This is a genomic window from Sphingobacterium sp. N143, assembly GCF_030325625.1.
In the GTDB taxonomy this organism is placed as follows: domain Bacteria; phylum Bacteroidota; class Bacteroidia; order Sphingobacteriales; family Sphingobacteriaceae; genus Sphingobacterium.
Genome location: NZ_JACAIS010000003.1, coordinates 346,029 through 403,699 on the forward strand (window position 1 = coordinate 346,029; position 57,671 = coordinate 403,699).

Annotated in this window: 37 protein-coding genes (2 of these 37 cut by a window edge); 8 read left to right on the forward strand and 29 right to left on the reverse strand. The window is 41.7% G+C overall.

Annotated elements, in window-relative coordinates:
• From HX021_RS07650 to HX021_RS07670, 5 genes are all read right to left on the reverse strand, one after another.
• Positions 1 to 484: the 5' portion of a DinB family protein gene (locus HX021_RS07650; protein WP_286589560.1), read on the reverse strand. It extends 20 nt beyond the left edge of the window; only the first 484 of its 504 coding nucleotides appear in the window; the start codon lies at positions 482 to 484; its stop codon lies off the left edge, out of view.
• A gap of 416 nt (positions 485 to 900) precedes the next feature.
• Positions 901 to 2,316 (reverse strand): Gfo/Idh/MocA family oxidoreductase, encoded by a 1,416-nt coding sequence (locus HX021_RS07655; protein ID WP_286589561.1) that lies wholly within the window; start codon positions 2,314 to 2,316, stop codon positions 901 to 903.
• Between the two features lie 110 nt (positions 2,317 to 2,426).
• Positions 2,427 to 3,818 (reverse strand): 3-keto-disaccharide hydrolase, encoded by a 1,392-nt coding sequence (locus HX021_RS07660; RefSeq protein WP_286589562.1) that lies wholly within the window; start codon positions 3,816 to 3,818, stop codon positions 2,427 to 2,429.
• A gap of 258 nt (positions 3,819 to 4,076) precedes the next feature.
• Positions 4,077 to 5,954: a RagB/SusD family nutrient uptake outer membrane protein gene (locus HX021_RS07665; RefSeq protein WP_286589563.1), complete on the reverse strand. Its 1,878-nt coding sequence runs from the start codon at positions 5,952 to 5,954 to the stop codon at positions 4,077 to 4,079.
• Positions 5,955 to 5,964: 10 nt separating this feature from the next.
• Positions 5,965 to 9,132 carry a SusC/RagA family TonB-linked outer membrane protein gene (locus HX021_RS07670; protein ID WP_286589564.1) on the reverse strand — a complete coding sequence of 1,056 codons (3,168 nt, stop codon included), beginning with the start codon at positions 9,130 to 9,132 and terminating at the stop codon, positions 5,965 to 5,967.
• 1,106 nt (positions 9,133 to 10,238) lie between these two features.
• On the opposite strand from HX021_RS07670, the gene HX021_RS07675 reads away from it, so the two are divergent.
• Positions 10,239 to 10,724, forward strand: a complete 486-nt coding sequence (locus HX021_RS07675) for a hypothetical protein (protein WP_286589565.1) — start codon at positions 10,239 to 10,241, stop codon at positions 10,722 to 10,724.
• Here HX021_RS07675 and HX021_RS07680 read toward each other — a convergent pair.
• From HX021_RS07680 to HX021_RS07725, 10 genes are all read right to left on the reverse strand, one after another.
• Entirely contained in the window at positions 10,721 to 11,296 is a 576-nt protein-coding gene (locus HX021_RS07680; protein WP_286589566.1) for a Crp/Fnr family transcriptional regulator, read from the reverse strand. The two genes, HX021_RS07675 and HX021_RS07680, sit on opposite strands and share 4 nt — an antisense overlap.
• A gap of 103 nt (positions 11,297 to 11,399) precedes the next feature.
• Positions 11,400 to 13,007, reverse strand: a complete 1,608-nt coding sequence (locus HX021_RS07685) for a glycoside hydrolase family 31 protein (protein ID WP_286589567.1) — start codon at positions 13,005 to 13,007, stop codon at positions 11,400 to 11,402.
• Positions 13,008 to 13,319: 312 nt separating this feature from the next.
• Entirely contained in the window at positions 13,320 to 15,158 is a 1,839-nt protein-coding gene (locus HX021_RS07690) for a carbon starvation CstA family protein (RefSeq protein WP_286589568.1), read from the reverse strand.
• A 34-nt stretch (positions 15,159 to 15,192) separates the two neighbouring features.
• Positions 15,193 to 16,839 carry an FAD-dependent oxidoreductase gene (locus HX021_RS07695; RefSeq protein WP_286589569.1) on the reverse strand — a complete coding sequence of 549 codons (1,647 nt, stop codon included), beginning with the start codon at positions 16,837 to 16,839 and terminating at the stop codon, positions 15,193 to 15,195.
• A gap of 4 nt (positions 16,840 to 16,843) precedes the next feature.
• A complete protein-coding gene (locus HX021_RS07700) occupies positions 16,844 to 18,844 on the reverse strand; it encodes an FAD-dependent oxidoreductase (RefSeq protein WP_286589570.1) in 2,001 nt (666 codons plus the stop codon).
• A gap of 13 nt (positions 18,845 to 18,857) precedes the next feature.
• Positions 18,858 to 20,549, reverse strand: coding sequence for a RagB/SusD family nutrient uptake outer membrane protein (locus HX021_RS07705; protein WP_286589571.1), 1,692 nt, complete (start codon positions 20,547 to 20,549; stop codon positions 18,858 to 18,860).
• 12 nt (positions 20,550 to 20,561) lie between these two features.
• A complete protein-coding gene (locus tag HX021_RS07710; RefSeq protein ID WP_286589572.1) occupies positions 20,562 to 23,603 on the reverse strand; it encodes a SusC/RagA family TonB-linked outer membrane protein in 3,042 nt (1,013 codons plus the stop codon).
• 65 nt (positions 23,604 to 23,668) lie between these two features.
• Positions 23,669 to 24,757, reverse strand: coding sequence for a FecR family protein (locus HX021_RS07715; RefSeq protein WP_286589573.1), 1,089 nt, complete (start codon positions 24,755 to 24,757; stop codon positions 23,669 to 23,671).
• A 167-nt stretch (positions 24,758 to 24,924) separates the two neighbouring features.
• Positions 24,925 to 25,518, reverse strand: a complete 594-nt coding sequence (locus HX021_RS07720; protein ID WP_286589574.1) for an RNA polymerase sigma factor — start codon at positions 25,516 to 25,518, stop codon at positions 24,925 to 24,927.
• A gap of 128 nt (positions 25,519 to 25,646) precedes the next feature.
• Positions 25,647 to 27,818, reverse strand: coding sequence for an alpha-galactosidase (locus HX021_RS07725; protein WP_286589575.1), 2,172 nt, complete (start codon positions 27,816 to 27,818; stop codon positions 25,647 to 25,649).
• 356 nt (positions 27,819 to 28,174) lie between these two features.
• Here HX021_RS07725 and HX021_RS07730 point away from each other — a divergent pair, with 356 nt between their 5' ends.
• Positions 28,175 to 29,164, forward strand: coding sequence for an NAD(P)H-dependent glycerol-3-phosphate dehydrogenase (locus tag HX021_RS07730; RefSeq protein WP_286589576.1), 990 nt, complete (start codon positions 28,175 to 28,177; stop codon positions 29,162 to 29,164).
• On the forward strand, positions 29,164 to 31,407 hold the full coding sequence (ggpS, locus tag HX021_RS07735) for a glucosylglycerol-phosphate synthase (RefSeq protein ID WP_286589851.1): 2,244 nt from the start codon (positions 29,164 to 29,166) through the stop codon (positions 31,405 to 31,407). Before HX021_RS07730 ends, ggpS begins: the two co-directional genes overlap by 1 nt.
• 112 nt (positions 31,408 to 31,519) lie before the next feature.
• Here ggpS and folK read toward each other — a convergent pair whose 3' ends face one another.
• From folK to HX021_RS07785, 10 genes are all read right to left on the reverse strand, one after another.
• Positions 31,520 to 32,257, reverse strand: a complete 738-nt coding sequence (gene folK, locus HX021_RS07740) for a 2-amino-4-hydroxy-6-hydroxymethyldihydropteridine diphosphokinase (RefSeq protein ID WP_286589577.1) — start codon at positions 32,255 to 32,257, stop codon at positions 31,520 to 31,522.
• 81 nt (positions 32,258 to 32,338) lie between these two features.
• Positions 32,339 to 33,070: an SDR family oxidoreductase gene (locus tag HX021_RS07745; RefSeq protein WP_286589578.1), complete on the reverse strand. Its 732-nt coding sequence runs from the start codon at positions 33,068 to 33,070 to the stop codon at positions 32,339 to 32,341.
• The gene (locus HX021_RS07750; RefSeq protein WP_286589579.1) at positions 33,070 to 33,738 is read right to left on the reverse strand and encodes a ferredoxin reductase domain-containing protein; all 669 of its coding nucleotides are present in this window, start codon (positions 33,736 to 33,738) and stop codon (positions 33,070 to 33,072) included. The genes HX021_RS07745 and HX021_RS07750 overlap by 1 nt, the downstream gene beginning before the upstream one ends.
• 34 nt (positions 33,739 to 33,772) lie before the next feature.
• Entirely contained in the window at positions 33,773 to 34,432 is a 660-nt protein-coding gene (folE, locus tag HX021_RS07755) for a GTP cyclohydrolase I FolE (RefSeq protein WP_286589580.1), read from the reverse strand.
• The gene (locus HX021_RS07760; RefSeq protein WP_286589581.1) at positions 34,432 to 35,067 is read right to left on the reverse strand and encodes a sigma-70 family RNA polymerase sigma factor; all 636 of its coding nucleotides are present in this window, start codon (positions 35,065 to 35,067) and stop codon (positions 34,432 to 34,434) included. Before HX021_RS07760 ends, folE begins: the two co-directional genes overlap by 1 nt.
• 264 nt (positions 35,068 to 35,331) lie before the next feature.
• Positions 35,332 to 36,213, reverse strand: a complete 882-nt coding sequence (locus tag HX021_RS07765) for an endonuclease/exonuclease/phosphatase family protein (RefSeq protein ID WP_286589582.1) — start codon at positions 36,211 to 36,213, stop codon at positions 35,332 to 35,334.
• 10 nt (positions 36,214 to 36,223) lie between these two features.
• Entirely contained in the window at positions 36,224 to 37,972 is a 1,749-nt protein-coding gene (locus HX021_RS07770) for a RagB/SusD family nutrient uptake outer membrane protein (protein WP_286589583.1), read from the reverse strand.
• Positions 37,973 to 38,002: 30 nt separating this feature from the next.
• The gene (locus HX021_RS07775; protein WP_286589584.1) at positions 38,003 to 41,530 is read right to left on the reverse strand and encodes a TonB-dependent receptor; all 3,528 of its coding nucleotides are present in this window, start codon (positions 41,528 to 41,530) and stop codon (positions 38,003 to 38,005) included.
• A gap of 176 nt (positions 41,531 to 41,706) precedes the next feature.
• A complete protein-coding gene (locus tag HX021_RS07780; protein WP_286589585.1) occupies positions 41,707 to 42,921 on the reverse strand; it encodes a FecR family protein in 1,215 nt (404 codons plus the stop codon).
• Positions 42,922 to 42,975: 54 nt separating this feature from the next.
• Positions 42,976 to 43,533 carry an RNA polymerase sigma factor gene (locus HX021_RS07785; protein ID WP_286589586.1) on the reverse strand — a complete coding sequence of 186 codons (558 nt, stop codon included), beginning with the start codon at positions 43,531 to 43,533 and terminating at the stop codon, positions 42,976 to 42,978.
• A 786-nt stretch (positions 43,534 to 44,319) separates the two neighbouring features.
• On the opposite strand from HX021_RS07785, the gene HX021_RS07790 reads away from it, so the two are divergent.
• The 4 genes from HX021_RS07790 to HX021_RS07805 all read left to right on the forward strand — a co-directional run bounded on the left by HX021_RS07790 (position 44,320) and on the right by HX021_RS07805 (position 50,747).
• A complete protein-coding gene (locus HX021_RS07790) occupies positions 44,320 to 47,250 on the forward strand; it encodes a SusC/RagA family TonB-linked outer membrane protein (protein ID WP_286589587.1) in 2,931 nt (976 codons plus the stop codon).
• A gap of 10 nt (positions 47,251 to 47,260) precedes the next feature.
• Entirely contained in the window at positions 47,261 to 48,856 is a 1,596-nt protein-coding gene (locus HX021_RS07795; protein WP_286589588.1) for a RagB/SusD family nutrient uptake outer membrane protein, read from the forward strand.
• Positions 48,857 to 49,085: 229 nt separating this feature from the next.
• Positions 49,086 to 50,030 (forward strand): hypothetical protein, encoded by a 945-nt coding sequence (locus HX021_RS07800; protein WP_286589589.1) that lies wholly within the window; start codon positions 49,086 to 49,088, stop codon positions 50,028 to 50,030.
• A 183-nt stretch (positions 50,031 to 50,213) separates the two neighbouring features.
• Positions 50,214 to 50,747: a GNAT family N-acetyltransferase gene (locus tag HX021_RS07805; RefSeq protein ID WP_286589590.1), complete on the forward strand. Its 534-nt coding sequence runs from the start codon at positions 50,214 to 50,216 to the stop codon at positions 50,745 to 50,747.
• Positions 50,748 to 50,895: 148 nt separating this feature from the next.
• Here the strand turns inward: HX021_RS07805 and HX021_RS07810 are convergent, their stop codons facing one another.
• Positions 50,896 to 53,289 carry a TonB-dependent siderophore receptor gene (locus HX021_RS07810; protein ID WP_286589591.1) on the reverse strand — a complete coding sequence of 798 codons (2,394 nt, stop codon included), beginning with the start codon at positions 53,287 to 53,289 and terminating at the stop codon, positions 50,896 to 50,898.
• Positions 53,290 to 53,468: 179 nt separating this feature from the next.
• On the opposite strand from HX021_RS07810, the gene HX021_RS07815 reads away from it, so the two are divergent.
• Positions 53,469 to 53,999 carry an NADPH-dependent FMN reductase gene (locus HX021_RS07815; RefSeq protein ID WP_286589592.1) on the forward strand — a complete coding sequence of 177 codons (531 nt, stop codon included), beginning with the start codon at positions 53,469 to 53,471 and terminating at the stop codon, positions 53,997 to 53,999.
• Positions 54,000 to 54,046: 47 nt separating this feature from the next.
• Here HX021_RS07815 and HX021_RS07820 read toward each other — a convergent pair whose 3' ends face one another.
• The 3 genes in view from HX021_RS07820 to HX021_RS07830 are tightly spaced (at most 24 nt apart) and all read right to left on the reverse strand, a layout consistent with a single transcriptional unit that may run on beyond the window.
• Positions 54,047 to 55,201, reverse strand: coding sequence for a TlpA disulfide reductase family protein (locus HX021_RS07820; RefSeq protein ID WP_286589593.1), 1,155 nt, complete (start codon positions 55,199 to 55,201; stop codon positions 54,047 to 54,049).
• A gap of 5 nt (positions 55,202 to 55,206) precedes the next feature.
• Entirely contained in the window at positions 55,207 to 56,397 is a 1,191-nt protein-coding gene (locus HX021_RS07825; protein ID WP_286589594.1) for a thioredoxin family protein, read from the reverse strand.
• 24 nt (positions 56,398 to 56,421) lie between these two features.
• Positions 56,422 to 57,671, reverse strand: partial view of a RagB/SusD family nutrient uptake outer membrane protein gene (locus HX021_RS07830; protein WP_286589595.1) — the 3' portion only. 199 nt of this gene lie beyond the right edge of the window; 1,250 of the gene's 1,449 nt are visible here — the last part of the coding sequence; its start codon lies off the right edge, out of view — the gene reads right to left on this strand; the stop codon is at positions 56,422 to 56,424.

Genomic DNA, 57,671 nt, shown 5'->3' on the forward strand with positions numbered 1-57,671 from the left:
GTACCGTGACGAGCAATTGCCCGATATGCCGTTGCGCATGTTCAGCAGCATGAAATAACAAACCGATCAGGGTAGTAGGGATACGTTTTCTTCCAAGAAAACGGGTTTCAGTCAATGTATTTGGGACAATCAATGCCAGCTGGGTCAGAGCCCGATCGATCTGTACATGAAGTTGTTCAAGTAATAAAGAAGAATTTATGTTGTAGTCTATTCGTCCTTCCTTATCTAAATCATCAAACTGTTGAGCTGATAGTGATTTACCATCGGCATAAGTAAACATGCGATCAATCACTCCACTGATATGCTGCAGATGAAACCCTATACTGGCATTGCCATACGGTCTCTCCCATAACTGCTCCACGGCAAGGTTCTGAACATACTTATTAGCATCTTCTTCCACCTGAAGAAGTGCATGAGCCACAGGCTGTAACAGATCAGGTATCCCGCTAACCGGCCCCCGCATCCATACTTCAAGATTTTCCATATTTCTATTTACTTTAAAGTTGTACCTCACCTCAGCCAATCGCTGTGTTAACTTCCATCAATTTATCTTAAAATAAATTTGCATAGTGTAAAAAATACACATATATTTGTGCTATCATAATTTAGGTTTATAATTGGTTATTGAAGGTTTTCATTCTCCCCGTTTGAAAACCTTTTTTTATTTATTCATTTTGACTCTCCCTTAATCTGTCGATCAGCTATTAAACTAATCCGCGCCCCTTCCAATGGTAAGAAATTCTTACTATCACATTATTTATAGCAATATACATATAACAAAAACAGCAGTATCTATCATTGATATAAAAAATAAATGATAGAAAGCTACATAAATATAAAGAGAGATGCATTCATCTCTCTTTATATAATTCAGTGCAGATCATGCCCACAAAGATTGCCTTACATCTTGTAATACTGTTCCCATCCTCTAGCTGGAGGAGGTCCAGCCAATAGTGCATTGGCGAACTTGTCATTGACAATCTCCTTTTTCTCGGGATCAAAAATCAACTTCGAATTTAAGCGCTGGGCAATGACTCCCAAACAAAATACCTGACTCAGGGGGCCGGCTATTTCAAAAGCAGATCTTGTTTTTTCCTCACCTTTACAAGTCTTCAGGAAGTTGGCAAAATGATTTGAAGGTGACTGCGGCACTTCAGGAAGACGGGACTCCAGTTCTTTAGCTTTGGCTTCTGGAATAATCTGTAAGGTACTTCCATGCGACCCACCTTTGAACGTCAGCTCTTTTCCATAAATAATTTTACCGGGATTCAATTTTGCAGGTTCAAGCTTACCGGTACTTGGTGCAGGAATATTAGGATCCAGTCCCGAAATACCATAGCCTTCGGGGATAGGAGGTAAGTTATCCAATCCGTCGTACCAATTAATGTCTACAGCTGGCATTTTCCTGCGTTTGGGAAAATGGAACTTTAGTGTAGAAGACATCGGAAAAAAATAAGAGTTATGCCCATCAAGTTTCACTGCAGCTATTTCCGTCGGTAGCCCCAGTTCCAGAAACTCATGCGCAGTATCTAAGATATGCGCTCCCCAGTCTCCTAGTGCCCCCATACCGAAATCGTACCAGCAGCGCCATTGCCCGTTCACAAAATCTTTATTGTAATTATGACCTATGGTCTGCATCTGCCACAGATCCCAGTCCAAAGTTTCTGGCGTCATTTCTGCTGCCGGAAAACCTTTCATATTCACATCCCAGCCATGCCACCTACGTGGCATGTTCATATGGGCATCAATACGGCTTATATCTTTAATGATACCGGCATCCTTCCAAGTCTTGAACTGAAAATAATTTCCCTCAGAATGCCCTTGGTTTCCCATCTGAGTAGCGAGTTTAGGATTTTTCTTAGCCTTATTTGCCATCAGTTCAACTTCCAGAAAAGTTCTTGCCATTGGCTTTTCCACATACACGTGTTTGCCCAAATCCAAAGCCAGCATCGTAATGGCGAAATGTGAAAAATCAGGCGTACCAACACTCACTGCGTCAATCTGATTAGCCATTTTATCAAACATCACTCTAAAATCTTTGAACTTTGGGGCATCCGGAAACATGCCCAAAATCTCCTGCGTATGTTTAGCTCCGAGATCTACATCACAGAGTGCAACAATATTACAAAGCCCCGTTTTATAAAGTTCCTTGATAATCTCAGCAGCCCTATTCCCCAAACCTACACATGCTAAGTTAACTCGTTCGTTCGGTTTCGCCAGATTGACATTCCCCAGTACACTATTTGATAACATCACTGCACCGGCAGCCATCACAGATTGTTTAACAAAGCTCCGGCGAGATAAATAATGATTCATACAAAATGATTATTTTAAGGGCACTCAGGCCCGATTTACTTTCTAATGATCATATCAACTATTCATGTCCGGCAGTTTCTCCAACAACATGAACATGCTATATGCTCCGATTAATTAGGTGTATTAATTTTTATACTGCGAAATGAAACGCGATCGCCATGATCCTGCAATAGGATAAATCCTTCGTTGGCTTCACCAAAATTTTCCCAGTCCTTATATTTACTGATCGCCACAAGGTCTTTAAACTCCTTCGAGCCCCGCTCATAAGTCAACATTTTGATACCATTCAAATAATGTTCCACCTTATTATCTGCTGTAACGACAACTCTTCCCCTGTTCCATTCACCAATCGGTCTACGTGCACGCTGGTCTCTATTGGAAGTGATCAGGTCATAAAGCGATGATAAGGTACGGTTACCATCTCGCCCCAGCTTTGCATCAGGATGCAAAGCATCATCAAGCACCTGATACTCCAAACCAATAGCTGATCCTTTTGACTTTTCCTTCAAAGTCACAAAATATTTGACCCCACTGTTTGCTCCAGGGCTTAGCTTAAACTCAAATGACAGATCAAACACGGCATATTTGTCCTTGGTCACAATATCACCACCATTCGTAGACTCCCCACCATCCGATTTCAGCACCGTCAATTGACCATCTTTAACCTCCCAGCCGTGATCTGGAAACTTATCGCCATGGATACTACGCCAGCCATTGGTACTTTTTCCATCAAATAAAAGTTTGATCCCTTTTTGTTTTTCGGCATCCGCTACATCATTCGGTTTCAGGTTGACAATATACAGGTCCTTAGGAAACCCCTTGGGAGTAAGGTCTGTCGTTTTTATCTTCACATTTTTGAAATATACCTTTTTACCATCCAATTCAGCAGGAATACTGTGCACCTGTAAACCGATAAATCCTGTCCGATCGATGGTGTCTACCACATAAGCTACTGGGATATCATTTACCCAAGTCCGCAATTCATCACCGATTGCCTCAATCCGGATATGATTATACGCTTCTGGCTTATAGGCTTTTTTAGCATTTTCATTTAAGTCAAGAGGATAAAGCCATCCACGACGGGCTTCATCATATATTCCCCCAGTCCAGGCCCTTGAAGAGGGATCTATTTCAACCTGCCGCCCATACACTCGACCACGGCCATCATTGGCATTCGGATCAAGGTGGCTACGTGTCTGAACGCCCGAATTTGTTTGATCTCCCTCGAGCTTAATATCCAGCTCCAATATAAAATCACCATATTCCTTTTCTGTAATTAAAAATGAATTAGGGGTTCCTTTTGTCATTCGACCCACGATCGCATCTCCCTCGATCGTATAAGGAGCTTTACCGCCAACGGATTTCCAACCATTTAACGTCTTTCCATCAAAAAGATTTACCCAACCTTTTTCAGATCCCTTATCCATTTGTGCATGCGACAAAAAGGCATTTCCCATCATCGCTGCCATCAAGACAGATTTAAATAATGTGTTTCTTTTCATTGTAATAATTTACTTCATGGGCTTGCGCGCCCGGTTTATTTATTTATCATTGGTTTTTCGCTTATGGGCTGCAATTCCTTCCAAAAGCAAACTGCCCCCTATAAAGCAATCTTTTTTAGCTGATGCAATTGACAGCTGGAGTTTTTACTTCTATCGATCCTTATCCCACCGACTTAATAGAACAATATATTAATTAATATAAGGGAAATGAATCAAACGACACGATTTATTTACGAAAACGTTTGAAAACCGGGCCCATTATTTATTCGCTATCGGTAATGGTTTTTGATTTCTCTCCGCTCCCGGATAACCAACATTTTGATTAATAACTCCCTTTAGGTTACTGTTTATTGCCTTTGCTGGCACGGGCCATAAGATGTGATGCACACTGATTTTATATTCTGCCCATTTATGTTTCACCCCTTTGTTATAGAAGTTACTTTTAGAGACCACTCTATCATACCAAAAGTTCACCCCTACCTGTTTAATATTGGAATTTGTTCCTCCCGGACCACTGATCGCATTGAGATTATAAATACGTCCACCAAAGATTTCACAAGGTTTCTTGCTCTTGGCAAAGGTATACGCGATCCTAACAAGCTCAATATGCCTATTTTCTTCATAATATAGTTCCCGTGCCCGTTCATCCAGAATTTCACCGATATTGATTTCCTCTGCCGTCAACAAAGAGGCTCCCGCCCGCTGTCTCACTTCATTGATGGCCATGGCCGCCTGTCCAAGGTCGTTTTTCCAATAATAGCTTTCAGCCAACATTAGGTAAACCTCTGCCGACCGATAAATATACCAGGGCGTCTCGCCGCCCTCCCATTGTGTCTGCAAGGGATCAGGTACGAACAACTTATATTGCGGCCATGAAAACCAAAGCCGGATTGAATCTTCGACGCTCATCCCTGCAGGTTTGACTAGGTTTTTGCCATACCATGGGCTTCCACTACTCTTTAAACTGGGCTCATTATACTTCAGGTCTTCCATCCTTTTCCAGCTGTCATGATTGAGTATTCCCCTTAAGTCATTATCCTCCTTACCTTTTCTCCAGATCTGATTACTGAAGTACCATGTTGGACGCAACCGCCCTATTCCACGTCCATAATTTTTATTGAGGTCAAAAGAAGGATCTACCTCATTAGGAGCCAGTATGATACTGGTACCTGTCTTCCCGTCCGGTGTCTTGATTCCACCGTTATTCCAAAAAGGAACTCCATTTCGCATGGTTCTGATTCGGTCTGATCCATCTACACCCGGAAAGGAAACCACATACATCAACCCTTCGGTATTCGCTCCATCCAGTTTTGCTTCCACACTATGGAGATCAAACATCAGGTTGGTGTTGGGTCTTGTCTTATTCGAGGTAAACCTTTCTTTCATCAATGGATGTATGGCCACAATCTCCTTTCCTATCGCTATCGCCCGATCAAAATCCAGCAAGGACATACATACTTTCATCAGCAGTACACCACAAGCAGACTTTGAGGTCCGTCCCCGGTCTACTTTTTCAGGCACCCATTGATAAGCAAATTCTAGATCTGCCCGTAATTTCTCCAAAATGCTCCAGCGATCATTACTGTAAAAATCATATTTTGGCTCATTGATCTCTTTATCTATAAAAGGAACATCTCCAAACTGATGCACTAATTTAAAATAGCGGTAAGCCCGTTGAAAATAGGCCGTGCCCAGTATGGCATTCTTTTCATTCTCATCCTTAAAAGTTCCCTTATCTATTCTGGAAATAATCAAGTTGGCATATTTTATCCCCTTATATCCCTCATCCCAATACCAGCCTACTTTTGTTCGATCCGTACTATTGAGATCTGCATCAGGCAGCAGGGCAATATCCATATCCATCTGGGGGCCAGCTTTATCGGTAGTCCCTTCAACAGCAACTTCAGATTGGATGATTTCCGTCAATATAGGGGCCCCATCACCAAAAAATTCATGCCGCATATTCCGTTCACAGGCAGTCAATGCAGCATACATTCCCTGGGCATCCGCCAGTGCTACATCAGGCTCATAAAAAGATAATGGTTTGGGCTTAAGCCAATCTTTACTACAGGAAGAAGTGAACCCGGCAAGCGTACTTATAGATAACAAGAGTATAATTTTCTTTTTCAATTCCATGACTAAACGATTAAAGAGTAAGGTTTAAACTTAAATTATAGGTTCTGGGGGTTGGATCTTCCTTGGCTGGTATATTATCTGACCGCCAGCTTCTTTCCGGATCACCAAATTTCCAGTCTTTGGTCCAATAAGCGACATTTCGAACAGAGGCCGAAACACGCAATTGCCGTATTTTAAGCGCTTCCAAAATCGATTGCGGCAGGTTGTAGGACAGCGCAATATTTTCCAGTCGGATAAAGGACATGTCCGCGTAGTTGGTTCCATTGTTTTTGGATCCAATACGGGCATAATCATCAATGGGATTTTCAGGGGTCCACCGTGGAAGGGCATAATCCGTACTTCGGTCCGCAAAATTAGTATTGTTTGCCGCACGGTTAAATGCTGCGAACTGCCCCCAATTGGAATAAAAAAAGAATGAAAAACTAAGGTCTTTATACCGCAGCTCATTACGCAACGACCATCTAAAACGTGGTGTGGTATACCCCTGAAAAACACGGTCACTATTTGTCAATACCCCATCTCTGTCTTGATCAATATATTTAAAATCTCCAGGCTGGTTACCATATTGTGCGGCCATTTCTTCCTCACCCAATTGCCAGATTCCATCACGCCGATAGTCCCAAATCCGGTCGGGGTCCTCACCGATAAACCATCTGTTATTGATATCATCCGCCTCCTTTTGACCTATGACATTGCCTGCAGCATCCTTAATATCAACCATATCACCGTAAAGTTTGACTATCCTTCTCCGGTTAAGCATAAAAACTGCTGTTGCATTCCAGTTAAAATCCCCTCGATTGATGATATTGCCGTTCAATGTAATATCAAACCCTTTATTGGACAATTCACCCAGATTGGCTGCAACATTATTAAACCCGATAATACTGGGCAGTTCCCGGTCTACCAATAAATCATGTGTTGTTGCTGTATAAAAGTCTAGTGCACCAGTCAATTTTCCTTTAAAAACCGAGAAATCCAATCCAATATTGTAGGAGCTTTTACTTTCCCACTTTAACCCTAAGTTGGCCATTCTATTGACATAGAGCTGAGAAGAAAGGTAAACATTTCCACTGGCATCAATGTAGGGATGTAAACCTGAAGTCATATCAGAAAGAGCTTCATAAATCTCAATATCACGGTTACCATTTTTCCCCCACGATAGACGAAGTTTACCATAGTCAAGCCATGCCTTTGATTTCTGCATAAAATCCTCTGCAGTAAAATCCCAGGCAAATGCCAAAGCCGGAAAAGTTGCTCTCGGATTCTGTGCTCCAAAAGCGGAATAGCCATCTCTTCGTATGGAAGCCGTTAGCATGTAACGGTCTTTCAAGGAGTAGAATAAACGCCCCATCAACGCATCCCCCGTCCGATAAGTATCCTCGCTTTCGTTCAGAGGAATGGTACCGGCCTGCAAACGATGCCAGCCCAGTACATCAGAAGGAACATATTGAGAAGAGCTGGCCTTCGTTTTCCAATACTGCCCTTTCTCAGCATTCTGCAACAAGGTCACTTCAACATTGTGGACATCAAATCTTTTTTTCCAACGTAGCACATTATCTAGCTGCCAATTGTAGGTTTTTTCAAAAGTCCGTTCACTACTCCCCCCTTTTGCCTTCCATTCAGGATTTTTGGATGATTCATGTTTATAATATTCACGCCAGATAAAGGAAGGTGTAAAATTGGATTGCAGTTCAATACCAAAAGGTAACGTTACAACTCCGTACAAACTCGAATTCAAGGTGTTGTAATGATCCTTTACATCCCGGAATTGATTATCAAAAAATGGATTGACAGGGGTAACATCTCCTGTTGGCAATCGTTGAAAAGGACTACTGGGATCGTCTATATTATTTGATCCATAAGGCGATATTACGGCGGATTGCCTCCAATCCGCTTTTAGAAAACCTTCATTTCTAACGGCAAAATTGGTATTGGCCCCCACTTTGAGATAGGGTGTAATTCTCGTCTCCAGATTTAGCCTTGTCCGGAAATTCCGGAATCTATTTCCCGTCACTACCCCCTCCCGGTCTACATGATTTAAGGAAAAATAGTAGTTAGAGGATTCATTACTATTGGATACAGCAATGGAATAATCCTGCTGTATACCTTTCTGAAATACCAGATCTTGCCAATCTGTGATCCTATTGTTCAGGTAATTTTCAATTTCAGGTGTCTTCAGTTCCAGCCTGGAAAGCCATGTTCTGACCAATTGATCTTCAGTCACGTTGTCAACCGGATCTTTTTGGTCGTAATTGAACCAGTCTAACTGACTTACCCCACTAAGCTTCCTGGGGTCCACAAACATCTCTGGATGTTCTTGAAGATAATCATCGGTTCGCCGTCCCACCTCAAAGTCGTAGCGGTAATTCAGAAATTCGCCGGCATTCATCACAGGTGGCATCCCTGCAGTTTCAACCATACCGAAATTGCCATTGAATGTAATCGTAGGCTTCCCTCTTTTCCCACGTTTTGTTGTAATCAATATCACACCATTTGCAGCTTTGGCACCATAAACAGCTGTAGCGCTTGCATCCTTCAAAATGTCGATCGACTGAATATCATTGGGATTTATATCAGCAAAACTGCCATCGAAAATAACACCATCCACAACATTCAACGGACTGCTTCCTGCTTTTAATGTCCCCTTCCCGCGCACAGTGAGATCCGCATCACCTTTGGCCGAATTCCCCTGACCGATCACCAGACCAGCCGCATTCCCCCTTAACAGATCCTGAACTGACCGTGGGGCTTCCTTTTCCAATTTTTCTGCCTGTACAGAAGCAACAGCCCCAGTCACATCTTTACGCTTGGCCGTTCCATAGCCGATCACAACCACTTCATCCAGATTTTCAGTAGCGGCAACTAAAGTAACCTGTACCGCTCTCCCACTTTGTACCTCAAGCTCCTTGGGCAAAAAGCCTGTATGTGTAAAAGATAAAGTAACTTTAGGAAGGTTATCCTGTACTTTTAGGCTAAAATGTCCTTTGCTGTCTGTTACCGTCCCTATGGAAGTCCCTTTGACCGAGACACTCACCTTTTCCAGAAAACTCCCATCTTCTGAGGTGACAATGCCCTTCAATTCAAGCTGATGCTCTTGTGCATATACCCTTTCAGCACATAATATGAAGCCCCAACAGCAGAACAAAAGAAAATAAAGTAAACAATTAGATTTTCTCATAAATTACGATTTATTGATTAAAAAACAATATTAAACTAAAAGAGGAAGAAAAAAACTCTTATTAGCGCTTAATATCAATTGGTTATTATTTAATTAACGCAAAACAATAGTATTAATTAATAACATTCAATAAAACGATTTTAAATTATTTATTTACGAAAACGTTTGAAAACTCAAATTGAGGGATAAAACAGTGTACTCAAGGATCACAATGCAACAACTAAAGCGATAAAATTCAATTCAAAACTTGGCTATAATTTTACTAAAAAAGAACACACAAAAAACATAACTACCAATAAATCAATAAAATAAAATTGAGACAAAAAAGCAGTTTTTTGAGACAAATAGTTACTTTATCTTCTTATTTTTTTCCGAAATTTATAAGGAAAAGAGCTTAAACACCAAGGTATAAACAAAGAACTTAATTATCCTATAAAAATAATTAAAACACAAAAAAAGAAATAAAAATCACTACCCAAGCGCTAATATGTTTTTGAACACAGCAATTTCACACACTTCCTTTACATCCACTTCATGTCTGATATAGCCGTAAGCTAAAAACCGACCTGAGCTATCAGTCAATTGACAGGTTAAACCTGAAAATTTGAAGGTTGCCATTCAAACAGCTTTAGATGCTTGTTGAGCTTTATTTAAAAATTAAAAAAAAATTATAAAAAAAGTTTTAGATAGTGTACAAAAAACACTATATTTGCACCATCATAATTTAGGTTTATAATTGGTTATTTAAGGTTTTCATTCTCCCCGTTTGAAAACCTTTTTTTATTTCGTCTGACCATCTTTCTTTTCAATCTCCACTACCACATTCTCCTCGGAAAGCCCACTTCCACGGGATCTCAAACCTATTACACGGTCTATTTGTAACATTTTGGAAAATAAAATAAAAACAATCAGTAAAAAATTTGGAGAATACGAAAATTATACACAACTTTAAAGCACAACGCCGGCTCTAAACAGGATTAAAAATATACAAAGGAAATTTTTTATTTTAAAACGACGATTTTATCTTAGAACGTCTCTTCGGTACAATCAAAGCTTAGTTTTTTTACAAGAAACTTTACTTAACGCATAATAGTAGTATTTAAAATATGACACCCAACCCCATTAAAGTCTATACAGTGGTTTCCAAAGAGGTCAAAGAAGATCCAGATTTATTCACCAACTTGGAAGGTGTTTTTTCTACCTACGAAAAAGCACAGGAATATATCGACCATTTTTTTGGTAGTGCTAAGTATGGTTATCGTACAATTGTCCCTACTTTTCTGGATCCTTTTCAAGATGAAATTCAAAATAATAATTCTTATTATAGCATTTCTTCTCAACTGATCGACAAACAGCTGGAAGTCGAAATTTGTAGAACTTCGTTTGCCGTAGTCCTTTCCGAAGTTGAGCAATTACGTATAGATCCAGCTTCTTTAGATAAGCCACTTGAACTCAACCTGCATTGCTTTGCCCCCTCTGAGGCAAAGGCAATGGAAAAATTCAATAATTTGGTCGCTTCCTACGCCAAAGAGCATGATCTTCACTTTCAAATTGTCCCTTATCGCATTACAGATTCTGACCAATGTTATTAGTCGATTAGTTTCTTACGAATCTCACTCAAGTATTCTGGGGTAAAACCCAAAAAAGAAGCGATAAGATACTGTGGAACGCGTTGTACAAATTCAGGATATTTACGGGATAGATCACGATAAAACTCTTCCTTGGATAACGAAAAAAGATATTTTACCCGCATTTGGGCAGCAGCATATGCACGTTGATAAACATACCGGAAATAACGTTCCATAACCGGAAATTCCATCAGTAATTTTTCTTGATTTTCCTGACTGATATAAAGTAAGTCTGTTTTCTCAACGGCTTGTATGTAGAATGAGGTAACAAGCTTATGTTCATAAGCTATATTATCGGTAAGCCACCAGTTTTCAATCGCAAACTCAGTCGTTTGTTCCACGCCCTTCTCATTGACAAAGAATTTTCGTAGTATTCCGTTCAGGACAAAGTAGTGATATCGGCAGATTTGCCCCTCCTCCAGTAAGTTTTCCTTTTTTGCTACCGAGGTTGTCTTAAAATATTTAAGTATCCCTTCGAAAGCAGCTTCGTCGATTACTATAAATTTTGCTAAATGTGCTTTGAATATTTCCAACACTGATTAATTATTGTTATCCCCACCAATTTAATAGTTTCACCAAATAACGCCCTAGTCGGTCTGACGGTTTATCCAAAGGTCCCTCTTATTCCCCTGCATAAAGTTAATCATTTAATTTTTCAAAATATGGCAGACGTGTAATGGGGACATCTATTGTAATTACCTTACCACCACGATGTAGCTTACCAAGATCATCCTTCCATTTTCCTTTGGGCAGCAGTACCTGTCTTTTATCTTCTGCTGTCACGACTGGAGCAACCAAAAATCGATCGCCCAACATAAACTGGTCTTTACAGCGTACCAGCCCCTCATTTGGAAATTCATATTCCATGGCTCTCACGATGGGTTCGCCACTTTTGCTCGACTTATTGGCGAGTTCCAAAATATAGGATCCAAACCTTTCATGGAGCAGGGCCGCGTCACGTGCCGCCTGAAGATGTTTGCTGTCCAAAATTCGCCATGGTGCGACCGAAAACTGCATCATTGGCATAAGCGCATGAACCTGCGCAGATCTTACGATCAATTTTTGATCGAATTGATCATTCTTTAGGTTTAAAAATGCAGCAAACTGACCGCCACCGATCATGTCCGGACAGGTATAAGCATAGCCCAGTAAGCCCGCCGCAATCATATCGGGTATCAACATCTGGACCGCATTCCACGAATAGTCCTTATCTCCTAATCGCTGCACCAAAGGCTGTCCTCCCATTTTCCAGCCGGCACGATATTCATTTACGGGAAACTCAAGTCCAATGCTGGCCCAGGCCATTGTATGATCCACCGCAATTGCGGCTTGATCATAACTATCGATTTTTTGAGGATCATAAAACTGATTGTCCCCCGCATCAAATTTAAACCCATCGATTCCGGTTTCCTGTTGTAGCCTTTTCAGCTTGGCCACAAAGTGATCCCGGGCGGCTGGATTGGTCATATCATAACAAGCACTCTTACCATTCCACCAAGAGATTATTGCTGGCGATTGTTGGCCTTTTTCTTTTAAAAGATAACCTTTCGCCTGTAGGTCCCGATATTCCTGACTGTCTGCACTCACAAATGGGCAGACCCAGAGCATCACTTTGAAGCCCAGGTTATGCAACGTGTCAACCATCCCCTTTGGATCACTGAATTTTTCAGGTCTGAAATCAAAGTTGCCGTAATATTTCTGCCAATTGTCATCGATCATCAGCACTCCAGTCGGAAAGTCATTATCCACAATGGCCTGCGCATATTTCAGTATATCCTGTTGATTTTGGTTATACATCAGCTCAATCCAAGTATTATACTGTGGCCGCGAAAAAAATAATGGGTCCGGGACTATACCTGAAGGAGGAAAATAGGTTTTACTTGCTGCTAGAAAAGCACTTTTTAAATTTACACCTGCCTGCTGAACTTTTAACGCATGATCTTCCGATGTGAAATGGATCACATGGTCTTTAACTTCAAATACAAATGGACGATCGCTCCATAGAAAGCGTCCTTTGTCTGATAATAAAAGTGGAACAACCTGATTATTGAGATTCTGACGGGATAGATCAAACGGCGGGTTAGGTTTTACAAAAGGCATCGCAGACCCTAATCCTACTGCCCCACCCCACCAATGTTCTCCAGCTTTTATTTCAATTGTCGAATTCAATTGATGTTGCGCCGATGCTGCACCCATCAAACCCAACGACAGTATAGCTACAGCAAGAATAGATTTCAAATGCATCATTAAAAAGTTAATTTAAATCATTGAGAAAAAAATAGCGTACCCCGGCATAGATCATTCATCGGATAGCTGTATGCTGGTACACTACAAATATAATATTTGAATCCATGACAAGCGATATTTCAGCATGACAAAAAAAAATCAGCCCATCACTCGACAATGGGCTGATTTTTTTCCATTAAAATAATTTAACAGAATGATCAGAAAACATCCTTTTATAAATATAACGTAGCAAGTACTCTTTTCGTATAAATACCGATGTAACAGTTGCTAGCCATCTTTTAGCATGACAATAACATTTCGTTCGCACTGTTTTTATCGATCGACCAGCACTTTCACCGATTCACCATTTTCATCCACTGATTCTGTTTTTGTCTTAAATAGCTGATACCATTTTTTAAACGTACCGACAAAAACAAGCAGCATCAGGAACATGGCCAGCACGGCCAGTACGGCCAGCAAAACCTGTCCATTGGGCAAGTAGATATCCATTACCTGGAGATAGCCCGCCCAAAAGGTAATACCTGCCATAAAAACGCCCGGAATTGCAGTACAGAGGGCGTATCTTCCCCTATCCATACGAATTAGCATGGTGGTGCAAACAATCAGTCCGCAAGCTGCCAGCAATTGGTTACTTATGCCAAATAAAGGCCATATACTACTTACGTTACCTGTAAAAACCAGATAGCCCCAAGAAAAAGTAAAAAGCGCACTACAGAGCCAAACACCTGGTTTCCAGTCTTTGTCTTTAAATGATGGCATGATATGACCTAGCATTTCCTGTAGAAAAAATCGTCCCACACGTGTACCTGCATCAATAGCTGTCAGAATAAAAACAGCTTCAAACATAATCGCAAAGTTATACCAGTAAGCCATTACATCGTCCATAAAAGGCACTTTATCAAATATATGCGCCATTCCTACAGCCAAAGAAACTGCACCTCCAGTACGGCCATGCAGATCAACTCCAATACGATCGATAAAATGCTGTAGATCCACTGCGTGCCATTGCGGATGCTGTGCCAAAAACTGTGCATAGTCTTTTGCAGGGGTATTGATTGCGAAATAATCTCCAGGCATCAGGGTACAGGCCGCAATTAAAGCCATCAAAGCCACAAACCCTTCCACTAGCATGGCACCATAGCCTACAAATAGGATTTCCTGTTCTGTTCCCAACATTTTAGGCGTTGTCCCCGTAGCAATGATCGCATGAAATCCTGAAATGGCCCCACAAGCGATGACAATAAAAATAAAAGGAAGCACCGGGCCGCCAATCACAGGGCCACCACCATGAATAAAATTGGTCAATGCAGGCATTTGAATACCCGGATGAACAAATACTATCCCCACAGCCAACATCAGTATGGTCCCAATTTTAAGATAAGTGGAGAGATAATCACGCGGTACCAGAAGCAACCACACTGGCAATACAGAAGCAAAGAAACCATATACAGCTATCGCGACAGATATGCTTTTCACATCCCAGTCAAATAGATTATGAATTATCGGAATGTTCATCAAATGTTGACCGGCAACAATACCAACGATCAGCAAAACTCCTCCAAGTATACTAGCTAAGGTCACTGAACCTTCCCGATAGCGCATCAGCAAACCCATAAATATTGCAATGGGCATGGTTAAGATAATCGTAAACAGCGACCAAGGAGCTTCATGCATGGCACTGATGCATGCCAATGATAGTCCTGCCAAGGTCAAAATCAGAATAAACAAAACAGCAACCCCCGCGATTCCACCTACTGCAGGTCCAATTTCCTTGGCAGCGATCGTTGCAAGGCTCTGTCCCTTATGTCGGACAGAGGCAAAGAGAACAACCATATCGTGTACACCGCCCCCCAGTACGCAGCCGATCAAGATCCATAAGGCACCTGGAAGGTAGCCAAATTGGGCTGCCAATACTGGTCCCACCAGTGGTCCTGCTGCTGCAATGGCAGCGAAATGGTGCCCGAATAAAACTTTCCGGTCCGTCTTTACATAGTCATGCCCGTCGGCAAACTCTACAGCTGGAGTCTTTATTGCATTATTCAGGCGAAGCACTTTCTTGGCCATGAAAATACCATATAAACGATAAGCGATCGCAAAAATCAACATCGATACAAAGATTAGGGTCAGGGCATTCATGTTATTCAAGTCCATCAGTTTTAATATGAAAAATATTACTTCTAAATTATTACTTTATCCCCAAAATTTGTCCCGATGCCACTAAATGCTTGCTCAACAGATCATAGTCAACATGTTGAACAATTCCGTCATGATCAATCGCCAAGCAAGCAGCCCAACCCGCACTTTGTCCCAGGACCATAAATACGGGTTCCATCCGGATCGACCCAAAGGCAATATGCGAACTTGATACACATACAGGCACTAATAGATTCGTACACTCTTGTTCTCTGGGTACAATCGATCCATAAGCAATAGCATATGGCCGTGGCACGTGCACACCGATATCGCCTTCATTTTGCACAAAGCCCTCTTGTGTAACATAACGTTGAACATGATGTGAATCCAGCGTATAAGATCCCATACCTATTGGATCCTCCACCATTCGGTTACCTAAGATATTATGCTCCGTTGTTACATATTGTCCCAACATCCTTCTAGCTTCCCGAATATATAATTGGTAAGGCCAATGACCGTTATCCTTAAATTCATCTTTTGCCAGGCCCCACTCCGCCATTTTATTTCTTACATTGACTGGTACTGTTGGATCATTCCTCATAAAATAATACAATCCCATCTGATAATTCTTATGTGCTTCGACAATCGTTTTCCTTTCTTCATAACTTGCTTCGGGATAGCTATAATTCATGCCGATAAAATCCGTACTAAAAGGACCATGATTATTGGTGTCAGTTTTACGGTTGGGAATCCGATCAAATTTTTGAAAGGTCTCATCCCAGCCTTGTTTGTATAAGCGCTGTAACAATACATAGTTTTGTGGATTATAATCTTTCGGTTTTTGGAAATCGACCTGGTTCTCGTCAATATTACTTAAACACATGCGAAAACAATAGGCCTGTAACTTTTTGTCACCACTCCCATATGCTCCTGGAGGTTTATCAGAAACGCCAAATACCAACCCACTTTTCGGATCACCCTCAATCTGATATGGGCTAATCGGTAAAGCAAAATGATGTCGATGTTGAAAAACACCAGTTTGTACACCATTCCATTTTTCATCGTACTGCATATTGGATTCACGCCCAATGGTATAGCTGACATTGGCCAGTGCCATAAGATCACCTTCATAGGTAGCATCAATAAAAATTGATGCATGATAAGCTTTTCCGTCCCTTGTTTTAATGGATTTGATCTGTCCATGCTCCAACTGAATTCCCTGTTTACTTCGGTCCAAATAGGCTTCTCGTATAACTTCCAATTGATTGTCTTTCACCCATTCCTCAAAAATATTTTCGGCAACATGTGGTTCAAATATCCACATTGTCTTCTGGCTGCTATCCATGGCTACAGTTCCTTGTCCCCTGTTTCCAAATGAAGCTCTGCTTTGCCAATTCCAGCTCGAAGCTTTTTGGTAATGATCAAAGACATCTTGATAGAATTTTTTAGCCAGCCCACCGATAACGGTCTTGTCCCCGGTATCTGTAAATCCCAGGCCTCCTGAACTTAATCCGCCCAGATGTCGATCTGGAGATAACACAATGACTGATTTTCCGGCCTGTTTTATTTGAACTGCTGCCGTTAGAGCAGCTGGCGTCCCACCGTACACCAGCACATCCGTACTGCGCACCTCAGTCTGTGCCACAAGCTGATGAAAAGTAAACGACAGCAGCAAAAATCCTAGTTTAAATTTTAGCATAACATTAGTCTTGGTCAGAAATTGGCACCCACAATAGCGCATTCGCCGCCAGTACTCCATTCGCATTGGGCCGAATTTCAACATAGGGTCTACTATTTCCATTTTCAAATTCATATTCACCCACTTCTACCCAGGTACTTGTGGTTTGTCCCTGAATACTAACTTCTTTGAAGTTGATATTTTTCTCTATAGAATTTTTCCCGGTATAAACTATAAATTTACCTGTAGCAGCACTTTCAGCTGTTCTCGGAAAATAACTATATAATTTATACTTTCCTGCAACGAAATCACTTCCTGCCGTAAATCGTGCAAAGGCATCCGCATCATTGGCAACCTCCTGATAACTCATTCCATACCCTTTCTTTGGAGATTTACGCCAACGGCCTTTCAGAACAACTTGATCCGGATTTTCTACCTGGATAATATAATCAGATTTACGGCCATCTGCTTTTGGATTTTCACGCAGTACTTGTTGGATACGCTTTATATCCACATCCTGTACAGGTAATTTTTTGTCGATAGCCTCGCATGCTGCTATCGCAGCCGATTGCCCCAATACCATAAAAACAGGTTCCATACGGATAGACCCAAAAGCGATGTGACTGGCAGAGAGACATACGGGGACCAGCAGATTATTGATCTCTTTTTTCTTTGGCACAATCGACCTATAGGAAATTGGGAAGGGTGAAAAGCCCCCCACTTCTACATTACCTTCATTTTTGACCATGCCATTCACGACCAAACGGTCACAGTTATGGGAGTCCATGGTATATGCCGCATATCCCACAGCATCGTTGATCACTTCAAGTCCCTGGCAATGCTTTTGTGTCATCACAAGATCACTGATCATCCGGCGTGCTTCACGGATATACAATTGAGGAGACCAATGATCAGTATCTGGATATTCATCTTTTGGATATCCCCATTTTTTAAATTCGGCGCGGATTGATTCAGGTACAGAAGCATCGTTCGCCACAAAATAAAGTAAGCCTTTGGTATATTCTTCATGCGCCTTGATAATCTCCTTTCTTTTAAAATAATCTGCTTCAGGGTAATCCCAATTCATTCCGATCATATCGGTGGAAAATCCATTCCTGTTATTGATGTCCGTTTTCCCATTAGGCATCAAGCTCCAGATAAATACATCCTGAATACTCTTCCATGGCTGAATTTCCTTTTGTCTTTTTAGAAGTTCATATCGAGCTGCATCATAATTTTCTGGCTTGGTGATCTCAATCCTATTTTCAGGTACATTTGTCAACGTGATTCTATAATTATAAGCTTGTACTTTAGCATCACCTGTCCCGTTTGCTTGAAGCGGCTGATCGTTGATACCCCATAAAAGACCACTTTTGGGATCCCCTTTTATGCGATAGGGATCTATACCGTCGGGAAATTGATGCCCTTTCAACAATTGCACACCATTGATTGTTTCACCGTAAGTTTCATTTGACTCCCGGCCAATGTGATAAGATACACCAGCCATGGCAAGAAGATCTCCCTCATAAGTACAGTCCATAAACATTTTGGCACTTACAAGTGTTTTACCACCATCCTTATGCTCACTCGGCATCAATGCGATTGTTTTTATTAATCGATTTTCTGTCTTGACATCGGTTAATCTATAACCAAGCATCTGTTTCACTTGCGTACGGAGGAGGTAGTTTTTAAAAATAGTTTCCGCAACCTTTGGTTCAAATATCCATTGCTCAAAACCACCGTAATATTTTCCAATTTTGCGGTAGAAATCCAAAGCAACACCAGTTACAACATATTTATTACCTATATCCGTCTGCCCAAGCCCGCCGGAACTTAACCCGCCCAATCGTTGACCTGGATCAATAAGCAGCACCGATTTACCCGCATTTGATGCGGTATAGGCAGCTATAACACCTGCGGATGTTGCCCCATAAATGCATAAGTCGACCTGTTTAGTCGCCTGGCCATAAGTCATGGGCAGAAACAGGACTAAGTTTATAAAAATCATTAAAAGCTTCTTCATCATCTATTTTGCTGGTTTAATAACCTGGGTTTTGTACTAGGTTTTTATTCGTTACTATTTCAATATTTGGAATCGGCCACAAATAATGTTTGCTTGCATCGAATTTACGAATTTCAATGATACGCATATCCTTCTGATTGGCAACCTTTTGATAATTCACATAACCATCTATATCAATCAGAGGCGCATTGGCAAGCAAGCCTTTGGGAACACGACCATATAAAGTCGAATTCATCAATTTGTCGGCAAGTTTCCAACGGCGCAGATCCACCAGACGGAATCCCTCATTGGCTAATTCAAATAACCTTTCTTTGCGAACAATTTCACGGAGTGCTACTTGTGTCTTTCCACGAGTTACTGCTGGCATATCCACTGTAGGTCGCTGTCTAATCATGTTAATTGCCTCATACACACTTTCGTCAATTTTATTGGATTCAATCATAGCTTCAGCATAGATCAATAACACCTCGGCATAACGGCATTGAATAATATTCAATTCTGACTCTGTCGTAAAATCCTTATCTTTCATATCCACATATTTTTTCCAACAATAGCCGGAAAATGTTGCATAGGCATTAATTGCATCCTGATTCTGAATACGGTTTGCTGTAGAGGTGTTGTAGCTATAATTCCAGCAGGACAGGCTATCTTTATTCGTTTCGAACTGAAATCCAAAAAATGTAGATCCAGGTAAGGCAATCGTATAACTTAAACGTGGATCGCGATTGACAAATGGCTGCTTCGGATCATAATCAGGCGATTTATCAATACTCAAGCCATCTCTACATAAATAACTATCAACGATTGATTGCGAGGGGATTTTATTAGAGGTTCCCTGTGCATTTCGTGACAAGAACCCGCGTGTGGCACTATGCGTCTTTGTTTTTTGCAACCTCAGATATTGAAACGCAAAAATAATCTCTTTAGAAGCCTCCCCGTCATAGGTAAACAAAGCGCCATAATCAGGGTGCAAACTGTAGACTTTGAGGTCCATCACTGCTTTTGCAGCAGCGGCTGCTTGTTCCCACCGCTCATTATTAAGTGCTGCCCTGGCACTTATTGCTAAGGCTGCTCCTTTGGTTGCTCTCCCCACATCTGCAGCACCGTAGCTCACTGGTAAAATTGCAGCAGCAGCATCCAGCTCCTTCAAAATGAAATCAGCTACCTCACTTTTGGAAGACTTTGGAATATTGGCTTCGGAAAGACTTACACTGGAAATCACCAAGGGTACTCCTCCAAAATAATCAATCAAATATTGATAGACATAGGCACGTATAAATTGAGCTTCAGCCTTATACCGCCGTTGTAAAGCTGCATCCATTTTTCCGTCCAATTTGTGGATATTGTCCAAAATGAAGTTACACTTCCCGATTACTTTATACGAATCCGTCCAGATATTTCGAATATATCCGTTATTACTGTCAAAATCACCCCGTCCCACCGCCTGCAAGTCTGAGGTATTTCGATCCCATCCAATATCAGTTGCATCATCAAGTGTTAAATTAATGGGCATATTATCCGTCGGATGAAATACCAGTGCGCTGTATAGTCCATTCACGACCAATGTAAGTTCTTCCTGATTCTTAAAATAACTTTCATCTGCGGGACCATCCAACGGAGATCGATCAAGGTATTTTTCACAAGCGCCCATCATGAACAATATTCCGATCAAGGCAATGCCCAAAGTAAGTCTATATAGAATTTTCATAAGTTCTAATATTTATAATGTAACATCTAAGCCAAAAGAATACACCTTAACCTGTGGATAAAAATTGCCATAGCCAACAGGTGCTTCCACATCGTAACCGTCCCAGAATTTATCCACACTGAATAAATTAGAGCCATTGACGAATACTCGAAGTCGGCTCAACCCCAATGATTTGATCCGATCCGTTTTAAAGGTATACCCCAATTGCAGGTTCTTTAAGCGTAGGTAAGCGGCATTTTTCATCCAGAACTGGGAAGCCTGCTGGTTGTTATTCTGCCCGAAAGCTAGACGAGGATACTTACTCTCGGTATGCTCAGGAGTCCATCGATCCTTATTGTCCTCACGTATTGTTCCACCAATAGCGCCAGTAGTTGTGAAAGGCTGAATACCAGCACCATACAGATAACCATCTGCTTTCCCTACCCCCTGTAACAAGAAGCTCAGATCAACTCCTTTAAAACTTAAATTGGCATTGAGCGAATAGGTATATCGCGGAATGGTACTTCCAATAATCACTTTATCAGACTCATTCACGACATCATCTCCATTTTGGTCCTGATATTTGAGATCTCCGGGAGCCAGTTCACCGAATTGTGTGGCATGCCCCTCAATTTCATCCACAGTTTGAAAATAACCATTCGAGATATATCCAAAAATAGAGTTAATGGGATAGCCCTCCCGGTTTACGGTCAGTCCAGTCTGATCGACACCGCGCATATCCAGCACTTTATTTTTCACGTCCGAGATATTAAAGTTAAAATGGTATCTAAAATTCCTGGCTGGATCACTCCGATATCCCAATGCGATCTCCCAACCCTTGTTTTCGACCACGCCTGCATTTTGATAAGGTTTATTTAACCCTATGATCAAGGGTATATCAAGCTGCAGAAGAATATCGCTCGTTTTTCTGTTATAAAAGTCGGCGGTAAAAGTCCATCTTTTAAATAAAGTAAGGTCAATGCCTATATTCTTCTCTTCAGTAGACTCCCACGTAATAGCAGGATTTGACATATCATTCAAGGCAGCTGTATTGACGATGGCATTACCCAGGGTATACGAACCAAGATTAAGCGAAGCTACGGCTGGATAAGTTCCGATATTTTGATTTCCGAGCCTGCCCCATGATGCCCGGACTTTACCTTCTGTTAACCAGGCTTTGGCGTTCGTTAAGAAATCCTCTTCAGAAAACCGCCAGCCGGCAGATGCCGAAGGAAAGAAGCCATAACGATTTCCTTTGGCAAAACGTGAGGAACCATCATAGCGGGCATTAAGTTCCAAAAGATACCGGTCATTGAACACGTAATTAATACGGGAAAAGATGGACTGGAGTGCCCAATCTGAGGCGCTTCCAGTAGCAGCCTGATTCAATGCCGATCCAGCATTCAACACCTCATATTCAGGAAGTACATAGGTATCCCTAAATCCTTGTGAGTAATCAATTTTGTAGTCCTCCCTAGAACCACCCACCAGCCATTTCAACTGATGTGGTCCAAAATCCTTATTTAAGGTCAGGGATGCACGAATATTATTAAAAAACTCCTGACTATTGTACTGTGTCAAAGCAGTTCTAACGGGCACTGAAAAGCTAGGGCTTCCATCAGGAAAATAAGATTGTACCGCTTTTCGGAAGTTCTTGTTCACTTGCGTTGCATATTTTGGTGCATAATTTATTTCGGCGGTCAGCCATGTTTTAGGTTTATAGATCAATGATGCATTTAGGCTACCGAAGGGGCTTTTATTCGTTGCGATTCCACCGTCTGCGGCAGCCGACACGGGATTATTACCGTTCCATCCCAGCCCCCAGGTACCGTTGGAATTTCGAAAAGTTTGATTGGCAGGGATGCTGCTCATCCATTGAAACAGTTCTTCGATTCCTGCAGCAGGTGAAGTCAATATAGGATTAACATATTGGAAGTCAAATTTCATGGCCAGCTGATCTGAAAACTTGACATCAACATTGTTCCGTATCGTGTAGCGCTTGAAAGAACTGTTCAATGTCAATCCTTTTTGATCAAAATAACCTACTGAGGTCAACATTTTCACTTTATTTGTCCCCGCATTAACGGTCAGGAAATGGCTCTGCTGAAAACCACTGCCTTGCAACGATTCCCGTTGCCAGTCCGTATTCGGGTACGCATCCGAACTGCCATCTCCTTGTTTGCGATAGGCATCGATAACTTCAGCCGTATACAGCGGTGTTGCCCCGACATTGGTATAGGCTTCATTCGTGAGCAGCATATGATCCAAGGCGTTGACTATTTTCGGCATATTTGTAGCAGACTGCCAACCAAAATAATTATTGTAGGAGATAGCCACCCGATCTGAATGACCTCGTTTTGTGGTAACGAGTATCACACCGTTCGCAGCCCTGGAACCATAAATCGATGAAGAAGCCGCATCTTTCAGAATTGAAATATTCTCGATAACATTTGGATCAATATTATTGATGGAACCTTCAATACCATCGATCAGTACTAAAGGATTTGCATTCCCTAAAGTACCGATACCCCGGATACGGATATCCCCTCCATCAGCCCCCGGCTTGCCAGAACGTTGTGTCACCGTAACTCCTGATGCCATACCCTGGAGTGCAGAAGAAGTTTGTCCAGTAGGCCTATTATTAATATCATCGCCCGATACTGCAGAAACAGCCCCGGTCAGATTGACTTTCTTCTGGACACCATACCCCACTACTACGACTTCATCAATGGTCCCCATATTGGACTTCAGGCGAATCAGGACTGTATTTTTACTTGTGGCCGTTGCAACAAAATGCCTGACCGAATCTGTCGCATAGCCCAGATGATGGGCGATAATGCTATACTTCTCCCCTGCCATCAAGGGACTTAGGACAAACAAGCCTTCATTATCGGCGACGAAATTCAGCTTTTTGCTTGTCTTTTCATGAATGAGGTCAATGGTCGCACCCGGCAACGCATTGCCTTCGGCATCCACTATCTTACCATTTACTTTTAAGTTAGATTGTGCAAATCCTACCGAAAAGTATGGGAATAGCAATCCCAGTAGCATAAATTTGATTAGCATATGCTTCATAATTGGTTATTTAATTAAGTTTATAAAATGTATTGGTCGGTCACTTTCTATAGGCAGTTTTTATCCTACTGCGTTCCCTCCTTCCTTATAAGATTACTCAGATGGACAATACCATTGTCCATCTTAAAGGAGCATCCATTTAACTGACAGAAATTTGTAAAGAATTTTTCCAAAGGCTCTTTTCTATTGAGGCTACCTGTAAATGAGTTTGTCAACAATTCAGGACTTTCACAGATAACCGATACATCATATAGGCTCTCGATGACCTGCAAAAGCTGTATATTTTTGGTCTGGTTAAAGCTGACCGATTGATTCGTCCATGCGATATTCGCTTTTAAACTAGGAATCAGTTCTTCCAGCTTTTTGTTCACACGGGACGAATGCGATGTCTTCAGCTCCCGTTCTGACGATTTGATCATCCGATTTGAACGTAGATCGACCAATACTTCCTCATGCGGTTCCAAATAAACCAGTTGCTGTGCTGCAGTTTTACCTGGACCAACGGAAACTCGGCCTTCCATTAATTTTATTAACACCCGTTCAGCTGGTTTTGGTTCAACACTAAAGATTGTCCCCAAAGCAGTTGTGATATAATCCCTATAATTGACCTGAAAGGGAGCTTCGGGGTTTTTACGGACTTTATAGATGACCCGTCCCCCTTGTTGCTGCACCATCCGATTCCCCAATTTATTTCTTTCGAAACTGATCTTTGCATTTGGATATAGAATCACTGTGGAACTATCGGGGAGCTGCATACTAACGACATAGGCATGCTTATTCTCATACCAAAATAACGAAGTTTTGTCACCTGTATTTGGATGATCGGAGAAACTCAGCCAATACAGCCAAGTACACACACAGATCAGGATAGCTGCACAGGACCCCCAGGCCCAATACATCATCCATTTTACCCCTTTACGCTGTGGGGGATCTATGCTATAGATGTTTTCGAGTACCTTTTGATGAACCGCAGACAAATCAGGTAAAGTGACTGGCGGTTCTTCTGCCATTTGCTCCAGCACCTCATCTATCCATCCTTGAAGCTGGAGCCTGTCCATTTGGGCCATGGCGTCGAAGAATGTCTCATAATAAGATATATCGAGTCTATTATGAATATATTCCACCAGTTGATATTTAAAGGATTCTTCTTTCAAAACTGCTTATATTTGGTTTAATACATTGCTGTATTTATCTCTCTATACGTCTCCCGAAAAGAATCACACTATTGCCCGGTCATTTTTTTTTGAAATTGATTACCTCTGTCTTCAAAAAGCATTGTCAACCAGTTATAATGCATTTACTTGAACCAGTTTTAGCTTACTCAGAGGGTAAATAAAAAAGCAGCTAAAAAACTGATGATATACTCATTAGGGTAATTTTTCTGGATATATTCCTTAATATCTTTTAAGGCGCTGACCAATTGGTTGCTCACTGTTGAAACCGAAATACCCAGTTCATTGGCAATTTCCTTATAGCTTTTTTCCTGAAATTTATTGAGCATCAATATTTCCCTTCGTTTGGGACTCAGGGAGTCTATCGCCTTGGACAACATATGCTGTGTGTCCTTAAAAAATACTTTTTCCTCCGTATGATAATATAGCTCTATTGCTGAAGCCCATACCTCCAATTGCAGCGCCTTATCCCGTTGTACTTTCCGAAAGAAGTCCATGGCCAAGTTATCCGAAATATGGTTGAGAAATGATATAAAACCTTTACTTGGATCAATCTTTTCCCGGTAAAGCCATATCTTGGTAAAGACATCTTGCAAAATTTCCTCGGCAATGGTCTGATTCTTCACCAATTTGATCAACCTCATATAAATCTTGGGTGAATACTGAAAATAAACGTCGTTAAACGAATCAAGATCCCCATTCTTCAATTTTTCTAGTGTATCGGTTTCTATAGGAGGTATCATTTTTTAATCCCTTATAATTGGCAAGAACAATAAATTTCACGAACAATAGATTTAAGGTAAAGATAATTTTTTCCAAAACAAAAATAGCCGCAAAATTCTTGCGGCTATTTTTGTTTTGGAAAAATCAGCTACTTTACGGTAAACCAAATATGACTTTCAGCAGGGATCGTTACGGTCAGGTCTGTTTTGAAAAAACGATCCAGCCTAACCTGATTGACTGTTTTATCCTGGAATGTGATCGTTGCTTTATCCGTCAGCCCTGTATAATAAAGTGGAATTGTTATTTTTCGGGTGATGGGAGTTTTCAAAGGATTGAACAACATCCCGAATCCTTTGACCTGGGATTCCAGCGCATTGACATGCAGAAATCCGTCCCAATCACGGCCATCTGCCCTTCGGAGGTGAATGAGATCTGAATTGAGTATGGTCCGGTATTTTTTATACCATTCAATGACATCTACCACCATCTTTTTGGTATCTTCCGTATCGTATAGCCGAGGACCTCGGTAACAGGCCTGCACCCCAGCACCGTAATATTGCATCATCAGTTGTTTATAATCTTCGAGATGTTCATGCAGCGGTTCCATTACAGCCTCTTTTCCACCGCCCTGATAGGCAGTCAATGGGACAAAGCCCCATCCCATGGAAGGATTTTCCTCCCAAAGTGCATCAAAGATATTTTGGCGATTGAGGATGCGTTGATTTTCACGGGGTAATGAAAAGTTAACCTCGCGATATCCCAGACCTGTCTTATTGGCACCATCCAAAAAATACCAATCCGGTGAATTGATGTAAATCCCACGCGCATTCAACCAATGATATAGTTCCTTCTGCATATGGAACTGCACCCATTGACTATCTTCGAGCCCATGATGGCCCGGGTGGTTCGTCGATGCGCATTGATCGCCTGGAAATGGCCCATCATTTTCCCAGATATCAAATCCTGTTCTCTCAAAGAAGGTCTTAATCCTTTTCACATAACCAATACCCCAGTTCGAACCAAAGCATGGCGCATTATTAAAAATCGTACCTCCGGTCTTGCCTGTCTTCGGGTTGATGATATCATCATCCTCACTGATTTTACGAGAACTGAACAGTGAATAGGCTCCAATCTTAATATTTTTGCTATGTGCATAATCGGCTATTTTTTTGAGGTTGGCCAGGTTTCCTGCTGTTGTATCTTCCATATTGACATGACTACCAAAGCTCAGAATCAGCGCTTCATACCCCGTAGCAACACATTGGTCAATGGCAGTATACACCTGCTCGTCCGTTTTACTCACCAGATGCATAAAAATTGGATTGGCTGTTGTCCAGGGTGCTATGGCCCGGTACATTTTACGTATGGCCAGTCCCCTGCGTTCCCGATCGTAACTATCCATCATCAGCTCCCAAGACCGGATCGAATTGAAATGATCTTGAGGTGACAAGTTAAGGCCAACCCCTGCTGTTGGGTATATTTCGAGAATGGCCGGTGTGGCATAATTGTAATTGATCTGTGAAGTATAGCTGGAATCCGCTTTCCAATGTAAAGACTGATCGCTCAGGTGATACCGCATGGCATTATTGAACGCAAAATTGCTTTCAACATACAAGCCATGCTGCTTGTGCATATCTTCCACAGTACCCACCACAGCACTTTCCTCTTCCACCATAGCTAGCTTCTCGTGAACCACCTGGTTAACCTGTACCGTCTCTGTCCCCCTATTCTCAATCGTCAGCCACTTACTGATCAGTGGCAATCCATCATAGATGGCATAATGTACCTGCACCTCAAGACCTTGGAGCCCTGCTTCTGCAGGAGCTCGGTAAGTCAATGTTAGAGTCTTCCCCCCGGCTCCTTTTTTATGCGTAGACCACCATTTATCACCATTCCAGGGCAGCAGTGGTTCAAGCGCTGAAATCTCATATTTTAAATACGTAAAATCCGTCGCCTTACCCGTTAAATCAGCCATCCACTCTGGCCTCAAATAAGCTTTCTCTTTTTGACCATAGGCGCCGCCGACATTATACCATTTCCCATTGAGCTGTAACTGCGCTTCTGGCTGTACCGCACGGATAAGCTGCTGTCCTGTGACCAGATTGGTAAAATCATAACAGAATACATTGGGATGTAGATTAAATGAACGACGAACAAGACCATTTTCCAAAATGATATGCTGATCTTTTACCAAGATGCTGGATGCATATTGGCTGGATTGACCGATCATCCAGTCCTGTTGCTGCTGGACTGCTATTTGTGCAAAACCAAAATGGGATGCCATAGCGAGCAGCCCGAGGATCAATAACTTCAATTTCATTAGTTTATAAATTACAGTACGGGTATTATGCAATAAATCAAGCAAACCATATTTATCAATAATCACTGCAATTTCTACTGATATGCTGCAAAATCTATTGTTCAATTGGTTCACACTATTCCCTGGTTTATAGGAAGATTGAAGTAAGATAGCAGAATTAATCAACCTGTGAAAGAAAGATAGCAATGCAATCGATTGCTTAAAATAAAAAGCAACATAAATTCTTAATAAATAGATTTGATATAGCCAAAGTCAACCCATTTATTAGGAAAACCCATTCATTTTTCTTATATTTGTATATAAACATTCGAAAATTAGCTCGGTTTACCTACCGTTTGCGCAATAATCTCAATGATTTGAAAGAAATAAGTATTATAGGTGGTGGCAGTTGGGCCACTGCACTAGTAAAAATTTTAACAGAGAACAAAATCCGCGTATATTGGTATCTGCGTCGGCAGATGCAAGTGGAAGCAGTCAACGACTTAGCCCGTAATCCAGATTACCTTAGTTTTGTCCCGCTGGATAAAACTTATATCGAGGCCTCCACCAACCTTGAACAGGTCATCTCCAGCAGCGAGCATCTCCTCTTTGTCATTCCTAGTGCCCACCTTCCTACCCTATGCCAGCAGATTGATCCACAACTGCTCAAAGATAAAATGATCATATCTTCTATAAAAGGTACTGTAGGGCCTGACAATCTTCTTCCATCAGCTTATTTAGCCCATATATTTTCCATATTACAGGTACAACAAGCCATTCTCGCGGGCCCATGCCATGCCGAGGAAATTGGTATGGGTAAAAAGACCTATATGACCATCTGCTCTGGCAATAAACCATTGCGCCAAGCGCTGATGAAAGCTTTTGACTCGTCCTATATGCAGGTACAACCACATGAGGATCTTATCGGTGTAGAATATGCTGCCATTTATAAGAATGTTGTCGGTTTGGTGTGTGGCATGGCTAAAGGCATGAACTATGGCGATAATTTTACAGCTGTCATTGTGGCCAATGCCATCCACGAGCTCAATCTGCTGCTCAAACAGCTGCATCACAGTGATACCCGTGTGGCATGTTCAAGTTATCTAGGAGATCTCTTTGCAACGGTTTACTCTGAGCATAGCCGCAATCGTACTTTTGGCACCTTCATCGGGCAGGGATATAATGTAGCCCAGGCGGAGGAGATCATGTCCATGGTAGCCGAGGGGTATACCGCTACCAAAGGACTTTATCACACGGCCATGTCCCATGGCCTCAACTTACCCATTTTAAACACGGCATACCGGGTATTATATAACCATATGCCGGTGAGTACAGAATTTAAACTATTAGAAAGGAGCATGATTTGATGTTATTAGCAACGGATCTGGATGGTACATTTTTAGGCGGCAGCATGGAAAGCCGACTGCGACTGTATCGTTTGATCAAACAAGAAAAAGATATTCAACTGGCATTTGTAACCGGAAGGGGACTGGAATCCGTCATTCCTTTACTGAATGATCCATTAGTACCCCGTCCCAATTATATCATTGCAGATGTGGGAGCCACAGTGGTCAATGGATATTCACTGGATTCCATCGAGCCTTTACAGGGAGAGATCGAGGCCAAATGGCCTTCGGTATACCCTATTCGGCAACAACTATTGGAAATTTCCAATCTGGTTTACCAAGAAGTCCCCCAACAGCGACGCTGTTCATTTTATTACGACAAAGAAGTGGATATGGCCGCGATCCATACAGTAGCGGATAACTATGCCTGTGATGTGATCACTTCAGTGGACAAATATTTGGACATCTTGCCCAAAGGGGTTAATAAAGGGAGCACACTTCGGGCCCTGATTCAGACTTTAGGCATAGCTGATGAAGATGTGCTGGTCGCCGGTGACACCCTCAATGACCTGTCCTTATACGAAGTTGGTCTGAAGGGTGTGGTGGTTGGTCAGGCTGAACCGGCCCTTATCAAACAGACGGCTGAGCTGTCACAGGTTTATCAAGCAGAGGAGCCTGGTGCAGGCGGCATTTTGGAAGCCATTGCCCACTTTGAAACTTTAAAGAAATATTATCCGAATCCAAAAGGGAAAAAGCCCGCATCGCGCAAGAAAAGCAGTAACCAGTTGGTTGTTGTTTACCATAGACTACCTTTTGAACAGCAAGTTTTCAATGGTAAGACCGTTCGGGTTCCGCCCAAGAGTCCCAATGGTATCATCCCTTCTCTATTGGGATTATTTGAAAAGGGGCGTTCAGGTCTTTGGATCGGTGAAGAAGAACTGCAGGAAGATATGCCTGAAGTACCTAATCAACTCATTGATGAGGCACGTTACCCCAACCTTGTTGCTTCCACGATCAGCTTACCCAAAGAGGATATCGACCAATTTTACCGTGTATTTTCGAAGGAAGCATTTTGGCCTACTATATTTTCATTTGTGGATAAGGCCAAATTTAACCATGGCGACTGGGAGCATTATTTGAAGATCAACCGTCTTTTTGCCGAACGTATTGCACGGGAGGCCGATCCTGATGCACTTATCTGGATACATGAATACAACCTCTGGATGGTTCCAGCTTACCTAAAGGCTCTACGTCCCGACTTGAAAATTGGTTTTTTCCACCACACTTCTTTCCCAGCAGCTGATATATTTAATATACTCCCCTGGCGAAAGGAAATCATTGGGAGTCTCTTGCTCTGTGACTTTATCAGTTTTCATATTCCACGGTATGTGGAGAATTTTATTGATGTCCTGCGCAGCCATACTCCCTTTAAAGTACTTAAACGCATCAATGCCGCCAAGCAATTTCTGACCTACAGTTGCGCCCTGGGACTGGATCAGATGACAAAGATAATCGAAGTGGACGGCAGGCAGATCCGTTTGGGGGCACAACCTGTCGGTGTCAATATGGAAAAGATCGAACGCATCTTGAGTACAGCAGATATACGTTCCAAAATCAGTGAAATAAAAACCCATAAACAGGTCATGGACCGAAAAACCATCCTATCGGTGGAGCGTTTGGATTATGTGAAGGGACCGCTGGAAAAAATACAGGCTTTTGGTGCTTTTCTGGACGAGTACCCAGAATTCAGGGAAAAGGTTGAGCTCATCAATATTTGTACACCGCCATCAAAAGGGATGTCTATTTACGATGATATCCGGGACGATGTACACCGAGCTGTAGGAGAAATAAATGGTAAATATTCAACGATGGATTGGGTTCCAATCCAATATTTTTACCGGGCATTACCGTTTGAAGAAGTGGTAAGTCTGTACGGTACGAGCGACATAGCCTGGATTACGCCGCTTCGCGACGGGCTCAATCTAGTTGCTAAGGAATACATCGCCGTACAGGGTATATTGGAAGGAGATGGCGCACTGGTGCTTTCCGAATTTGCAGGGGCCTCTGTTGAGCTTCCTTATGCCATATTGACCAACCCTTATGACCCCAAAAGTATGAAAGAAGGACTCTTGAAGGCATTGCTCATGCCCGAAGAAGAACGTACCGTCCGTGTCAACAGATCCTATGATCAGGTTAAATACTATGATATCCATTATTGGGGCCGCGATTTTGTCAAAGAACTTGAAAGGGCCACAGTCAGATAACAAGGCAAATAAAGTAAAAAACAAGAATTACAAAGTCCTCAAAATATCGAAATGCCCCGATGTCAGATCAAAAGTTTTGATCTGACATCGGGGCATTTCGATAAGGATATGCTTATTCCCGGGTGAATATTTCAGGTTGAAGTTCTTTCACAAAGCCAGCCAAGAATGGAAGTTCTACCATATCCTTCGTATCGATAATACGTCCATTAAAGGTAATCACGTCAAGATCAATTACGCGGGGGGCATTTTTGTTCACTGTTCGCACCCGCCCCATCTTTAATTCGATCTGCTTCAATCTAGCCTGCAATTGGATCAGCGGTAAGTTCGTATGCAGTAAAAGTGCGGCATTCAAAAAATCAGGCTGCGCTTCAAATTTCAGCGGTTTGGTACAGATACATGCTGTCTGATTTTCTATTGTTCCCAATTCACGAAGATATCCGATCACCTTGGTCATATTTTCTTCAGCGTCAATATTTGAGCCAAGGGCAATCAATGCCCTGTGTAGGCGATCTTTACCAGATATCTTGACTTTGACATTATCAGCAAACCGCAGTGCATGTGGTTTTTCGACAACGACTTTGATAGCCTGAATTGTTTCATTAAAACCAGCGATAGTCTGATATATTTTATCGGCGAGTGTTTCGATCAGATGGAATGATTGATTGTCAACTAAGCTGATGATCAATTTGGTCAGGTGCTTATAATCTGGGGCATATGCCACATCATCTGCCTGCACTGCCTGCTCAGCATCATATTTAAAGGAAAAGGATATCACCAAATCTTGTAGTTTTTCTTTCTCCCAATCGAGGTAACCGATATAGGCCCGTAAGCGCAAATGATCTATTTTCACTTTGAGCAATTTTGTAGATGATATGAGCGATTTATGCATATGTTGTCGTGTTTATCTCTAACCCGTTTTTCAGTCCATTGATCAAGTGGCCAGATGTTCACCACCGTCGATAAACAAAAATTGCCCGGTAATGAACGTACTCTCCACCAAAAACTGCACTGCTTTTTGGATATCCTCCAGTTTGCCGACACGTCTCAGCGGAATACCTTCGGCCAGTTCCATTAAATATTGATTATTTTTCCCTTTTGGAGGAAGAATCAGTCCTGGACAGATACCGTTTACCCGTATGGCTGGAGCAAGGCTCACCGCCGCCATACGGGTAAATTCAGCAAGCAGCTTTTTAGCCAATAAATAATCCAGATAATCGCTTTGGTCACGGGTAATTTTTGTATCCAAAAGATTGATCACAACACCCGAACCGAATATCCGCGCAAAAGATTTGGTCAAAAGATAGGCCCCTTCAAAATTACTTTTGATCTCCCTGTTGAACAGTGTAGCACCTTTATCCTGTATTCCAGAAGGAATGTATTCTGAGGCACTGTTGACCAAGATCTCCAGTGTCATTCCTTTTGCTTTCATATCGGCCAATATTTGATCATAATCATTGTGTGCTAAAAAATCAAATTGCAGCAAGCTTGCCTTACGGCCCATGGCTTCAATTACCCCCTGTAGCAGTTCGGCTGCCTGACGTGATTTTCTATAATGCAAAACAATGTGATACCCCATTTTGGCCAAATGCAGTGCTATACTTTTACCAATCCGGTCGGCAGCCCCCGTAACTAAGGCATAATGATCATGTTTTGTCTTTGTCATTAAAATTCCTCCCGTATTATGGCCGATTCATGCACTCCCAATGCATGTAGCGTCGACTGGATTGCATCCATCATTGGATCTGGTCCGCATAAGTAGATATAGGGCAATTGTGTGTCCATATATTTCCGGAGTATTTTTTCAGTGATATATCCATGTTCATACCCTGGTAGTTCTTCTTCAGAAAGTACATTGACAAAATGATCACCAAGAAGCTTACTGAAATAAGCATCTTCAATAATGTCAGCACTTGTTTTATTAGCAAAGAGCAGTCTGTTGTTTCCTATTTTACCTTCTTTATCGAGCTGACGAAAGATCGCAATAAACGGGGTCACCCCGGCCCCACCTGCGATGAAAAGTCCTTCCCCCTTGTATGCAATGGCACCAAAAACATCATGCAGGATAAGTTCATCTCCTGGGACCAAAGAAAGTAATTGATTGGTCACCCCTTGTCGTTCGGGATAGGTTTTGATACTGAATTCCAGATCATCATCACCTGGCAAGGAGGTAAAGGTAAAGGCCCGTAGCTTATCCGTCCATCCAAGTTTATTGATCGAGATATCTGCAGCCTGTCCCGGACAGAAAGTCAATGTTTGTGGTTTTTCAAGCCGGATCCGCAATACATCGTGTGTCAGATGTGAAATACTTTTTACTTTTATGAGTTGTCCCATATTTCCCTCCTTTCTCTTGATTGAATTATACCTATTATTGATTTATATATGTCCTGAATTTTTGTTGTATATATTCGTCTTTAAATGCGCCCGAATAACTTTCAGTAATTGTATGACTATTGGTATCTTTAATACCCCTTGAAGCCACACAAAGGTGATCAGCCTCGATCCATACAGCCACATCAGTATGCCCCAATGCCTCACATAAACCATTGACAATTTGTACGGTCAAACGTTCCTGTACCTGTGGCCTTTTAGCATAAAACTGTACTAAACGGTTGATCTTGGAAAGCCCGATGACTTTATCATGTGGTATATAGGCTACATGAATCTTGCCAATTATGGGCACAAAATGATGTTCACAGTGCGAATAGAGCGTGATATTCTTCTCCACCAGCATCTGATCATAGCCGTAACGGTTTTCAAACAGGCTGATTTTTGGCTTATTTTCACGGTTCAGGCCACTGAAGGCTTCTTCAACATACATCTTGGCTACACGCAGTGGTGTTCCTTGAAGGCTGTCGTCTGTCAGATCAAGTCCCAGTGTCCACATGATTTCCGCAAAATGCTTGGCGATCTTATTGATCTTCTCCTGTTCAGTCAGTTCAAAGGCATCGTCCCGAAGTGGCGTATCAACCACCGAAACAGTAACCGGGCTATCGAAAGTTTCTTCCATTGCTGTAAATTGATTCATTATAATTTATTTTCCATGATTTGCGGCATGACCCGATTCACCATTGCATCACAATAGATCAAGTTGAACTCATAAAGTTCAGCAGCCGAATAAGACTTTTCAAATTCACGACGGAGCATTGTTTTTGCCCTGCTGAGCCTCACCTTCACATTGCTGCGGGAGATATCCAAAATCGCTGCAGTTTCATCCGTGTCCATGCCATTGATCTCACGCAGGGTGAAAACCATTCTATATTCCAAGGGGACACGTGCCAGCATCTCCTCGATCATCAAAGCCAGCTCCTTACGCTTCACGACTTTATCGGTATCATTATTTGGGGTACTAAACATAGGTATTGCATTTTCGTCCAATTCAGCAACAACCTCATTTTGGCTGCTCCTCTTCTGGCTTTTATGATAACATCGATTCAACATGATACGTGTGATCCAGGTCTTAAAACTGGATTTATTCTCAAATTGAGCCAAATTCCGGTATGCGTCAATAAAACATTCTTGCATTAGATCCTGCGTATCCGCATGATTATAATTATAGGATCTTCCTATTTTATATATCGTCGGATTAAATCTCCTCACGATTAACTCATATAGGTCCTTATCTCCTTGCAGGATACGTGCTATGATTTCAATTTCTGTCATTATTCAGTGGTATGATCTGCCCCTCTCCTCTGCACTCTATATACTTAGAGTCAATGAAGAACAATTTGGTTACAAGCAATCTTAAAGTTATGCATAATACTTTTACAATTTTCTTCTATTCAGCAATTTATTCCACTTTCATCTGCCTCCATTGGCAGTGGATCAGGGAACAGAACCTGATCAAGAAACACCTTCATCTATATATGAAAATTGATTCTTATCAAACTGACAAAAAAAATCCACTCAATGAGTGGATTTTTTTATTTATTTACCAATTTTAAGTTCTATAAAAGTAGGATAGTGATCTGAAATATAATGTGTTTCCTCATTTTTAATGATACCACTCTTCACCACCATTTTTGTTGCGATTGGATTTGCCCAAATAAAATCGATCCGTTTAGGGTGACCGCTATTGCTTTTCTTGATACGACCATTTCCATCCTTAAAAGTAGGAACAGAACTTTCAAATTCCTGATGTAATAAACGATACGTATCCTGAAATCCAGCTTCTCTTAATTTTCCCAAAACACTATAGTCTATTTGTCCATCACGTAAATTACGAATATGATTATGTTTCTGTTCACTTTGCTGCATCGCTGCTAATACTTCTGGGCCATACATTGCCTGATCAGCAATATCAAGTGAATTGAAATCCCCCATAATCAATATGGGTTCATTGTCTGGGATTTCCTGTACCTGCGCTAGAATATCTGTTATTTCCAGTAAGCGCTTTTGATAGCTAAACGGTGAAAAATGAATAACAAAGAAATGTATTCCCCGTATTTTGGTATAAATATAACTATGCCACATGTTTTCGGTCACTTTCTTAAAATTCACCAATGGATATTTCGAAGTGATAGCGACAGGAAAACCTTCTTCTTTGGATTGCAAGACATAGTGATGATTGATCTGATTTCCCAGCTGTTCCAGTGTTTTTTGTGTATAGCCATTCATCTCCTCCAGGGCAATTACATCCGGATTCCAGGAGTGAGCGAATTTTATAAAACGATTAATATTTACCGAATCTTGTTTAAGTCCATAGAGGACATTATAGGAGATAACCTTTAACGTTTCCTGTGCATGAGTTGTAACATGAATAGCCATGATAAACAAAGTGGTAGCACATATAATTATTAATTTTTTCATACTTCTAATTTTAAGTTCCTGATTTATCCCAGCCTTTATTTTGTTCCAACTTGGTATTCAGCTGCAATTCCTGGGTGGGTATTGGATAATAATAATCTTTGTCTTCGGTCCACTTCTTTAAAATATCAGGCAAGTTGATAATCCGGCCACTCTTTCCATTTTCTAACACCAATTCACCTAATTTTTGATACTGCACGCCTGGCTTTTTCGCTGGTGCCGTGCCTTCATAAATCACCAGATCCAATTTTCCATCCTGATCCAGATCATATTCACCGGCTCCTGGAAAATACATTCCATAAAAAGGTTTCGCAACCTTCGCACCCTCTTTCCAGCGCAGCAGGTCGTTAAAGCGTAAACCTTCTTTGACTAATTCAATCCTACGCTCACGGCGGATTTCAAGTATCACACCGGTTTGCCCATTTTTGCTTACATTGGGATAAGTAGCCATAAGATATGGATCCGGTTTAGCATTGGCCTCAGTGACATTGAGATTAGGCATTCCCACACGCTCACGGATCAACTTGATTGTACGATCAATGTCGCCCTGATTTAAAGTACCAAGTTCAGCTTTTGCTTCAGCATAGTTCAATAACACCTCAGCATAACGGATAATTGGCATATCATTGGAGCTTTGCCCAGCATCAAATGCAGATGAAAGAATATATTTTACATATTGATACCCCGTTACCGATGTCGCAAAGTCAGGTACGGATGTCATATTAGCGCCTATACGTTTGTACCCCGGGGTCCGGATAGTTTGTGCCAATCGTGGATCACGGTCCTGCGTCTCTTCATAAAAGGACAGCTTATCATAGTTCGCTTTGTCCGTAAACCGGCTTCCATCTTTCATCAAGTAGCTATTGACAAGCTCTTTAACCATCCCCGGTCGGCCATAGGATGCCGATAGAATATAAAAATTGGCCGAATGAACAAAGGGTACAGAGGCATCATACTGTCTTGCCATAATCATTTCTGCTGGATTGGCATCCTCAGCTATAAACAGTTCCTGATAGGCTGTATGAGGATCATTTTTATAAATACTATATTCATTCGCATTCATCAATTCATCTGCAGCTTTTACGCCTTCCTCGAGAATCTCCTCCCAATCACCGAGTCCATGGTATTTGCGAAATGTACCCTCGAACAAACACATTCGGGATTTAAAGGCCAAAACAGTCCATTTGTTGATCAACTGAGGATTTTTGACAGTACTACAATTCGCAATAGCATAATCAAGATCATCCAGCATTTTTGCAAAAACATCCTTCCGCGAGTCTTTTGCTTTAAACATGGCCGGGTCATCTAACTGATTGACTTTATCGTACCATGGAACGTCACCAAAACGCACCACCTTATTATAATAAAAATAAGCTCTAAAAAACCGGGCTACTCCATCATATTGTAAGCGAGCAGCTTCATCGGCACATTTATGTGAATTTTCTAAATAAAAATTTATCCGGCGAAGAGATGTCCATGTCCAGCCACCGCCACTTGCAGGGGTGGTACGAGTACCCTGAAATTCAGCTGCCAGTGTATTACGAGCTTCATCATCACCCTGATTGGGATTATTATAATGGATGGCAAGAGCATCAGGTAAGTCCGCATAAAAAGCATTGGTATAAGTCTGAAGTTCAGATGCTGTACGAAAGTAATTCTCGGGAGCCAATTCAGCAATAGGGTATCGTTCTAAGTAATCATTGTTGCAAGAACTGGCAAAAAATGCAAAAATGAGTGTAATGATAGTGAATTTTCTTTTCATGATTTCTTCTTTAATGTATGTATAACCAACTTAAAAAGATACTTGAGCGCCAAAGGAATAAACCCGTCCAACAGGATAACTCCGGCCGGTATTATCACTCATTACCTGTTCGGGATCGATATAGTCAGACTTCAACTTGGTCCAGGTATGTAAATTCTCCCCACTGAAAAACAAACGTAGTTTGTTGATCTTGGCTTTTTGCGTCAATGTTACTGGAAAGGTGTAGCCAAGGGTCAGGTTACGCAGCTTGAGGTAAGCAATGTCCTGTATGTACATATCATTAGCAACTGAAAGCTCAGAATTCTGTGCTGTATACCCTCTTAAGAATGGGAAATAGGCATTTGGGTTTTCTGGCGTCCATATTTTTTCCTGAAAGTTGGAAGGGATAAAAGAATCATAAGGTCTAGCATAAACAGACCAAAATGCTTGAGCTTCCAAATTTGGGTACCAATTTTGTTTACCAATTCCCTGAAAGAAAGCCGAAATATCAATTCCATTCCAGTTGGCACCTAAGTTAAGCCCATATGAATAACGTGGTTGGCTATTTCCGATAATGGTCCGATCACCTGGATTGGCAAGCGTATTGTCGCCGGCATCGATAATTCCATCTCCATTAAGGTCTAAAATCTTGATGTCCCCTGCCTGAAGCATACGGAGATCTGCTGTAGGAGCCTGCACCCGTCGACGGTTGATCTGATCCTGGTTGACAACCTTGGCATACTCCTGTGCTTCTTCAGTACTTTTAAAAAAACCGTCATAGTGGTATCCCCAGATCTCACCTAGTTTTTGTCCAGTATAATAATTGTTCAATAGCCCAGCATCGTTGGCAAACCTGGTGATTTCAGCCTGATAATCTGAAAGCATAGCCCGAACGGAATAATTTAAGCGTTTTCCGCCAACAGCAACATGATCTTTCCAAAGAAGGGACAGCTCAAACCCTTTAGTTTTGAGATCGGCGGCATTTTCCTTGGGTTCACTGGCTCCAAATACCGCTGGCTGGGTCTTCCCTTTGCTGAGCATCCCTTTAGTTTGGCGCACATAAAAGTCTGACTGAAAATCAAGTTTATTATTAAATAAACTAAAATCCAGTCCGATATTGCTGGTGGTAATTTCTTCCCAAGTCAATGTAGGGGCCACAGGTGCAGGATTATTGGCAACGTTCAGCTTCTGTCCATTGACAAGGTAAGCGATCTGCTCAGTATTCATGGAAGAAATATAGGCATAGGTAGCTACTTCTTGATTACCCAAAGACCCGTAAGAATATCGGATCTTAAGATTATTTACGGCATTTTTTAGCGGTGTGAAAAATTTTTCTTCGCTGATACGCCATCCAGCAGAAAAAGATGGAAAGAATCCAAAACGACTATGTTTCGGAAAACGTGAGGTGCCATCATATCGACCACTGGCTTCCAAAAGATATTTACCTTTATAATCATAATTGAAGCGATAGAAACCTCCTCGCACAGCCCATTCATCAGCTCCTCCTTCAAATTGCTTTTCTCCAATCACCAAATCCAGATCATTCAGGTTTTCAGATAACAGATCCTGCCCTATTCCACCGACCGTTTTAAATGATCGATCTTCCTGATTAAACCCGCCCATGACAGTCAGGTGGTGATCACCAAAATCTTTCTGGTAAGTAGCAAAAACATTGATAAAGTGCCATGCATATTTACTCATGTTTTCCCGGAGTTTATCTTGGTTCAGTGCCCCCAGCGAGGACAATTCCATTTGGCCAGGGTATTTGGAATAATACTGTTTTGTCTGCCGATAAGAGTAATCCGAACGGTACTCACGGTAAGAGTAGTTTCCAGTTACAGTCAAACCTTTTGCCAGTTTAAATACTGCTTCAGTCATGTTAGTAAATTCTGTCCCTCGGGTGTATCCTCGCATAGTTCCACTTTCCAGTGCATTATGTAAACCATATCCGATGGGGTAACTGTTGATACCTGAATAGCCCGTGAGTGTCCCATCGGGATTTCGGGGCACATACATGGCGTGATAATGATAGGTGGGGCTGTTGCTGACATTATTGGCCACGGTACTAAAATTATTTTCCAGTCCGGCCCAATCATAGGAAGATTTGAAAAAATGGGTGCTGTTGCTTATGGTCAACCAGCTTCGAATATCAGAGGCAATATTCGCCCTCAAGTTATAGCGGCCAAATTTATCTGGGTCAATATTAAAAATCCCCTGTTCACTGGATTTTGACCCTGAGATCGCGTACCGGGTAGTATTACTGGCTCCTGAAAATGAAAGATTATGTTCATTTTTTGGTCTGCTTTTATTGTAGAGGTAATTAAACCAGTCGAAATTACCATAATAACGGTATATGTCATTGCCACTTGCATCTTTTTTGACCACCACCCATGGTCTGCTGGGATCCTCTGTTTTGTCATTGACACGGGCGAGCAGTTCCTCATAGTCCTCATCGGTATACCGCGTTGTTCTATATCCCAGAGCATTATACATTGCATCATCATTGATTTTTGCATTCCAATAACCGCTGGTGATAAAATCTGTATTAGTGGCATGGGTAGTAAAACCAATGTTATTATTATATTCAATGGAGGTCTTACCATTTTTGCCCCCCTTCTTCGTGGTGACCAAAACAACCCCAAAAGCGCCTCTTGCTCCATAAACTGCTGCTGCCGAAGCATCCTTAAGTACAGTCACAGATTCAACATCATTAGGGTTGATACGGTCCAATGTCCCGAGAATACCATCGATCAAAATAAGTGGTCCACCCCCGTTGATGGAGGTATTTCCCCGAACGTTCACAGAACCACTGGTGCCGGGCTTTCCTGATCCAAATACAATATTCAGATTGGGAATATTACCCTGTAATGCCTGTGTCAATTGCGTAACAGGCCTATCTTCAAATTCTTTACCTGAAATCTGACTGACAGCACCGGTGAGATTCGCTTTCTTTTGTTCACCATATCCCACCACAACCACCTCATCCATCGCCGTGATAGCAATGTCCAAGGTGACCCGAATATGATGTTGCTCCGTCACATTTACCTCCTTTGATTGGTAACCCAACATTGAAAACAGAAGTTGATTATTACCCGTTTTGAGCTGAAGCTCAAAATCACCAGACTTATTGCTCGTTGTTCTATTTTCCGTCCCTTTTTCAGTAATAGTCGCATTACTCACCGGGTTCCCCTTTACATCTACAACCTTGCCTTGAATTCTTCGCTGTAAGAGGGTTGACGAATGATCCATGCCAGCAGAGTTGACAGGTTGTGATGTTGACATGGGTTTACTGAGCACCACATTCTTATCGACGATCCTAAAAGCAATCTGATAATTACTTAGTAGATCTTTTAAGGCATTTTCAAAGGGGACATTCTGATAATTGACATCGATCCGCTTCGCATTGGTCAGCAGTGATTCTTTATAAAGGATATTATAACCACTCTGTTTTTGTAAAACCTTCAAGATGGTTTCGAGCTTAGCGTTTTTACGTTGGTAATTCACCCCCTGTCCAAAGGTGATTGCACTCAACTGGAGATTAGAGGCAAGCAACAAAGGGATCGCTAGTGACATTTTCATAGCAAATGCTTTTTTGGTGGAGCGCTTACTTTTATACATAAGATCTCCACACCGTTTTTTTTTGTACTTTTGCATACGGTTGTAATTGTTTTAAATGATTTAAATCTGTTCAGCCAGGTCTTTTTAAAGACACCATTCAGGAGCGGTCGCAACGCTCCTGAACTCTTCTGGTAGGTTTATCTGTTCACATATATTCTCCTTCCTTTCAATTCAAAATGAATATCCCCAACGAGTTCAATCGTCTGGAGCAGTTGATTGATATCATCATATCTTGAAATAGTCCCCGAAAAGGCAAAGTTCTCGGGATGATAGTTAAACAAGACCTCCACATCATACCACCTACTGATCATTGCCATGACCTCATCAAGAGGAGTCTTATCAAACGCAAATTTTCCTTCTTTCCAGGCTGTGAAATAGTAAGGATCTACTGTTATTTTACGAGCCTTTTTATCAACCGCCTGAAAAATAGACTGTTCATCAGGTTGGAGATAGAGCTGTTGGCGTGATTTATCATTAAAGTTTAGTTTTACTTTTCCTTCAACCAATGTGGTCACAATGGCATGTCCATAATTTTGCAGATTGAAGGCCGTTCCTAAAACTTCCAGCTGTTGATCTCCTGTGTTCACAATAAACGGCACACGCTTACCTTGATAAAGCTGTTTGGCCACTTCAAAGTAAGCTTCCCCTTGCAATTGTATCTTTCTTTCATGGACATCAAAACGAATAGGGTAACGGAGTGTTGTAGCAGCATTTAACCAGATCTTGGTTCCATCAGCCAATTGAAGCTTATATTCTCCTCCCCGTGGTGTGATGATCGTATTATAGGCTATCTGTAAAGTTGAAGGTAAGCCTGCCTTGGTTCGATACGATATGGTCCCTTGGGCAGATTTCACAATTTCAAAAGATCCATTGTCAATTACAGTATCATTTTTTAACTGTTCCAGATCAATCCGTTCACCATTCTCTAAGACAATCTGTGCTTTTTCAGATCCTGGCAATACAGTGCTGTCAGTCTGAGTCATCGTTATTTTATCTACCGAGTGCTCAGCATCTGGGTGCTTGAACATAAAGAGCAAAGCGGCAACACCAAAAAATAAAAATAACGCTGCAATACCAACAGGTTTTAAAATTTTGATTATTGGATTTCTTTTTTCGGAAATGGTTACGAATTGTTCTTTTATCCTTTCATCACTTCTGATCTTATCAAAAAGAGAACGGCTGCCTACTACATCATGCGCTTCATTAATCACCCCCTCTTCGATCAACTGCTGCCATGCCTCCATAAAATCTGGATCATCCAAATAGGCTGCAAAATTTTGTTTTGTGCGTTCATCTAATGTTTTTGCCAAAAATTGACAGATGATAATTTTATATGCTTCTACTTTGGACATCGTTTTTTCCTGTGCGCTATACTATTATTCGCACAAGATCTGAGAATGGACTAGTCAAAACATATTTTTTAGGAAAAATAATAGCAAAAGCAAACTATCCAGCTTTAAACGTACAAAATGACAGGCTGCTACCAGATGATTTCGAACAGTATTTTTGGAAATACCGATTTCATCGGAAATTTCAGCATAACTTAATTCTTCGATTTTGCTTTTCCGAAAGACAAGTTGTTGTTGTGGGGGAAGCTGCTCCACAACAGACTTTAATAGCTGATCTAACTCTTTATGTGCGATTTGCTTTTCTAACTCGTCACTTAGCTCATCCCATTGGGAGGCTTGCGCCATCTGATACTGCTGTCTGCTGACTTCTTTTCGAAATAATGAGATTGCCATTCGTTTTGCAACCAGAAATAAAAATGGAAATATTGCGGCAGGGCATGGAATAGACTTTCGTTTGAGAAAAAGTTGCACAAAAACCTCCTGTATAACCTCTTCTGTATCTACATCGGAAGCACACACTCGCCTTACCTTACTATATATCAAAGGTTTGTAGAAGTCAAAAATCTTTCTAAAAATCTTTTCATCTCCCAATTTAAAACGGTCAAACTCATCCAAACTTAATGGAATTTCACTAAAATCCATGATTATTTTCCCTAGGTTACACTTGGTTCAAAGCAACAAAAATTATGTTAAATCTATATAAATGTAAAATTATTTCAAAATGAAATAATCATTATCTCCAATTATCCACAAATACATCTCTCCCCTGGCGGCACTTCCAAACAAAAAAATCCGTAAAAAAGAGAGTGTGTCAAAAATACAAAGGAGACCTATGCTAGATATTTCTCAATAATTAAATAAAATAACTACAACAATCCGTAAAACGCAATTTTTTCTGCTGAGCAAGTGATATGTTAGTGAACATATTGATCATTCGGTTAAAAATAGTAGGGACTTTATACGAACTTAATAGGGACTTCATAGGGACCTCATTCGGATGAACACCTATAAAGTACGTATTATATACGAATAAAATCCTATTTATATACGTATTAGAATAAAATTTACTCAGAAGAAATACAGAAGAAGTTCCGATCCATACTCATCTTTCCCTAAACCATTGGGCGTATCCATGCATATATTATCACTTTCGATAATATTCGTTTGTTACAACTACATTCAAACAAAACGTAACTTATTTGATACTTAATACATAAATAAATCTACTAAAACTATTAAAAAAGCCACAAAAATTCATTAAATAATACTTACCACACTTCAAATTAAAATTTAAAAAATAACAGATAACAATTTAGTAACATAAAAAAATTAAATAATAACAAAATGAAATATAATTTTATAGTTTTATAAAACTAATCGATAATAAATCAAACAAAAAGTATGAAAAGACCTATTATGGCTGCTTTGTTAATGGCTTCTATGATCAGTCCACTTTATGCCCAACAATCAATCAAGGGCAAAGTGCGCGATACTAAGGGAAACCTATTGACATCTGTCAGCATTTTACTCAAGGGAAGTAATTCCGGCACCACAACTGATACGCACGGTGAATTTCAACTTTCGCTTCCCAATGGCAACAAAGGCACGCTAATCTTTAGTGCCATCGGCTTTAAACAGCTGGAAGTGCCCATCAATAACCGCACAGAAATCAATGTGGTCATGGACACCGATGAGGTAGGGCTTGATGAGGTAGTCGTTGTCGGATTTTCTGAAGTAGATAAAAAGCACGTCGCCTCTTCAGTATCACAAATGGATATGGAAAAAATTAAAAACCGTCCAATCTATAAGATGCAGGATGCTTTTTCAGGTACCATTCCGGGGGTGACCATGATGCGGGGCAGTAGCCTACCGGGCAGTGTTCCCGGCACGATTTCCATCCGCGGTATCAGTACGCTTCAGAATGCAGATCCACTTGTCATCGCCGATGGTATGGAGCAGAGTATCCATGATATAGACCCCAATCAGGTTAAAAGTATCACCGTATTAAAAGATGCGGCTTCAGCCTCTATGTATGGTTCACGTGGGGCTAACGGTGTTATTATCATCGAAACTGAACGTGGGCAAACGGGCCAGTTCAAGGTTTTCACCAACAATTGGTACGCCATCAACAAACCGATAGATTTACCCGAATTTGTGAATGCTGTTGATTTCATGAAACTCCGCAATGAAACCTTGATTCAACAGGGGCAACCGGCTATCTATCCCGAAGAAACCATCAACAAGTTTGCCTCGGGCGAAATTAAACCAGTCAACTGGCTAGACGAAGTTATGGAAAGGACATCCACGGCAATCAACAACAATGCCAGCATATCTGGCGGCGGTGGTGTCGGCACCTTCAATCTGATGCTCGGCCATATCAAAGAAAACGGTCTTAATGCCATTGAGGGTACCCAAAAATTCTCCGCACGGTTCAACACGAATATCAACATTGCAGATAAATTTGTGCTAATGGCTGATTTCTATGCGCATCGCCTGCAGGTAAACCGCTTAATGGCTAACGATGATGGTCATGGCCTCTATAAACTGGCTTGGCGCATGAATCCAACACAGCAGATTTTCTATGATTCGGACCTGCCCGAGCATTATATTCTGCACAACAATATCAATCCCATTGCATCCATCAAACGAGGCGGCAAGAAAAACAACATGTATGACCGGAGCACGATCAACCTCCGACCCAAATATAACATCAACAGCAACCTCAACATTGAAGGGAATGTGTCTTACATGATCAATAAATCTGCCAATAAACACGAACGGCTCACCTATAAATTTTTTGATGAAAAAGGAGCGCCGGTTACCATTTGGGGAAATGATGTTGATGCTTCTCAAGGAGTCAGTGAAAGCCAGCTAACAGCCCGGGCACTCATCAATTTCAATAAGGATTTACGACAGGACAAAGACAAAATTTACTTAACAGCAGGGTCGGAGATCATGAACTACACGTATACCGATTTTAGGGAGATCAGTAAGGCTTCTTTCTTTGGAAAGCTCAACTATTCTTTTGACAACCGTTATATCCTCGAACTGACTGGACGTTCGGATGGGAGCAGCAAATTTGCCCCTGGCCACCGTTGGGGCTTCTTCCCTTCTGGTGCATTGGCCTGGAACATGCACAATGAAAAATTTTTCAAAAATATCCTGGAGTCCAAACTGATCAACAACGTTAAGATCCGTGCTTCCTACGGTCTCATCGGTAATGAAAATGTTGCCCCTTATCTCTGGGAGGAATCAGTCAATACCTGGGGCTGGACAATACGTGTCCCTAACCCTAATTTCTCCTGGGAAAAGCAAAAACAATGGAACATCGGTATGGATATCAATGCGTTCCGGAACAGATTATCTTTTACGGCAGAAGTCTACCATAAAAATTCATATGACCTCATCTATGATGAATTCGCCGTACCTCCACTTACCGGCTCCAATAGCCTGGTATCGGCCGTGAATATCGGGGCGGTCGAAAATAAGGGCTGGGAACTTTCGGCCAGCTGGTCCGATAAGAAGGGTGATTTTTCATATACCATCGGGGGAATGCTCTTTGACAACCGCAACCGCATGCTCAAAGCAGGATACAATGAAGGGGATAGATTAATTTTTAAAGGTGACAATAACCGTATTTGGTATAAAGGGATTCCAATAAACAATTATTATGGATTCCGGTCGGATGGATATTTTCAAACACAAGAAGAAGTGGATGCTACTCTTGCCAAAATGCCAAACTCGAGACCAGGCGATATTCGCTATGTGGATCAGAATCAGGATGGCATCATCAATGATGATGACCGTACTTATCTGGCAGACCCGCTTCCACATTACAACTATGCCATCAATTTAGATTTACGTTATAAGCGATGGGATTTTTCGGCACTTGGTCAGGGGATCGGCAAACGTACTGGCCGATTGATCGGCCAGGAAGCTTTTCCTGTCTTTGTGGATGGCAACAGCAATGATCTGGGCGCACCACGTGTCGAATATGTTGCCAACCATTGGAGCCCAGACAATCCCAACAGCCGCTTTCCCCGTCTTTGGACAGGCCCTAGTCCCAATACTCTGCTCAGTGATACCTGGTTGAGCAACGCTGCTTTTTTCCGGATAAAATCGCTCCAGCTTGGTTACACCTTCCCCACACTGGGCAAGAGTGTCAAAAATTTCCGCATTTACGTGAATGCCCAGGATGTGTTCACCTTCACGAAATGGGAAGGCCTGGATCCCGAAAGAATCGACGTGGACAGCCCTGGTACCAATGATGGTAATGGCTACTACCCTCGCATGGCAACCTACAGTTTTGGACTGAGTGCAAGTATTTTTTAAATCAAAAACAATGAAAAAGAAAATTATCACCCTTATAATCGCCCTGGCAACCTTGTCCAGTTGCGAAAAATTTCTCGACAAACGTGACCCCACAGCCACTTCTTTTGATGAATTCTTCAATACCGAAGAAGATTTGCGCCGTGTGGTCTACAGTAGCTATCTGGATGCCTTTATGGGCCCTGGCGAACGCAGGCTGTTGTTCTATATGATGGATGGCCGTACGGACAACGCTTATGCCCGCATCGAAACAGACCACCATATGGTTATCGCCAATGGCAATATGACCAGCAACTCACCTTTGGCTATTTATTATTGGGCACTCTACAATAAACATGTAGGAAGGATCAACACTTACCTGGCCAACATTGATATTCCTTATGTCGAAAATGAATCGACCCGTCAAAAATATAAGGCCATCCTCGAAGGGTTGCGCATCTGGCATTACTTTAGGATTACGGAACTATGGGCCAATGTCCCGTTTGTGCTGGAACCCGTTTCCCTGGCAGATGCAACACCCCCCGTTACCCCAAAAGCTGAAATTCTCGACAAGCTCTTTACAATGAGTGAGGATGTGGCGAAAAGATTGCCTGAGGACGAAGGCACAACCAATGCCTATATGTTCAACAGATATTCATTCAAGACCTTGGTGATGCGCTATGCCCTCTACAATGGGCGTTACGAGCTGGCTGCCCGCCTTGCCAAGGAAATCATGGAAAGTGGTAAATACCAACTGCACCCGGCATATGCTGATCTCTTTAATTACAAAGCTGATAAAACCAACAAAGAGTTTATCATCAAATTTGACATGGAGAGCCACAACAATTCGGCAACAGCTTCTTTTGAACACCTTGCTCCCCAGTACAAAACCGGAAAAGGACAATCGTATGTCGTGCCGCTTAAATCCTTGGTCGACAGTTACTGGACCCTTCAGGGACGGCCAATCGACAAATGTCCATTGCACAGCAAACAGGAATATGAACTGGATCCTAAACTAAACCGGGATCCCCGATATGCGGCCAGTATATTTGGTCAAGGAGACTTATTTAACAAGGAACAAATCGATATTTACGATTCAAAAAGTGTCTTTTATTATCAGAATCTGCGCAGCAGCAGGTCGGGATACTGGTTCAAGAAGTTTGTGGATGAGGCCGATGCCTTCCGTACCGGTGGGAATATGCACTTTCCTTTAGCCCGTTACGCGGAGGTCTTACTCACCTATGCGGAAGCAAAAATCATGTTGAATGATATCGATGATCTTGCAAAGGACTGCATCAACCAGGTCCGTAAACGTGCGGGTCTGGACATGGGTATTGCTGATGTCACCTTAACCGCAAAATCGCAGCAAGAATGGACTGACCTCATCCGCAATGAACGAAGGACAGAATTTGCTGGAGAGGGTTTGCGCTATAGTGATATCCTACGCTGGAAAACAGCTGAGGCAGTACTCAATCAGCCTGCACTCGGTCACATGAAACTGAACAGTAACGGAAAATCTGAAGTTCTCAAGATTGAAGACCGGAAATTCCTAAAGCACCAATACCTGTGGCCATTTCATGAAAGCAGCTTCCAGGTGGAACCTAACTTAACCCAAAATCCAGGTTATTAACCGGATCCAGGTAAAGCCGGAATGACCTATGCACATGACGGTTAGCGCTCATTCTTATGCCCGTTGTACCATTGCGGCACATGCAATTCCGGTACAACGGGCATTCGTCCTTTAGTCTCAACAGAGGTCATCCCAGCAGGAACTTGTCAATTTTATTGTGGGCTGAGTTAGCTTTTAAGTGGGGAAAAAGAATTAGTTTTGGACAGGCATTTATACAAGTATGAAGAGGATGAAACTTTTATTGATATTTACAGCTGTGCTCTGCTTTCTAAATTCTTTTTCTCAGGAGCAGTTATATTACTTTACCAATAGCGACAGCACAGGTGTTGGCGTCCGTACAGCCTCTGGCAGCATCATTGTCCCGCTCCAATTTTCAACAATCGGGGCCTATGATTTTGACCATCCGATCACCACCCCTTTTATCGAGATGTACTGTTCAGCACAGGATACCAGTATCAATCCCATGAATCCCAATCAACCATCGGGGCGTGTCTACGACAGAACTGGAAAATTTTTATATACACCATTTTTATATGATAATGGGCCAGACTACTGGCACGAAGGTATACGCCGCTATGTGCAGCAAGGTAAAGTGGGCTATGTTGATTTGAACAATAACAGGCTGACTGATCCAAAAGTGGGCTTTGCGGATTTTTTCAATTACGGTTACGCTTCCTTCTATGAAGGGGCTGTTAACAAAGTCTATAATAAAGGGGGAGAGCATTGGACCGTTTCTCCTGCAAATGATTCAGGCCGAACATACCTGATCAATAGAGATGGTGTGGAAGTTCAGGGCAGCAAAAAGCCCTCTTCAGCCAAAGACTACTATTATGAAGGACTTTATTACCCTTACCCATTTCACAATACAACGCAGGAACGGGCACTTATCGAGCGATTAAACCAATCTGCCGAAATCCATCAAATAGACAGTTACTTATTTTCGAATCATGAGAAAGCAGATGAACCTGATCATATTCAGTTTGAAATTGTAACAAAACCATCTGTTTATATGCCATATTATACGATACAGGGTTATAAGCGCCAACGTGCCGATGACAACTGGGTGCTAGAGGCTACAGCGGATGGTCAATATTTTTATATTCAAAACAAAGTGCGTATTCCTCTTGATCAATGGATCAGAAAACAGTTGGTACAAGCCAATAAATCAAGGTAGGAATAGGCTATTTTCTTCGGTATTCTTTTCATGGGCCTATTCATAAAGTTGTGTTTTATCTCAAAATACGATGTTTTTGTCTCGAAATCAGCGATAGCATCTTGTTATTAAAAAAGTATTTGTAAATTCGAAACAGGCACTACTCTTAAGTGCTTATTTGGCCAAATATGAAATTTAGAGAAGATGAAAGACTTTCCAAAGCTAGAAACAGAACGGCTGATCCTATCAGCAGTGACCTCAGAAGATATCCCACAGATCGTCATGTACCTTCAGGATAAAGTATTTTCCGATTTCACCTCAAATATCCCCTATCCCTACCGAAAGGAAGATGCGGAATATTGGTTAAAACTTTCGAGGGAGGCTTTTGAAAACCATAAAGGTTTCACATTCGCCATTCGGAGCAAAGACGGAAAATTGATGGGGGCCATAGGACTCCATGACGAAGGCTCCGACAGAGCCGAACTGGGGTACTGGCTTGGTATCCCGCACTGGAATAAGGGTTATGTCACAGAAGCCGCAAAAGCGGTCATCGATTTTGGATTCAGAACGCTGAAATTTAATAAAATCTTTGCCACTTACTTCCCGCATAATCCAGCTTCGGGAAAAGTCATGGAGAAAATAGGAATGGAAAAGGAGGCCGTCTTAAAGCAGCACTTAAAAAAAGATGGTAAATATTATGATATTCCACTGTATTCCATTTTTAGGGCATCGCTTTGATTACCGATCCCACAAGACGCTCTGCCGCCACAGTTTGGACCATCCAGTGAAATAAAAAAGTCTTCGTAGAAATCATGGTCAATTCGGCATTATTTCAGTCTTCGGCTGGTTGAATTCGAAGACTGAAATAAAAAAACAGGATACTGGTCTAGAATCTGTAGCCCAAGGAAAGGCGATAATTACGTGGCGCCTCTGTCTGCCAGGAATATACCGGTGCAGTAAAATAACCACCATTGGCTTTATCGGCATAATAGGAACCTCCTGCCAACAAGTATCGGTCGGCCAGATTCATCACATTGAGTGTTACCGAAAATTTATCCTTATGATAAGCCAAACCAGCATCAAAACGAACATAATCTTCAATATTCCGTTCGGGAAACTCTGCCGAGTAAAATGCGGTGGAGCGATCCAGATATGCTGTCATTCCGGTGCGAAAGCTCAGCCCCGACAACTGTCCCTGTAATAGGGTATAATCGAGCCAAAGATTGGCAATATGTTTATCCGCCCCATCCAGACGTTGGCCGACAAATAGTCCTTCTACCCCATCATTGATCTTGGTAATCTTTCCATCGGTATAGGCATAATTGGCCACAGCGGTAAAACCATGAAAAATTTCTCCCTTGAGATCAAACTCGATACCTCTTACTTTCTTCTGTCCTATTTCAACACTCATTTCGGGCTTGGGGCCATAGGAGGTAATTTCATTGTTCTTAATGATCTGATATGCGCTCACCGAAGTACTCAAGCGACCTGAAAACCAGTCTCTTTTCAAACCAAGTTCCATCATGTCACCAGTAATGGGTTTTACCGTATTCCCATCAAATAAAAGTCCATTCTGGGGGATAAAGGACTGGTCATATAGCGCATAGGCCGATGTAGCCTGATCGATTGCATAAGAAAGGCCGACACGTGGCGTTACTTTCTTGCTCACCACGGGTTCACCGCCCCAGCTTGCTACAGACATATTCGTAAATCTGCCGGCCAAAGTCAGGCATAATGTATTGTCTAAAAATCCCAATTCGTCCTGGATATAGACGGATGAATACTGGGTTTTCATCACGCCCCCCCCAGCCAGCGCCCGACTACGCAATGGTTGGGACCGATCGAACTGCTGGTAGCCGAAATCGGGTGAATACACCGGAGCTTTGGGATCAAAGGCACCTCCAAGAGAATCCAGGACTATCGATTGGTTCCAGTCGGCATAATAGTTCTTATTGCCTAGATCCAGTCCGGCAAGTATGCTATGATTGACCTTGCCCGTCTTTACCTGTCCGTTGACAAATATCTGTCCCAGGACCATATCACTCTGCGCATCCCAGATATCGCTTTTACGAATCACTTTTCCATCGGGTAAAATATCGCTGGGCCAGCTGCTCGCTCCTGTCTGGTTATAGGTAAAATAGGCCCCCTGACCAGTTAATTTCCAATTCGGGGCCAACTCATGCTCGATGGTTATAAAGGTAGAATGGTCGTTGACATGGAGCGGATCCAGTCCTTCCGCAGACATGGTTGTATGACGGTCAAGCGATTTATACCCAAAGGGTGACATCACATATGCCGATCCAATATCAGACATGTTGGCCCGCTGATAAGTATATTCAAATGTGGCCTTCGTACCTGCGTCAAGTTGATAGGACAATACTGGGGCAATCACCAACCGCTGATTTTTTTCAAAAGGTCTAAATGATCCTTTGGTATCTCCGGCTATATTCAGACGATATAATAACTTCTTATCCTTTGAGAGTTGTCCATCAAGATCCAAAGAAGTCCTGTAGCTCGCAAAACTTCCCATTGAAAAGTTAACTTCACCTTTGGTTTCGCCGCTGGGTTTCTTTGTTACCACATTATAAATACCGGCCGGATCACCACTGGACATCATAAAGCCAGCAGGTCCTTTGACAAATTCCACCCGCTCAACAACGGACATATCTTCAGAAAGCGGACTCCAAAAGGAAGTTACCACATTCATTCCGTTTCTAAAGGCCTGTATTTGTGATCCCCGCATATGGATATTAACATACATGTCATTCCAATGCGTTAGTCTGCTCACACCACTCACATTACGAATCAATCCATCTGAAAGATTAAATACCTGCTGTTTAGCGAGTAAATCTGAATTAACGACCTGCACATTCTGTGCTAAATTAAGAATAGGTGTCTGCACGCGTAAACTTGTGGAAAGTTCCTTTTCATTGACATGACGCAGGCCTTCTACCTGGGCTTCCTCTAGTTGATGATGGTCTACCTCAAGGATAACATCCTTCTGTATCGTTTGGTTGGCTCCTAAAACCAAGGTATCTAAACTAGATCTCAGTCCAATATGAGAGGTTTTAAGAATGTATTGACCAGGTTTCAGCCGGTCAAAACTAAACTGTCCATTGGACTTTGATCTTGTCTTTAAGCTGTCATTGAGAATGAGGGTAATGTTGGATATGCCTTTGTGGTCGGCAGTAAGCAATCTTCCCTGGATGGAAGACTGGGCGTAGGCTCCTATTGATACCCCTACCAAAGGGAAGAGGATCAATATTGATCTATTTTTCATACGATGGTTGTTAATTTAATTTAGATCAAATATAAATAACAAATCAATATAGTCAAGTATTTCTTGCTATTTTTTATTGTTCATCATGAGGGAGCAATAACTGGGTGACTTGTACTGCGTATTTTTTTTGTCTAAAAAATACCTAAATTTAGGCTACTGACAACCACAAAAGATAAAACATGAAAATTTTCGCATTTGCAGGAAGCAATTCTTCCACTTCCATCAACAAGCAATTGGTCAAATTTGTCCTGAGAAGTTTTAATGATCATGAAATCGATCTCATTGACCTGAATGATTATACCATGCCTGTTTTTTCAGTTGATTTAGAAAAAAATGGGTTTCCACAGGAGGCGCATCGTTTTCTGGAACACATTGCTGAAAGTGATGTTATCATCTGTTCGCTCGCTGAAAATAACCGTTCTTATAGTGTCGCCTTTAAAAATGTTTTTGACTGGGCATCAAGAATTAATGTGAAGGTATTTCAGGATAAACCGATGTTATTGATGACCACTTCACCAGGTGGCTATGGTGGCGGCAATGTTATGGCTGAAGCGCAGAAGTTCTTTCCACAGTTTGGTGCAATCATCAAAGAAACATTCTCCCTACCTAAGTTTTATGAGAATTTTGACCTGAATAACGGTGTAATCAATCCTGAATATAGCCAGGTCCTTGATGAAAAAATAGCTAGCTTTAAAAAGCAGCTGGCGTAACTGTACGATAGCTAAAAGGGGCAATATGATCTGCCCCTTTATTATATTTATTTTTTAATTAATTCTGCCAGTTTAGCATTCAGCTGCTTACCCTTTAGATTAACACCAATAATTTTTCCTTCTGGTGATATCAGGTAATTTTGGGGGATAGCCTGAATACCGTACAGTTGAGCGGCTTTACTTTGCCATCCATTGAGGTCAGATACCTGTGGCCAAGTCAAGCCATCCTGATCAATGGCTTTGATCCAGTTATCTTTCTTACCCGGTTTGTCCAGTGACACACCCAATATTTCAAATGACTGCCCCTTAAATTCTTTATAAACTTCAATCAAATGTGGATTTTCTGCCCGACAAGGTGCGCACCAGGATGCCCAAAAATCCAACAATAGGTATTTTCCCCGAAAATCAGATAATTTCAATGCTTTTCCATCCGGTGTCAACTGTTCAAAATCTGGAGCTGGCTGGCCTATTCCCAATTTTTTAGCTAATTGAATCTCATCTTGCAACGTTTTGCCAATAGCTGTTCCCCTTAAATCGGGTGACAGCTTCAGAAATATGGGTTCAATTGCACTGAGCTCATCGCCATAACGTGCAATTTCACGTAAGGACAACAGGCTAAAATAATTATCTGGATTTTGTGCGGCAAAAGAGCGCTGTGCATCGTTTCGCAAGGCCTCTACCCTATCGATCTCGGCAGCTATTTGTTTCAGTGCCTGTGTATCTTGGCTCTTCGCTTCATATAAATCAGCCCGTTTGGATTGCTGTATACTCAATTGTCTATCATAGGGACGCAGATAATCCTGGTATTTCTGATAAGCAACCTGTAATTTCCCCGCTTTTACCTGTGAGGATTCAAAAGGAATTTTGACCTCAATCTCCGTATCCGCTTCCAAAGGGTCCACATAGAACGTAAGGCGCTCCAGTGGTCCGGCCTTCCTGTTGAAAAAAGAAATACCTTCTTTGGAGTAAAACAGCATTACCTGTGTTGGTTCAGCAATTTTCCCTTTATATCGTATCTGTCCAGCGCTTAGATCCAAGGAATCAAAAGTCAACTTGCTGTCCACCATATACCGAACAAAGATTTTGGCTTTTGCAGGAAAGGGGCTTCCTTTAATATTGAATTGAAAATCATGGTCCTGCCCTATAGCAGTTCCGGCAATCCCCAACGCCAGGTATATGCATGTGAATATTTTTTTTATCATGATCATTATAATGATTTGGCACGAGCAAGAGTCGCATCTGCCAGTTTAATAATTTTTGAAGTTTCCAGTTCCGCCAGTCCCCGGGCAGCCTCAGCAGCTTGGATGGCTTCCTTCTTTTTCTTTAAAGCAATACAGATATCAGCCAGGGTACCCTGATTGGAATAGCTCGCAGAATTTAATTCTGCTGCTTGTTTGGCCAGTACATAACATTGTTTTAAGATAACAGAATTTGCTGGGGTTCCCTTTGTATTTGCATTGCGACGGGCAATGAAACTCAGTCTTTCATCTTCATCTTTTAATAATCCTTTTCGCAGATCATCCGTGATGGCCACAAATTCGTTCTCCGTACCATGTGCGGCTACCCATTCCACTTTATAGAGGGCGGCCTCAACTTTTTGCTGTGCATCGTCTAATCCCTCAAAATAGGCAACTCCAGCCTTAAATTCTTCTGCCTTATTATCACGGATATAGCCATACATTGCATATTGCAGGAGTTGTCTCTCTTTGTTTGCAAATTCAGCTGGTACAGCTATACTTTTAAAATATGCTTTATTGGATGTAAAAAACTTGCCATAACGATCTTCTAAGCTCCTAGCCATCATTTTGATGGTTTCCCATCCATTTGGGCTCCGCAAAAAATCATCGGTAGCGACACTATCCAAGGCTTTTTTTGCAGCATCTGCAGCCTTACCATCGGTCTGTTCCATTACTTTGATGTACCGCAACAGAAAATTGGATTCCCGCATACCTTGGGCATATTGCCGACGCAAATTAGGGATCTGATAGTTGGGATCATTGGCCTGCTTGGCCTGTTTTAGGAACAGATCCGCTTCCATCCGGGAATGCGTCCTGTAGATCAATGTCCCCTGTCCGTCTAAAAATAGATAAGTGGGGTAACTGCTGATCTGATAATGCTTGGCAATAGCTATTCCTTCCCCTACTTCACAGTCAAATTTGGTATTAATAAAGGTACTGTTAAAGTAAGCTGCAATTTCGGGCTGTGAAAAGACGTTGCTTTCCATCCATTTACAAGGGGCACACCAAGAGGTAAAACCATCTAAGAAAATCAATTTATTTTCTTTCTTGGCCAATTCTTTGGCTTGGGTAAAGGTCACTTTCTGAAACTGGATGTGCTCCTGTGCCAGTATTATCACAGACTGCACAAGGGCCATTGATGTCAATATTATCTTTTTCATATTGTTTTTTCGTTAAGGTGTTAACTACCGTTGATACTGTGGAATTTCGGGGTTCAAGGAAAGTACCTTTGGTGGAATGGGAAGGATCATCCGTGGATCCGTGGACTCCATTTCAAATACTTTTCCGTCTAAGGGATGTTGAATTGATTTCTTGAAATGGTCCGCAATGGCCAGGCGTTTCAGATCGATCAGTCGGTCAGAGGCCATAAAAGGCATTTCACGACGTCTTTCATCCAGTATAACCTGTAACAGGGCTTTGGGATCAGCTGCCGTGAGCACTTTATTATTTTCTATCCGGCTATCCCGCAGGGTATTTAAAAAGTTTAAAGCTTCGGCTGTATTTCCAATACGGGCGGCTGCTTCGGCGGCAATCAAAAATAACTCTGGGGTATTGAACCCCGTACTGAAATCTACATAGGGAGCAAAAAGCACACGGCCTGGAAATTTAACCACATTAGGGCCGAAAGATGCCTGATCACGGCAGAAAAATAATTCGTAACGTTTGTCAATAGCACCTGTTGGCAGATCCTTTGCATAGGTGGCAATCAGGTCTTTGGAAGCATAGAATTCGCCATTTTGAGTACCTAATGAACTTGTCCCCAATCGTGACCATACGGCTTCAATATTTGTTCTTGAATCAGGGAACTCTTCATTTTCATCCGTTTTTAAACATACTCGCCCCCAGGTAGTCTTATCTTTATTGGTATATAGATTATAGTCTAACAAATTGTTGTTCAAAGCAAGGGCCTGCTTAGCGTTTTCCAGAGCTTCCTTGTACTTACCTTGATAGAGGTATACCCTGCTCAAAAAAGAAAATCCAACGGAGCGTACCGCTTGAAACTTATTGGTTTGTGTCGTCGATAAATTAGGAAGTGCATCGTTGAGGTCGTTAAGTACCTGATCATAGATAGCCTGAACAGATACCCGTTCGTACTGTTGATTAATGTCCTCTTTCAGTACCAGGGGTACCCCTAGATCTTTGGAGGCACTGTTGGGATTGTAGTGAGCAGCATAGATATTGACCAAGCTCAGGTATTCAAACGCACGGCCAATCTTGGCTTCCGCCCAGATTCTTTTTTTCTCTGCCTCTGTGCCATCAGAAGCCGTTAATACATTATTGATGATGACATTATAGGTAAAGATGTGGCTATACGCGCTTTCCCAATAGGGATCATACTGGCCATCTTCAAATATAGCGCCATGTGCAAAGCTATAAAGCTGTTTCTTTACATAATCGTAATAATCATAACTTGCTGCAGACTGCACATCTTCAG

Excerpts from the sequence above, each read along its gene's own strand:
- HX021_RS07750 (WP_286589579.1), bottom strand. The coding sequence starts at position 33,738 with ATGGGACAACTCATAAAAGTAAAAAGTATTTCACATCTGACACACGAT.
- HX021_RS07820 (WP_286589593.1), bottom strand. The coding sequence starts at position 55,201 with ATGATAAAAAAAATATTCACATGCATATACCTGGCGTTGGGGATTGCC.
- HX021_RS07825 (WP_286589594.1), bottom strand. The coding sequence starts at position 56,397 with ATGAAAAAGATAATATTGACATCAATGGCCCTTGTGCAGTCTGTGATA.
- HX021_RS07670 (WP_286589564.1), bottom strand. The coding sequence starts at position 9,132 with ATGAGAAAATCTAATTGTTTACTTTATTTTCTTTTGTTCTGCTGTTGG.
- HX021_RS07815 (WP_286589592.1), top strand. The coding sequence starts at position 53,469 with ATGAAAATTTTCGCATTTGCAGGAAGCAATTCTTCCACTTCCATCAAC.
- HX021_RS07710 (WP_286589572.1), bottom strand. The coding sequence starts at position 23,603 with ATGAAGCATATGCTAATCAAATTTATGCTACTGGGATTGCTATTCCCA.
- HX021_RS07700 (WP_286589570.1), bottom strand. The coding sequence starts at position 18,844 with ATGATGAAGAAGCTTTTAATGATTTTTATAAACTTAGTCCTGTTTCTG.
- HX021_RS07765 (WP_286589582.1), bottom strand. The coding sequence starts at position 36,213 with ATGAAAAAATTAATAATTATATGTGCTACCACTTTGTTTATCATGGCT.
- HX021_RS07660 (WP_286589562.1), bottom strand. The coding sequence starts at position 3,818 with ATGAAAAGAAACACATTATTTAAATCTGTCTTGATGGCAGCGATGATG.
- folE (WP_286589580.1), bottom strand. The coding sequence starts at position 34,432 with ATGAATCAATTTACAGCAATGGAAGAAACTTTCGATAGCCCGGTTACT.
- HX021_RS07745 (WP_286589578.1), bottom strand. The coding sequence starts at position 33,070 with ATGACAAAGACAAAACATGATCATTATGCCTTAGTTACGGGGGCTGCC.
- HX021_RS07770 (WP_286589583.1), bottom strand. The coding sequence starts at position 37,972 with ATGAAAAGAAAATTCACTATCATTACACTCATTTTTGCATTTTTTGCC.
- ggpS (WP_286589851.1), top strand. The coding sequence starts at position 29,164 with ATGTTATTAGCAACGGATCTGGATGGTACATTTTTAGGCGGCAGCATG.
- HX021_RS07720 (WP_286589574.1), bottom strand. The coding sequence starts at position 25,518 with ATGATACCTCCTATAGAAACCGATACACTAGAAAAATTGAAGAATGGG.
- HX021_RS07675 (WP_286589565.1), top strand. The coding sequence starts at position 10,239 with ATGACACCCAACCCCATTAAAGTCTATACAGTGGTTTCCAAAGAGGTC.
- HX021_RS07685 (WP_286589567.1), bottom strand. The coding sequence starts at position 13,007 with ATGATGCATTTGAAATCTATTCTTGCTGTAGCTATACTGTCGTTGGGT.
- HX021_RS07695 (WP_286589569.1), bottom strand. The coding sequence starts at position 16,839 with ATGCTAAAATTTAAACTAGGATTTTTGCTGCTGTCGTTTACTTTTCAT.
- HX021_RS07665 (WP_286589563.1), bottom strand. The coding sequence starts at position 5,954 with ATGGAATTGAAAAAGAAAATTATACTCTTGTTATCTATAAGTACGCTT.
- HX021_RS07725 (WP_286589575.1), bottom strand. The coding sequence starts at position 27,818 with ATGAAATTGAAGTTATTGATCCTCGGGCTGCTCGCTATGGCATCCCAT.
- HX021_RS07775 (WP_286589584.1), bottom strand. The coding sequence starts at position 41,530 with ATGAAAATGTCACTAGCGATCCCTTTGTTGCTTGCCTCTAATCTCCAG.
- HX021_RS07655 (WP_286589561.1), bottom strand. The coding sequence starts at position 2,316 with ATGAATCATTATTTATCTCGCCGGAGCTTTGTTAAACAATCTGTGATG.
- HX021_RS07800 (WP_286589589.1), top strand. The coding sequence starts at position 49,086 with ATGAAACTTTTATTGATATTTACAGCTGTGCTCTGCTTTCTAAATTCT.
- HX021_RS07780 (WP_286589585.1), bottom strand. The coding sequence starts at position 42,921 with ATGTCCAAAGTAGAAGCATATAAAATTATCATCTGTCAATTTTTGGCA.
- HX021_RS07705 (WP_286589571.1), bottom strand. The coding sequence starts at position 20,549 with ATGAAAATTCTATATAGACTTACTTTGGGCATTGCCTTGATCGGAATA.
- HX021_RS07810 (WP_286589591.1), bottom strand. The coding sequence starts at position 53,289 with ATGAAAAATAGATCAATATTGATCCTCTTCCCTTTGGTAGGGGTATCA.
- HX021_RS07760 (WP_286589581.1), bottom strand. The coding sequence starts at position 35,067 with ATGACAGAAATTGAAATCATAGCACGTATCCTGCAAGGAGATAAGGAC.
- HX021_RS07795 (WP_286589588.1), top strand. The coding sequence starts at position 47,261 with ATGAAAAAGAAAATTATCACCCTTATAATCGCCCTGGCAACCTTGTCC.
- HX021_RS07790 (WP_286589587.1), top strand. The coding sequence starts at position 44,320 with ATGAAAAGACCTATTATGGCTGCTTTGTTAATGGCTTCTATGATCAGT.
- HX021_RS07690 (WP_286589568.1), bottom strand. The coding sequence starts at position 15,158 with ATGGACTTGAATAACATGAATGCCCTGACCCTAATCTTTGTATCGATG.
- HX021_RS07805 (WP_286589590.1), top strand. The coding sequence starts at position 50,214 with ATGAAAGACTTTCCAAAGCTAGAAACAGAACGGCTGATCCTATCAGCA.